Genomic DNA, 44737 nt, shown 5'->3' on the forward strand with positions numbered 1-44737 from the left:
GGCTTTAAGTAAGGTTAATGCTGTGTCTTTATTAATACTTGTCATCCAGTTTGGTAATTCTTCCAGAAGATGTAACAAGTAGTTATGGACTCCTTCGTGTTGTTCGGGAGTGAGTAAAATTTCGATTAGTTCATGCACTATATCTAGTTTGAAGCCTGGATACGCGGCGCCTAATCGATGGATAATTGGTTTGATGGCGTTACGTATTTCTAGGTTGGCACTTACTGCTATTGCAATAATTAAAGTACTGTCTTCTATTAGTTTGGCATCGGGTAACTGTCCAAATAACCGGATACCTATTACTCGCAATGTTTCGTATTGCGATGCAAGCAATGATTCGATGATATCAGCAGGTAAGTTCTCGGCGCCTATTTGATGGTTGAGTAAAATACGGGCGCCGAATTCTTGTATTTCTAATATTGGATGTGTTAATAAGTCATTGATTACACTCATACCTAATGTTCGCAGTTGGGGAGCAAAGCTGATAAGTAAGGTTTCAGTAATTTCTTTGGTAATTTCGCTGGGTATTTCAGGTGTAAATCCTAACAACTCTATAATGATTCTTCCAAGCAATACTCGTGCGGTTGTGTCGTTCAGTACTGTTGCACTTAGTAGTTTTTTGGCGAAGTTACGTGTGTCTTCATGTGGGTTGACGATTAAAGTTGTAATAAAGCTGCTATTTTGCAGGAAAAATTCTCGGTTGTTTTCTATCCACTGATACGCTACGTTTCTTCCAGTTTGAGAAACGCTGTTTATAACCGCTAGGACGAGTTCAAGATTTGGTTTTTGAGGGTTATATTTGGACTGCGCTAGTTCACATCCAAACTGGGCTGTGATTTCGTAGGGCTTTTGTAGCAGTTGAATAATATTATCTATATATATAGATGTGTGGAAGCTAGTGCATGTTCGTACTGCTTTGACGGCAAACTCGTGAACTGGATGACATTGACTTTCGAGTAATAGTCTCAGTAATACTTGTGGGTGTTGTTCCCATAGTTGAGGAAATGCTTCTTCACGTTTTGCTTCCGGTGTACCTGGTTTATATCCCTCTTTACATTTCCATGCTTTGGAGTTTTTGTATAATTCGTAACGCACGCTGTTTTCGTAAAGGATATGATTAAAAGTTATGTAGCTAGCGTATGCATCCCAAGTGTTGTGAAATTCAACTCGACTCCAGTTTGAACGGTTCCAACGATAAAAAGTTGTTTCTTTAATTGGTTCTGCGTCTGCATCAGAGTATTGAAGTAGGACACTCGCTGCCATATTTACATATTCTAAGGCGCCGTCTTCTCCTAACTGTTTGAGTGTACGCCAAATTCTACGCTGCAAGTACCCTTGAGTTTGGTTGCTGTAAGCTTTAGTTGAAGTGGGACTTTTTAATTCGTCTTCATGGCGCCGTCTAATAACCCTGCCATATCTGTTTGTTGTAGAGTTCCATTCATAATAACTATTATAATTATCGAATTTTCCCTGTTCTTTTTCAAAACGGTAAGCGAAAATACCGTATACTTCCGCATCATATCTATACTCTGCCATTTTGAAGATGTGACGCAGATACTTGAAGTAATTTGGTTGATATGGCGCTGTACGTAATATTTGTAGTAAAGCTGGACGAACGTGATTGTTATCTATTTGATAAATTTTATCAAGAACTGTAAAGCCTTTGTAATCGACCTGTGCTAAATAATGCTGAAGTTCAGATGCAAAACTTTCTGCCGAACCGTTGCGCGCTAACTTTTGTAAGTTTTTTGGTAAAAACTCTATCATTTCTGCTTGTAACTCTGCTTTGGTAAGCGCGTCACTAAGTTTTAGCAGCGCTTCAAATGCAATTCTACTTACAAACTCAGGTGAGGAAGAATTTTGATAAAGCTGAATAAGTACGGGTAAAGTTTCTTGACTTCCACAATATCCTAATGCCCAAGCTATGCAATAATCGCGTAACGGCTCACCTGTACCGATAAGCTTAATGAGACTTGGCGCTGCTTCCTTTATTCTAAGCTCTCCCGCGCGCCATATTACTCGTTCTAATTTCCATTTACTCGGTTGGTTGTTGGCAAGACGAGATAATATTACATCTTTTCGGGCATGTTTTCGGGCTTCGTGTGCTTCTGCTGGTTGAGTATCAATGGTGGGTGTTGGAGTAGATACGCTTGTTGAAGCTATATCCTGGTATCCCTTTTTGGTTTTTTCTTGAACAAGCTTGTCGAATACTCGCTGCGCTTCAGTTAAGGGTACAGCTTGAGTTGTTTTTACACCCTCTTTTAAAGTGGCGCCACGTTTTCCGTAACGAAAGTTAACAACGTACTGTGCTTCAACAGTTTGGCATATATCAACTTCGTAAACTTTGTCAGATGTCCCTTCGCGATAATACAGCGTTGTTCGCTTGATTAATTTCATACCACCCTACCACTCAACTATACCAAATTCTATTTTGGCTTGGTTTTGGGAGAGTTGCCAGGGGTAAGTATGTTGGTAAAAATCAGTTATGTTGACAGTTATGTTGAAAAATTGCCAAATTGGCAACACTGATGTTGAAGATTTGTTATCAATGTACAAGTAAATTGTGAAGAACATCTACCCACTACTGTTAATTATCAGGCTTTGATATATAAAAAAGCATAATCTTTTAATGAGGGTGCCGATTTGTATATGAGGTGCATTCTGACTAGTAGTGAGCAATTTAAGAGATTTTAAATTCAATAGTACCCTTGATACGAATAAGGCTTTAATGGTCATTTTGATCTCAGCTTATTTCACAAATACTTTGTGTGTTTATTATTACATATATGGTGAAATAAGGGAGATATTATGACTAAATATAGGATGTTTTAATAAACATAAACTAGATTTGTGAGAGTTTTTTTATAGGGAGTGTATAAAATTGCAGAAAAGGTGTGAACGAAACCGAAAGCGCTCTAAACGACGAGCGATATATTGTCCAATACATGGATGCTATCTAGATAGTGTCAGTCAAAAATACCCGATGAATAGTGATATAGTTGAAGTCAAGGAGAAGAAAGCAATAATGTCGGTTTTATCCCAAAATAAAATCAACAATAAAACTTGCTTAGACGATGAATGGTTAGAAGCGTTTTGGTGTTGCGAGTGTAAAAACATAAAGTGGTATTATGCTAAGAATAAAGACCAAACTTACGAAATTTCAGTAGCTTATGATTAAAGTTATTACAATTGACTTTTTCTAAATTGAAACTTCATCATGATTAAATAATTATAGCTATGAATCAATCTTTTGGCTCTAATGAAGCTTTACTAAGTGATTACAAAACAGTTAATCCAAAAAATAAAGTACAATGGGTGTTTTTATTACTTACACTTTTAATTAGTAATATTTCAATTGGGACAGCAGCTTTAGTATATATCAATCGAGCCAAGCCAAAATATATAAGCGATTGGTCGATTAACGTTTTAGGTTCTGCGTCAAGCACTAACGTTAATATTCCTGAAATTGGACAAGCTACTTCACAAGATGCATCTGCTTATGCGGGAATATCCTATGACCCAAGAGAAAATTATAAAGCTATCGCAACCAGCGAACAGGTTTTAAATTTAGCTGCAAAGTCGGTAAATCTTAATTCTTCAGATTTCGGGGCGCCTAGAATTAAGATAGTTGATAATACAACATTGATGCGATTTGAGTTTCAAGGTAAAACACCTGTTGAAGCACAAGAAAAAGCACAAGCTTATTATAATGCATTAACTTCCCAAATTAACCGCTTGAGGAGTGAAGATATTGCTCAACAAAACGCGCGCTTACAAATTGCCATAGAAAGTTCACGCAAAAAACTCAAAGCTTCACAGCAAAAACTTTCTGATTATAAAGTTCTTTCAGGCATCAGTACTAATGAACAATTAAGTAATCTGGCAATTAATATCGAGACGTTAAGAAAGCAGCGTGCAGAATTAATTGCTCAGGAAGAACAATCAAGCGCGCGTGTATCAAAGTTAAAGCGGAATCTGAATTTATCTTCAGAGCAAGCAAACGATGCTTTTGTGCTACAAGCTGACCAATTATTTCAAAAATATTTAGTAAGTTATAATGAAGCGAAGGCTAAATCAGTAGTTTTGAAAGCGAGATTCTTGTCTAGTCATCCTTCTGTTATTAATCAAGATGCTGAGGTGAAAGAAGCAGAAGTGGCGATAACTAATCGAGCTACGATACTTTTACAACGTCCATTTAGCATAATGGCAATAGACCAGCTTAATTTTAGTGATAATGAGTCATCTGGACCGAAACGAGCGGTTTTATCTGAAAAGCTTGTTACAACTGATGTAGAAAAGCAAGGACTTCAAGCACAGGTACAAGCGTTGAATCAACAGATTAATTTACTTGAAAACCGTTTGAAGATTTTATCGCAACGTCAATCTAAGCTTGAAGATTTAAAACGAGATGTACAAATTGCTGAAGCTGTTTTCTCTTCTACTATCGCGCGCTTAGACTTGGCTAAGTCCAGTGTTTCGTCTGCTTATCCACAAATACAATTATTATCGGCACCTAGTATACCTGAAGTAGGGACGGGAGCTAATAGAAATTTGGTATTACTTGGCGCCGCTGTTGGTTCGGTTTTACTCAGTACTGGTTTAATTAGGTTGTCAAATCAGTTTAACCACAAAGGACACAAAGAAGAGTGAAACCTTTAAATTTAGAAGAATCTTTGATTTGGTATTTCATACTGTTTACATATATTATCTATGCTTTAGGAATTTTGTTTCCTGCAACTGCATTACTCGCTTGGTTTCTTTGTTGGTTGGTGATTAAAAGAAATATATCTATCTCTTGGCAGATTTGGCTATGGTGCATATGTATGCTTGTCATTTTATTAGCTACTTATGTGGGTATTGATGACTTTCAGTTAGGTACAAATGCCCAAATACGCGGAACACTTGGTTGGTTAACGACTACTGCTGTATTTGCACTGTTTATTTTGAGCGGTTGCTTAAATATTAGACCGCAATTAATATATCGAGCAGTGTGTATACTATGCTTACAAAGTTTAATCGCTATACCAGTTGGATTAATTGCTTACCAGTTGAAGCTGCCAGATATTCTTTACTCTTCTCCTGTTGAACGATTGATTCAAAATGGCCCTATATTTTACAATGTGGGATTGTATGCAATTGATTATGATACTCAGAGTCTACGCTTATTCTTGTTTACACCGTGGTGCCCTGCTTTAGGATTGATTGGCAATATTTATTTTTTTCTCGCACTTGAGGAGAAAAATCTATTTTGGCGATATATTGGTGTTGTCGGCGCCATTGCGATGAGTATTGTATCAGTTTCACGTTCTGCATTCGTCGCGTTGCCAATTGTCTTTGTATTTGTTTGGCTTTTACAAAATTTACTTAGACCAGGTGTACAAGTTGTTAGTGGTTTGGTATGCTTCGTCTCTGGAATTTTTAGCACTAACTTACTCGAATTGCTGAGTAATACAAAGGAAGAATTTAGCTCTTCACGCGCGAGTTCTTCAAGAGTTCGGTCGGCACTTGTTCGTATTGCGTTAGACCGTTGGAAAGAAGCTAAAATATGGGGTCACGGTACTCAAGACCCTGGACCGAAAGTAGTAGCTAATTTACCAATTGGTTCGCATCACACATGGGCAGGTTTACTGTTTGCTAAAGGTACTGTTGGTTTTATGGCTTTTTTACTCCCGTTTGGTGTCAGCTTGGTTGATTTGATTTTTAAATCATATACTAGTCAAGTTGCAAAAACTAGTTTGAGCGTTTTACTAACATTGTTAATATTTTCGTTTGGGGAGCAAGTTGATGTATTGGGTTATCTATGTTTACCTGGGTTAATTTTGATTGGTATTGCATTACAAGAAAAGCCACAGACAGTTTTTATAAATAAAGGTTTATTAATGGGAACAAAAATTAAACAATGTTAATCTCTACAATTAAAACTTACTTTTATGGTAAATTCTCTAATCTACTATCGAATCAATTCATTCGTAATATCGGTTGGCTTGGCGGCGCCGAATTAGTTAATCGCGTATTTCGTTTAGGGACTACAGTAGTATTGGCTCGAACTTTAAGCACTCAAGATTATGGTTTGGCGGCTATTGTCCTTACAACGCAAGATATTACAACCGTTTTTACGCTCAACTCTGGTATTGGTAATAAAATTATTCACGCTGATGAAAAAGATGTTCAAATTTTAGCTAATACTTCTTACTGGCTAAACTGGATTATTTGCTCGTTGCTGTTTTTGATTCAATGCATGGCAGCATTTCCTTTAGCGTTATTCTATAACGAGCAAAAATTAATACTACCAATATGTACAATTGCGTTAGTGTACTTGATGATACCGATTTTCTCAACTCAAAATGCTTTTAATAATAGAGAAAATCGGCTTAAGGTAACTGCAATATGCAATGCTTTACAGTCTATGACTGCGAATATTATCGCCCTCATATTCGCTTTGTCTGGTTTTGGTATGTGGTCACTTGTATTACCAGTAGTTTTTACCACTCCTATATGGATTTTAGTTAATTACAGATGTCAACCTTGGCGCCCAAGTGGAAAGTTTACCTTGGAGCGATGGCAGGAAATTATTAAGTTTGGTAAAGATATACTTGGTTCTGAAATACTAGATAAAGTTCGAGCGAATTTGGATTACTTTTTAGTTGGACGTTTTTTAGGTGTTGAAGCATTAGGACTGTATTTTTTTGCTTTTAACGCGGGTCTGGGTATTAGTTTAAATGTGATTAATGCAATGGTTTGGCCTTTGTTTCCACATTTATGTGCCGCAAGACAAAACTTTCAGCAGTTTAAAACAAGATATTTTAGCAGTGTAAAGACAATTGCAATGGTGATAATTCCACTTGTATTATTACAGTCAAGTCTGGCGCCTTTCTATGTACCAATTGTTTTTAGCCAGAAATGGAGAGCGGCAATTCCTATATTAGTGATTATCTGTCTTTCTGCAATGCCGCGTCCTTTTGCTAGTGCTGCTGCAATGCTATTACAATCAGTTGATAAAGGCTGGATTAATCTTTGCTGGAATCTGATTTTTACTTCGATTTTTTCAATTAGCTTGCTAGTTGGAATGCAATGGGGAATTATTGGAGTTGCAGTAGCAGTTTTAATAACTCACGCTGTAGCTATGCCAATATTTTCGATTTTGGCAACTAGATATGTACTTAAAAAGACAATTTTAATTACTTAAGCATGATTCCAAAAGTCACAGTAGTAATGCCTGCTTATAATTCATCGCAATATTTGCAGGAAAGTATCGAATCGGTTTTGTGTCAAACTTTTAGCAATTTTGAACTATTGGTTATTGATGATGGTTCTACAGATAATACTACTAAAATTGTTTGTGATTACATTCAGCAAGATAACCGTGTTAAATTGATTTCACAAACAAATCAAGGTGTATCTGCAACTCGCAATTTAGGAATTAAGTTTTCACAAGCCGAATATATTGCATTTATTGATGCTGATGACAAGTGGTTTCCAGAAAAACTTAGCTGTCATCTAGATAGTTTCAACAGAAGCTCTAATCTTGGTGTAAGTTTTGCAAAAGTTGAATTTCTCACTCCTAACGGTCATTCAACTGGACAAATTGCAACAACGCGCTTGAATATTTTAAAACCTCAACATTTTCTGTATGAAAATCCAACAATTACGGTATCAAATCTTGTTATTAAGCGTGAAGTTTTTCAACAAATTGGATGTTTTGATATTAAAATGAATTATGCAGAGGATTTAGATTTTTTATTACGAGTTATTACAAGTAATAAATGGAAAATACAAGGTTTAAATCGTGTTTTAATAGGATATCGCACCACTACAGGAGGTTTGTCTTCAAATCTTTACCGGATGGAGCAAGGATGGGAGATTTTAGCTTCTAAGGCAAAAGAGTATGCACCAGATTTAATCAAGCTGCACTATTTACGCGCGCGCAGTATTCATTTACGCTACCTTGCCCGTAGAGCTTTACGTTTAAATCTTCCTTCACAAGTTGGAGTTGATTTTATTAAACGTGGACTGATATCTGATTGGAAGTTAATTTTCCAACAACCGTATCGAACTATTTTGACGATATTGGCAGTTTATGGTAAACATTTTTTGACAAGATTGGCGCCACATTCCAAATTACAGTAATTATATGAAAATTTGCTACCTGATTCAAACCCATAAAAACATTGAACAAATATACCGATTAGTTAAAGTAATTAAAGCTTCAAGCCCACAATCGTATATTTTTATCAGCCACAACTCAAAAGAATTTGTCCTCAAGACTGAACATTTTCAAGAGTTTAGTGATATTCAAATCATTCACAGTCAAGTCCAATTAGGAAACTTTTCACTAATGCAGGGTTATTTTGATTGCGTTGATTTTTTGCTAAAACATAACATCCATTTTGATTGGTTGATAAACCTTTCCGGTCAAGATTACCCGACTCAACCATTGCCCAAAATAGAGAACTTTTTGAGAAATACTCAGTATGATGCTTTTGCTCAATACTTTGATGTACTTTCCCCTAAGAATCCTTGGTGTAGTAAATTGGGGTATCAGCGTTACTTCTATCATTACTGGCGCTCATCTCAATATTTAACTGATTTGCAAAGAATTATAATAAAACCAATTAAGGATTTAGTTAATGCATCGCAATCAAAAATTAAAATTGAAACTTCTTACGCTTTGGCTGTTGGTTGGATTCAAAAAAACATCCCCTTTAATCAAAGATATATTTGCTACGGAGGTTCATACTTTACTACTTTGTCAAGAAAGTGCGTTCTCTACTTGGATCAAATGTTCAACAATAACGAATATTTAATCCAACACTATAAAAAAACGAGTCAAGCTGAAGAATCCCTTATCCAAACTATTTTAGTCAACAGCAACTTGTTTAACATATGTAACAATCATCATCGTTACATTGATTATAGCCATAGCAAATACGGACATCCACGGATATTAACCATTCAAGACTATGATTTAATTTTAAGCGAGAAGGTTCAATTTGCTCGCAAGTTCGATATCAATCAAGACGTTCAAATTTTAGACTTGCTTGACAAGCGAATTTTCGCATAGTGATTTTTTACCAGACTTGAACAAGATTTTAAATATGCCAACTGTATCAGTCATAGTACCTGCATATAATTCTCAATCCACAATTATTCAAACCATTGAATCAATACAAGCGCAAACACTATCGGATATAGAAATAATTGTAATTAATGACGGCTCAAACGACCAGACTTTAGATATTCTGACTAAAATAAAAGATGAACGTTTGAAGGTTTTCTCCTACGATAACGGAGGATTACCAGTCGCGCGAAATCGTGGTATAGCTCATGCAACTAGTAAATATATATCATTTGTCGATGCAGACGACTTGTGGGCGCCTGATAAATTAGAACTGCAACTTGCGGCACTCGAAAGTCATCCAAATGCAGGAGCCGCTTATAGTTGGACTACTTGCATGGACAATGAAGGCAAGAATTTTTATCCAGGGGTCAAAGCAAGCTATCAAGGAAACGTTTTTCCTAATTTGCTAGTTTGTAACTTCATTGCTAGCGGTTCAAACGTGCTGCTTCGTCGAGAAGTAATTGACGCGGTTGGTGGATTTGATAGTAGTTTAAAATCTTGTGAAGACTGGGACTACTGGTTACGAGTTGCCTTAAAGTATCATTTCGTAGTTGTTCCAAAACCTCAAATAATCTACCGTTTGTCCGCAGGAGCAATGTCCAGCAAGATAAACGTAATGGAAAAGTACCAACTACTCGTTCTCGAAAAAGCATTCAGAACGGCGCCATTTGAATTGCAATATCTAAAAAACCAAGGCAAGTCATACATCTATCAATTTCTTGCTCATCTTTGTTTAACTCGCTCGAGTAATAAACATGCAGCGCAAACAGCTTTAGAACATTTGTGGAAATCTATTCAACTCTACCCAAAAAGCCTACTAAATCGAAAAACACAAATACTAATAGCTAAATTATTCTTAGTAAAATTCTTGCAACGGATAATTTATTCATTACAAATAAAATCTAATAAAATCTAATTATTTATAATTACTTATTCGTTACATCCGTTTATCATCTATTGCCAATCTATTTACATTCAAATGCCAACAATATCAGTAATTATTCCTGCATATAACGCAGAGCGAACCATACAAGAAACAATCAACTCTGTCCAAAGGCAAAGTTTCACAGATATTGAAATAATAGTTGTCAATGATGGTTCAACCGACCAAACTCAAGCTATAGTTCATACTATTAATGAGTCACGACTAAAAATTTTATCATGTAAAAACTCAGGAGTTTCAACAGCTCGTAACAAAGGCATAGAAGCTGCACAAAGCGAATTTATTGCATTTTTAGACGCAGATGATTTGTGGGCGCCAGATAAACTAGAGCTTCAACTAGCTGCCATCAAAGCAAATCCTGAAATTGGTGTAGCTTATAGTTGGACTGATGAAATGAATGAAACAGGAAACACCTTTTACCCAGGCGCCCGCTTATTCATAGAAGGAAACGTCTATCAAGAATTATTAATCGCTAATTTCTTAGCAAATGGTTCAAACCCTTTAATCCGTAAACAAGCAATTGATTTAGTTGGAGGATTTGATGACAACTTAAAGTATGGAGAAGATTGGGAGTTTTATGTTCGACTAGCTGCTAATTGGAAATTTGCAGTTGTTCCTAAACAGCAGGTATTCTATCGAAAATCTTCTGACTCCGCAACTTCCAAAGTTTCAGTTATGGAAAAAAACCTTCTGATAACTTTGGATAAAATATATCAATCAGTTCCTCCTCATCTCCAATACTTAAAAAATCAAAGTCTAGCTGTGTTATATCGTTACTTAACAGCTACATACTTCGCGCATGTAAAAAATACGAGAGATATTGATATTGCTGGTAAAAAACTATGGATGTCAATTTCTCTCAATCCCAAATTCATCTTTGAACCTGTAACGATATTTTACGTCATCAAATGGCTAATAATGCGGATGATTACACCTCAACTTGCAAGACAAATTGTCATCCCTATTAAAAAATTACGCAATTCTTAGTCTTATTTACTCAAAACAATGAATTATCTAGACAATAAAGTTTCTGTCATCATTCCTGTATATGGCGCCGAGAATTTCATCGCGAAAACCCTCTCATCAGTAATTAATCAAACCTATAAAAACATTGAAATTTTGATTATTGATGATGAGACTCGCGATAGGAGTATTGATATCTGTAAACAGTTCACCGATAATCGAATTAGAATTATTAGGCAAAAAAATCGCGGGTTAGCAGGCGCCAGAAACACTGGTATACGCAACGCACAAGGTAATTATATCGCCTTTATTGATGCTGATGATATCTGGCGCCCTGACAAGTTAGAGAAACACATCGCGCACTTGGAAGCTAACCCAACTGTAGGAGTCAGTTTTAGTCGTTCAATATTTATCGATGAGAACGATAATCCTTTAGGTATCTATCAAATGTCAAAGTTGAGCAATATAACACCATTGGATTTCTGGTGTCGCTCTCCTATCGGTAACGGTTCAGCAGGAGTATTCAGGCGCCGGGTGTTTGATGATATAAAGTTCCAAGATAACCTCTACGGAACAATTGAAAATTTCTATTTCGATGATAGTTTCCGTGAATCAGAGGATGTAGAGTGCTGGTTACGTATCTCAATTCAGACCAACTGGAAAATTGAAGGTATTGCAGAAGCTTTAACTCTTTACCGCGTCAATTCCAAAGGACTATCGGCCGATATCAACAAAATGATGGGGTCATGGTATAAGTTAATCGAAAAAGTTCGCACTTTTGCACCCAAAGAAATGGAAGAGTGGGAAAAACCCGCAATTGCATACCGACTTAGGTATTTAGCACGTCGAGCTGTAACTCTCAAAGCAGGTTGGACAAGCGTAGAATTATTTCACCGTTCCCTTACTACCTACTGGCAAATTTTACTTGAAGAACCACGACGAACTTTGATTACTGGAGCAGCAGCTTATCTTCTGTGTATTTTACCCAATTCAATGTACTCACAAATTCAGAAGCAAGCTTTATCAATTACAGGAGCAAACCAAAAAAATAGAATTCAGCAGGAACAAAATGCGTAACTTACGTAAAATTTCCTCTATCGCTGCTATTATTATTTTGATTATTTTATTAAAAGGACAATCTCAAACAATCAAACAAACTCATCAAACACCAATCTTAGAGTTAGCTTCGTATACTAACACTAAAACTTCTCTCCCAAATCCTGTATTAGGAACAGCCAACGTTGCTATCGGAGGAGGAGGTTATGTTACAGGTATTTACCCGCATCCCAAGAAGCGTGACTTAGTATATATCAAAACCGATATTGGTGGTTTTTATCGTTGGAATTCAACTAAGCAAAGCTGGATACCGTTAACAGACCACTTTCCTCTAGCTCAACTAAATTATTATGGAGGGGAAGCAATTGCACTTGACCCAAAAGATCTTAATACTCTCTACATTGCTGTAGGTAAATATACAAGTGATTGGTGGGAGCATAAAGGTACTATCTTTAAATCAACAAATCAAGGTCAAACTTGGAAGAAGCTGAATATAGATTTAAAGATGGGTGGGAATGAGAGTCAACGCTGGACAGGTGAACGACTCGCAATTAATCCGTTTGATTCGGAAATGATTTTATTTGGTTCACGCAAAGACGGGTTATGGAAATCATCTGATGCTGGCAAAACTTGGGGTCAAGTTAAGGCATTTCCGGGAAAACTAAAAGATAATTTCGGAATAACAGCAATAGTATTTAACAAGGATGTTCTTTATGAGGTTTATGCGGTAGTTTATGATGATGGCATTTACCAATCGAATGATAACGGCGCCACTTGGAATAAGCTTTCAGATAATCTCAACCCTAATAGTCTAAGTCAAACTAATCGTTTGGTAGTTGCTTCTAATAAAGTATTGTATGTGACACATAGTAAAGGAGTGAGTAAATACTCGCGCGGTCAGTGGAGCAACATAACTCCCTTCAATAATCAGATTGCATTCAACGCGATATCAGTAAATCCACTCAATCCAGATGATATTCTTGTTTGTACTCTAACCGAAAAATCCTTACAAATTTACCGCTCATTGAATGGGGGAGATAGCTGGAAACTTCAAAACCGTAAGACAGTTAGTAGTGTTCATTGGTGGTCAGATTATATGACCTCAAATCCCTCTGTTGCAGCGATAGAATTTGACGCAAATGTTCCACAACGAGTTTGGATGACTGACTGGTATGGTGTTTGGCGAACGGATAATATAGATAGCAACCAAGTTATTTGGAAAAACTATCAACAAGGACATGAAGAGGTAGTAACTTTCGACTTGGTTTCACCACCTACAGGGGCGCCGTTATTAAGTGGTTTAAGCGATGTTGAAGGTTTCTATCACGAAAAGCTCGACGCTTATCCATCAAGAATGTTGGGTGGTAAAAATTCGTTTCAAGATACCTATAGCATAGCCTACAGCGAAACGAATCCTAAACGAATGGTGCGTGTAGGAGGTAATCGTTTTAACAATACTTATGGAGGAGCGACTTCTAACGATGGTGGTAAAAATTGGAGACCGTTCGCTTCATTCCCCTCTAACACTATGCCTACACGTGTTGCAATATCAGCAACTAACCCAGATTTATTCGTTGTTACTGTCAGCAACGGTCAAGCGCTACGAACTACTGATGGTGGCGCTACTTGGCAAAAATCTGGATTACCTGATGGATTTACTGGCCCTTGGAATTGGAGTCAACCTTTAGCGGCTGACAAAGTAGATGGTAACACTTTTTATTATTATGCCAACAGCAAACTTTATCGTAGTACAAATGGTGGCGCTTCTTTTGAGTTTGTATCTTTATCAATTCCTCATGCTGACTGGAACTCTTTGATAACCACTCCCGGAGTTAAAGGAGAATTATGGTTAAGTCTTGATAAGCAAGGACTTTATCGTTCGCGCGATGGAGGTAAGACTTTTTCACGTATCCCAGGAGTTGAAAGAGCATATCTATTTAGTATAGGACTCCCTCAAAGTGGAAGTAAAATCCCAACTTTATATGTATATGGAAGCGTTGAAAAGTTAGGTAATGGTATCTTCCGTTCTGTTGACCGAGGAAGAACTTGGAAACGAATTGGTGATAGCACAAAAACAGTTGGTAATGACCCGAATGTGATGGAAGCTAGCAGACAAAAGTTTGGCTTGGTTTTTATTGGTACTAATGGTCGGGGAATTTATTATGGGAGCTAATTTTTATCACAGAGACACAGAGGACACAGAGATAATGAATAAGTTTGAAGAAATTTCCCTACTTGGAACTCGGTTTCATAAGTTGAAAGTGAATGATTTGATTAATTTTGTTGTTGCGTCTACAAAGCATGATCAAAAAACAGTGGTAGGTAATGTTAATGTGCGAGCTATTAATTTTGCTTACGAATTACCTTGGTATAAAAGTTTTATTAATAAATCTAATGTTGTTTTTTGTGATGGTTTTGGAGTTCTATTAGGCGCCAAAATGTGTGGACATTGTGTTGATTCATCACACCGCATGACTTGTCCTGATTATATAGAAAGTTTAGCTCAAGCTTGTGAACAAGCAAATGCTTCTTTATTCTTACTTGCTGGTAAACCTGGTGTCGCTGAAAAAGCTGTTCAAAAACTTAAAATTATTGCGCCTAATCTCAAAATAGAATCGCATCATGGTTATTTTGACAAGTCAGGTGAAGAAAACGACTTAGTAATCGAACGTATCAATCAATTTAAGCCTGATGTCTTGTATGTAGGTTTTGGTATGCCTGTACAGGAGCGCTGGATTTTGGATAATTTAAAACGAGTCGATGCAAAAGTTTTTCTACCTCTAGGCGCCTGTCTTGATTTTTACACGGGTGCTGTATATCGAGGACCACGTTGGATGACAAACCGAGGACTTGAGTGGTTAACACGATTTGTCACTGAACCTCAGCGTTTGTGGGAACGTTATGTAGTTGGTAATCCGCTGTTTCTCTACCGCATCATCCGCGAACGAACATTGAAAAAATTAGGAATTTAGTACTAAAAAATTACAAATGGAGCAGAAAATATGGTTTCTCATTCTTTGCCAATTGTCAATTTAAAACCTGATTTGAGGTCAGCAACAGGAACACAAATTCAAAAAGGTTTAGCCGTTCGATTCCTTCGTGTCTTGACGTTAGTAATTTTAGATCCTTTATCTTTGGCTTTTGCATGGAAATCAGCAACATATTTTAGTATTCCGATTAAATCTTTGTGGACACAAGAACCTTCGTTTTTAATACTGAATATTATTATTGAACTATGTATTTTTACAACATCAGATTTGTATAAAGCTGGTATATACCGACGTAACTACAGCAGTATTGTTAAAGCTGTTTCTTTATCTTCTATCTTGCTACTGTTTATTGGCTTTCTCTACACTTCGGAAACGTATATATCACGCTCGTTTGTACTGTATTGGCTACTGTGCTTACTTTTTACCTGTACCTCTCGTTTCTTGTTTGATGCTAGTACAAAGCTGCTTCGTCAACAAGGCGCCGTGCGTCACGCCATTTTTCTAATTACAGACCCTCTTGACCAGAAAGAACAACTAAATTTAATTGAACAAGAAAATTGCTATATAATTCAAGGTGTAAGTGATTCAAGTTGTCTGGATTTGGCAAACCGCGAACAAACGTTTAAAAATCTACGTGAGCTTGGTGTCGTTGAGGCTTTTGTTTCGTGGAATTCAATCAAGAATCGCTTGTATGTCTGTTGGCACTTCTATACTGCTGGCATCACAATTCGTATTTTGCCCACAACGCGCGAACTATATCATCCTAAATCTGAAATTTGGATGCTTGGCAACCTTCCTTGTCTAACAATTCCGGCGCCCATTCTTGCAGGAAGTGATTTTTGGATTAAACGAATTTTTGACGTTATTTGTTCGACAATTCTATTACTCGCTTTTTTGCCACTTTATGTCAGTATTGCCATACTTATCAAACTAGATTCTCCGGGGCCAATTTTGTTTAAACAAGACCGAGTTGGACTTCACGGTAAAAAGTTTAAAATCTGGAAGTTCCGAACAATGGTAACAAATGCCGAAAAACTACAAACAACCTTAGAAACTAAAAACGAAATAAAAGACGGTGTACTCTTTAAACTCAAAGATGACCCACGTATTACAAAGGTTGGTAAATTTCTGCGACGTTACAGTCTTGATGAATTACCACAACTATTTAATATAGTACTTGGCGAAATGAGCCTTGTTGGTCCGCGTCCTTTACCTCTTCGCGATGTTGAGCGTTTCAAAACCACACACTTCATTCGTCAAGAAGTTCTTCCAGGTATCACTGGACTATGGCAAGTGTCTGGACGTTCTGATATTGAAAATTTTGAAGATGGAGTCAAGCTTGATATCACTTACATTGAAAATTGGTCGATGTGGCTTGATTTACAAATTCTACTCAAGACTGTTGGGGTTGTCCTGAATAAGACTGGCGCCTATTAAAGACGCGCTTAAGTTCCTTAAGATTCCCGACTTCTTAAAGAAGTCGGGAATCTGGTCTAGAATCTGACCAATTATATGCAATTATATTTGTACAATAACTTGCCCCTTAAGGTGCAAAATTATAATGTCCCGTCTACCAAAAGCGATAAACGTTACAATAATTCTGATTCTGACTGGTATTTTGGTGCTTTCTACTCCGAATTTGGCTTTTGCTTCAAATTTGGGAGTTAATTCAGGTTTCCTTGCTCCTTGTCCAGCTTCCCAAAACTGTGTCGTTAGTCAAAATGCTGACTCAAAACACGCAATACAACCGATTACTTATCACGTAGACCGTGAGACTGCACGAAAAACTTTGTTAAAAGTTCTCGGTGTTGTTCCTCGCACAGAAATAGCAGAACAAACAGATAGCTATATTCACGCGCTTTCTAGAAGTCGCATTTTCCATTTTACTGATGACGTAGAGTTTTATTTTCCTACAAATGAAAACGTAATTCATGTACGTTCAGCGTCTCGTGTAGGAGAGTCAGATTTAGGTGTTAATCGTAGACGTATAGAACAAATTCGTTTGGCTTTACGTGATTTAAATATATTTTAATCCCCCCAACCCCCCTTATTAAGGGGGGCTGATTCGTTCCCTTTTAAACTGGATTTGTCAAGATGGTTAGCAATAAAAATCATAAGTATGGTAACTCGGAAACAGAGTTTTTAGCACATAAATCTAAGTGTGATTGTCTATTTTAGAGGCGCCTTGGTAGCAAAATCACCAATAAAGATTTGCGCGAAACCCTTGATTTTTCAAGCTTTTTAGGGAATGAATCAGCCCTGCCTTATTAAGGGGGGCTTTAAACGCTTTAAATATTCTTTTTTTTCCTTAAGTTTATTCGTAAATGCGATTGTTGTATTTATCTTGTACAATTTTTCCGTAATCTAATTTAAGAATACGGTCAGCGATAGGAAAAAAGTAATCGTCGTGACTGATAACTATTACTGTTTTGCCTTGCTGCTTGAGGTTCATGATAATTTGTTTATAGAAAATCTCTCTAAAAATTGGGTCTTGGTCTGATGCCCATTCGTCGAATAGATAAATTGGACGGTTTTCTAAATATGCTGCTAGTAAGGCTAAACGTTTACGCTGTCCTTGAGAAAGTGATATGGTTGATAGTTTATTGTCTCTAATTTGAACTTTGTTATCAAGTTGTAATTGTTGTAAATATTCGCGCGCTTGTGTTTGAGAAAGTTTGCTGTCTGCACCTGTAATACGCTCAAATAAGTAATAGTCAGAAAACACTACTGAAAAATGTTGACGATACCATTCACGGTTCTCGTCTATAATTAATTTCTTGTTCAGACGAATTTTACCAGATTCTGGAGTATAAAGTCCTGTAATTAATTTGGCTAGTGTTGATTTTCCGCTACCGTTACCACCGACAATAAATACTATTTCTCCTTGATTGAATGTTAAGTTAATTGGACCCAGTGTAAATTTACTGTCTTCGCTTTCCCCTCTATAGGTGTGGGTAACTTCTGTAAGCTCTAATTTATTCCAATTTTGAGTAATTGGATGCAAGATTAATTGGTTACTTTCTGTTTGTGCTGCTAACGATAACCCCATCGTTTGGATTTTTTGGAGAGCGACGCTTGCTCTTGCTAACTGTTGAAGTTTATCTAGTATACTTTGCATTGGCAACATCATGTAAGTCAGCGTTAACACATAAGCTGAAAGTACAGATGGAGCGATACTAACAAATTGAGGTACGGTAAACAGCAACAATCCTGTTAATATAAAAAATAGTAAATTTCCCCATCCTGTTGAAATTGAATAAGTAAATAATGCCGCAGAATTTTGATTGCGTGATTTGGCTGCACTTATCTGTAACTCTTCATTAAAAAAATCCTGGCGCCGTGTTGCGTTAAGCTTAAGTTCTTTCACACCATCCGTTACGGCACGAAAATGTTTGAATAAGTTATCCTGCTCGTTACGCGCGAGCTTGAGAAAATAATCCGCACGACTAATCAAAAGCTGAACGCTTCCTACACCCATCATTAAAAACCCAATGGTAAAAGCAAATACCGTACCTGATAACCACAGCATGTACGCTAAACATCCTACTATAACCGCAATATCCACACAAATAAACGGTATAGCGTAAACTGTACTTGACAAAGTTGATACATCTTCTGTTAGCGTCGCCAAAAGTTTTGAGGCGCCTAATTCTTCTAAGTGACGCAGTGGTGAATATAAAATTCCATCACTCAATCCCAACCGCAATTTATACACCGCATTTTGCGAAAGCTTAATCAACAGCACTTGCGAAATGATACTGCTAACAAGAACAACCAACGCTAGCAGCGGAAACTGTAACGCTAAATTTTCACTATAATTACCGCTAATCGCACTGTTAATCAACGCAATTAATCGGGCAGAAGTTCCACCGCTAATCAAACCTGTGAGAATTGCAATTGCAACCTGTACCCGTGACGCGCGTAATAATAACCAAATCAAATTCATCTAAAAATACCGCTGTCTTACTTCGGTTTATACCCAACCAATAAAGCTAACTCTAAAAATGGACAGTTACATGGTGTCTCCTGTTCCCAAGTTAATAATTTTTCTCGCGCTTTTCAGTACCTGTAGCGAGCGAGCGTGGTTTGCAAATGTCGAGAGATTTGTGTGAGCCATGAGAAAGTACTATTGCCATCGCAACTTTTTTTACATTAACAAAGAAAATTAATAGATTCGCACCAAAGAAAAATTTCTTATCATGAACATATTTTTAGTAAAATGGAGTACATTTCTGCACCCCACACATTTTACTATTTATTCCCAAGACCCTGATTTACAGTTGTTTTTTCGCATTGCTCCCGGCGCCGTTGGAAAATTTTGATTTGACAAGTCTTTGTATCAAAGTTGTCAATTGTTTTCAAAATATACTCAAATAACTAAACTCAGTAACAGTACAACAGATTACTGAGTAAGTACTTGATTTAAGGAACAAACGTATAATCATATATTCAGCATATCTCACATGATAACTAGCAATATTAATTACACATTTTTCTGCTGCTCGCTACCCTGATTATAATTGTCGCAAATCATACATTAAATTTGTGTTAAACTAGCTTTAGTAACAGGTACTAAGTGTACTACCTCACTAAACACAACACCAAAACATATCGATATTATTTGCTCAACTTTCTCATCAAAATTAATGTCCCCAAACGCTTTACCATCTAATACCGCTTGCGCTAATATCACAAAAATCATACTCAATAATGCCTCCGTAGCAACTGGTCGAACTGGATAATGCGCGCGCAGTTGCTGCATAATATCTAACAACATCACTTCTGCTGCCGATAACTGCTTACTAAGCAACTCATCACTATATAAATGCTTCTGTCCTTGTATCATATGAAAGATACACTCTATCGGATGTGAGTTTGACCACTCAATTAATCCCCTAATCACATTCGTAAACCGCGTTAACGGTTCTGAGATATCATTACTCTGAACAATCACCAACTCTAACTGCTCTAAAATTCTACTCATCAATGCTTGCGCTACACACTCCTTACTTTTAAAATGAGTATACAAACTTGCCTTCGACTTAAACCCCGCACCCGCGCGTATGTCATCTATCGAAGTGCCATCATAGCCCTTCTGCGTAAACAATTTCAGCGCAACTGCTAAAATTATCTCTCGACTATCTCTACTCTCGACTCGCTCTTTTACTGGTAATGCACTCTCATTCATAATTTTATTTTATGTCCGAACGTTCGGATTAAAATAAATTAAATCATTATAAAGTGGTTTGTCAAGAGGTAAATAGATGTATGTTTTTTTGGGAAGAAGATTCGATAGAATACGAGATATTCAAGCAATATGAGCGCGCGTTGGTAACACTAGGTGTAGATTTTGACCGTCTTGATGTTCAGGATGCGCTCGAAGGGTGTACATTTGGGTTGGAAGACGCATTTAGGAGAACGATTGAGTATATATTATGGTTAAAAGAACATGATAAAGAAGTGTTTCCTGATGCAATTTTGATTCAAGCGTTGCAGAATAGGTGGAAACCTAAAAATTGGGAACAATCTTATTTTGATAAACCTGATTTACAGTCGATAGGACAAAAATGGTGGAACGGCGCCGCGCTGAAGTGGGGATGGGATGTTCGTAACCAGCTTGTCGCTGATGTTTGCTACGAAAACGGTAAAGAATTTATTAAGTTTACAAACGGGAAGGAATTATTAGTGGAAACTGCATGGCGTTGGGGATGGGAACGAGTACATGATTTTGCACACCCCATCCCAAAAAGGGGTTAACCTTTTAATAGTGATTCTCCACCATCAATCCAAACTTCAGTACCTGTAATTAAGTTAGAAGCATCAGATGCGAGAAACATGACTAGTTGTGCAACTTGTTCAGAAGTTCCTGGTTCTCCGTCGGTTAATGGTATTTTCCCTTCGGGAAATATTACAGGTTCTTGAACTTCTTCTAAGTTTCTTTCTTGAGTGTTCTGGGAAATACTGGTATCAATGGCGCCGGGACAAACGACGTTAACGCGAATTTTATGTTTAGCTAGTTCCAGCGCTGTCATTTTTGCAAACGCGACTTGTGCAGCTTTGGAACAACTATACGCTGTGGCGCCTGATTTGCTGAAATTACGTGTACCGTTAATCGATGATGTGATAATAATTGAACCGCCTTGTTTTTTCAAGTGAGGTACAGTATATTTCACGGTGAGAAAAGTTCCCTTCAAATTAATATCGATGGTTTTATCCCATTCGTCTGGTTCTATTTCATCAATTGGCGCCCATACTCCATTAATACCAGCGTTTGCAAAAACAATATCTAAGTGCCCCCATTTATTTATCACTTCTTGAGTCGCTTGCTGCATATCTTCTGGTTTAGAAATATCAGCAATTACTGCAATAGCTTCACCGTTCGCTTGATTAATTTGAGCAACAGTTGCCTCTAGTTCATCTTTTGTTCGTCCTAGTGCTGCAACTTTTGCTCCTTCTTTTGCAAATAATATCGCTGCCGAAGAAGCAATTCCTGAACCTGCACCCGTAATTAGTGCTACTTTATTAGCTAGTTGCATATATTTATATCAGTGTATTAGTTACTTGTTAAATACCAAATAAACTAGTAACAAATCATACCTCTATCGGTAGAAATATAAAATCTTTCTATGTCTTTAGTCGTATATGTCATAAAGCTGTTATATCATTAGCACGATGACTAAATAAAGATTTTTTTTTATATTGTTTTCGATTTATAAATTAAACCGCAAAGCACGCTAAGTACGCAAAGAAAGAGGAGATGTATGTTAAAGAAACGATGCTTGCTCAACCGGAATATTCAGCGTATTGTCATAGTTAGTGTGCATTCTCAGTTGGAATATTTGATGTGTATTGTACCCGCTTTACTTTGCTTGCGTGCTGCATTTCCTTATGCCCATATAACTTTAATTGGATTGTATCAGGCGCCTTTTGTACAGCGATGGCATTATCTTATCGATGAATTTATTGAGTTTCCAGGGTATCCAGGTATATTAGAGTCACCTGGAGTGGAAAAAATTCCAGAATTTTTAGCGTCTGTTCACGCTTCACGTTTTGACTTGGCTTTACAACTGCACGATAATGGTATTATTTTAAATAGCTTTACTTCTTTACTCGGCGCCCGCATTAACGCTGGGTTTTATGTTCCCGGTCATTTTTGCCCTAACCCTGATTACTTTATTCCTTACCCCGAAGACCAATCCGAAATATGGCGCCACTTACTTTTAATACAATATTTAGGTATTCCTGTTCATAGCGATAAAATTGAGTTTCCTTTGCAAGAAGCTGATTTTATCGAGTTAAGCAAAATTGAAGCGGCAAAATATTTATTACTTAAGAAGTATATCTGCATTCATCCCAGCGCTTTAACTCAACCATGGTCACTAGAAAATTTTGCACGTGTTGCTGATGATATTGTTGAACGTGGATACCATATTGTACTTATTGGTACAGCAACAGATGCCAATCTAACTACGGCAGTTGCTTCTATTATGAAAACTAAACCAATTAATTTAGCAGGAAAAATCAGTATTGGAGCAATGGCTGCACTACTCGTTCATAGTTGTTTGGTTATTTGTGGTAATACTATAGTATCATACTTAGCAATTGCACTACATGTAAAAAGCGTTGTAATTTTGAACTGCGAAGCTGAACGGTGGGCGCCTCTTAACCATCAACTTCATCGTGTCCTAACGTCAGAGTATAATATTACATCTACATCCGAATGGATTGGTTTCAGCAGTGAGACTAGTATACGCTCTTCATTGTCTGCTAAGTTAGCAGTTACTCCAACAATGGTCATGACTCAAGTTGAAGATTTACTCAGATTATCGATGTAACTAGATTAACAATCTACTAATTTTGCTTAAGTACCCAGTCCAAGTACGCTAAAATCTCGCGGTCTTCACGCTGCTGTAATATGTTTTGTACTCTGTCTTGTAACCGAGTATCTCTCGATTTGAAAGAATCTTCAGTGTTGTTAGAACCATCTTTTAGCAAATTATACAACCTTTCTAGATATTGTTTCGGTATCGTCACAGTAATTTCGTTGGCGTTGAAAAATTCTAGGTTTGTTGTACTCATTTTCCTTCCTATGTTTTTGCGTTTTGTTTGCGGTTAAACTCGTGCTTGGTTAATGCTCAACCTTTTTTCAATGTCTTTAAATATTCTCCTAATTACGAGTACTTATAAACCGAGAAAATGCGGAGTTCTTCATTACACAACGATACTGCGGTATGTATCACAACGTCAAAAACGTCCATTTAACGTTGTTACAGCTTCTCCACTCGTTTCAAAATCAATCAGTACAATGTTATATATTTATTAAACTTAAGATAGGTGCCGATATTTTTACTGGTATATAAAAGTTATTTAGTACAATTGCTCGTTGCGATTGAGGAAGTATTTAGTGCATTGCCAAGGCGCAAAACCGAAAACCAGAGATAATTATGCTTTGGAAGTACGCACCACTCCCAACAACATCGCTGCGAAACTTTGCAGCCAATATGCATCGTGTTGGCCCTCTAGTTATCATTTCGGTGCCGACTTGTTGCATGACTAGTACTAAATCTGCATAGACAATTCAACAATTCTTCAAGAAGACTCCGATCAGCTCGCAACTGCAAACCGTTCATTTCAATACTATTCATTCACTCCGTATAGATATTCATTATATCTCTCGATTGACGTATAGACTTATACTTTGTAATTATATATATTGAGTGCCAAAATTGTTGGTATACAGTTAAACAAAAGTTGATAAGCGCTTATAATCAAGTATTCTTTCTTTGGGATGTAATCTAAAGTGTCTCTAGAAGGATGTATAGATTTGTAAAGGTCGAATATAAATATAATTCGGTGGAGTAGCTATGGTTGGTAAAGGAGATTAAGCGGTGTTTAAAAGAGTTTTAGAACTTTTTAAGGAAACGTTTGAAGAGTGGAGCAAGGACAAAGCTTCGCGATTAGCAGCGGCGCTATCCTATTATACAATTTTTTCAATTGCTCCTTTACTAGTTATTATCATTGCAGTTGTTAGTGCCGTATACAAGAAAGATGCAGTCAGCGGCGTTATCAAGGAACAGTTGACGGGTTTGGTCGGTGGAGCAAGTGCCGAACTTATTCAAGGGGCAATACAAAACGCGAGTAAACCTCAACAAGGAACAATAGCGTCGATAATTAGTGTTGCTGTACTTTTATTTGCTGCTACTGGTTTATTTACCGAACTGCAAGACGCACTCAATACTATTTGGGAAGTACAGCCAAAACCTGGACGTGTTGTTAAAAATATGCTGCGTCAAAGGTTTTTATCGTTTTCTATGATTTTGGGTATTGGCTTCTTGCTGCTTGTCTCGCTCATCGTCAGCACTACCTTATCTACCATAGTTACTTATTTTCAAAATATATTACCTGGTATTGATGTGCTTTGGCAGTTTGTTAACTTCTTACTGTCTTTTGCTGTCACTACTATATTATTCGGATTAATTTTTAAAGTCTTACCCGATGTTAAGATTGCTTGGAGTGACGTTTTAATCGGCGCCTCAATTACCTCATTATTATTCTCACTCGGTAGATATCTTTTGAGTTTATATTTAGCGCGCGCTGCCTTCAACTCCGCTTATGGCGCCGCTGGTTCAATAGTTGTATTATTGTTCTGGGTAAACTATGCTGCCCAAATTCTCTTTTTCGGCGCTGAATTTACCCAAGTGTACGCGCGTAGATACGGAACACGAATTGTTCCAGATAAACACGCAGTGCCAATAACCGAAGAAGCTCGTTTACAGCAAGGAATGAAGCCCAATAAGCCAAAGCGTACACCCCGCAGGAATAATTCTAATTGGTTGAGTCGCTTAACACAACGATTAAAGTCTTCTAAGAATAATCGTAGGTAGCATTAAATCAACATATTTTAACTTAAAATAAAACAATAAACATGGACAAGTGGTGGACTGTACACTGGGAACACATTTTTATTCCCAGCCTTCCTATATTAGAGCTAATTATACGCGGGAGCTTAGTCTACCTAGCTTTATTTTCAGTATTACGATTCTTACCTAGTCGTCAACTTGGCACCCTCGGTCTATCAGATTTGCTCGTAATTGTTTTGTTCGCCGAAGCAGCACAAAACGCCATGGTAAGCACTTATACATCGATTACGGAAGGCGTAATTTTGGTAGGAACTGTAATTTTGTGGAGTTATTTTTTAAATTGGTTAGGTTATAAAATCCCCAGGTTCCAGCGCTTTCTTAATCCTCCACCATTATTACTCGTCAAAAACGGTCGAATGATACATCGTCACCTCGAACGTGAGTTGATCACCGAGGACGAGTTGATGAGTAAGTTACGTCAAGAGGGGATAGAATTTCTCAAAGATGTCAAGAAAGCTTTTATGGAAGCCGACGGCAGCATTAGCATCATTACTACAGAATCTAAATCTTCCTCCGAAGAATCTTCTGTCAAAGAGTCACAACCAGAAGTTGGTGCGTGACGCTACAAGTCTTATTACTACGTTGAAATATTTTTGTAGCGTCACACAACCAGAAGTTGAAATATTTTTGTAGCGTCACACAACCAGAAGTTGAAATATTTTTGTAGCGTCACGCACCCTACATATCTTAAACTTTTGTCATAATATTTCATAAAATACATGCCCACGAAGTAAAATATGACGTTGTAATCAATGGCAGACCGTGATTGAGCGTTATACTTTGCCCGAAATGGGCAACCTTTGGACTGATGCTTACAAGTTTCAAACCTGGCTACAAGTAGAAATTGCCGTTTGTGAAGCGCAAGCGTCTTTAGGCTATATTCCACGTGAAGCAGTTGAAGAAATTAAGGCAAAAGCTAACTTTGACCCCGAACGTATTCTTGAAATTGAAGCTGAAGTTCGTCATGATGTGATTGCTTTCCTTACCAATGTCAACGAATATGTTGGTGACGCTGGACGCTACATTCATCTTGGCATGACTAGTTCTGATGTATTGGACACAGCGTTAGCAGTGCAAATGGTAGCTAGCTTGGATGTAATATTACGGCGCCTAGAGGATTTAATTGCGGCGATTCGCGAGCGTGCGAGTGAACACCGTTATACAGTAATGATAGGACGTTCGCATGGGATTCACGCCGAACCGATTACATTTGGTTTTAAGTTAGCAGGATGGTTAGCAGAAGCGTTACGCAACCTTGAACGCTTGCATAATGTTCGCAAAAATATCGCTGTTGGTAAAATTTCTGGCGCCGTTGGAACTTACGCTAATATTGAACCGCGCGTAGAAGCCTTAGCGTGTGAATCTTTGGGACTCAAGCCAGATGCAGCATCAACACAAGTAGTGTCGCGTGATATACATGCTGAATACGTGCAGCAACTAGCATTACTCGCAGCTTCCATCGAAAGATTTGCGGTAGAAATTCGTAACCTACAAAAAACAGATGTCCTCGAAGTTGAAGAATATTTTTCCAAGGGACAAAAAGGTTCTTCGGCGATGCCACACAAACGTAACCCTATACGTTCGGAGCGGTTAACGGGAATGGCACGTATGGTTCGTAGTTACGCAGTTGCAGCAGTTGAGAACGTTGCGCTTTGGCACGAGCGTGATATTTCTCATAGTTCTGTAGAACGAGTCATGTTACCGGATGCTTGTATTTTGACGCATTTTATGCTTGTAGAAATGACGGAGCTAGTTAAAAATCTGCTAGTCTATCCCGATAATATGGCGAGAAACATGAACTGTTATGGAGGGGTTGTATTTAGTCAGCGAGTCATGTTGACTTTAGTTGAAAAGGGAGTGCGACGAGAAGAAGCGTATAAGATAGTGCAGGAAAATGCTCACACAGCGTGGAATAAAGCTGACGGCAACTTCCGCGAATTAATTACTCATGACGCGCGGGTAAAAAATAAACTAACACCCGAAGAAATCGAAGCTTGCTTTAACCCCCAGCATCACCTTCAACACCTAGATGAGGTTTACCAAAGATTAGGAATTTAAGCAATAGGAGAATATACTTTCGGGTTCGTCGAAACGGCGAACCAGTTCCTTAATTTCCACAGTTGACATTCTTAAATTCCTATGAGTGTAATTGTGACAAAAGTGGGTAAGTTTAAGTCATGATTACTTAAATTCTATTCTCTGATTATGATTGAAGTTCTGGCCGCACTATCTGCTTCTGCGGCAGCAGGAATTAGAACAGCTTTACCACTACTCTTTGTTGGGTTGTTGCAGGGTCATAGTCTGTGGTCAAATGTTCCAGTGTTATCGCGAATATCCTCGCCTTATTTACTCGCGACTTTGACTAGTTTATCAATTATAGAAGTGCTTGCGTCTAAAAAATTGACTGGACAAAGGGTGCTGCAAGTATTTCAACTTCTTTTTAGTCCCTTAGTCGGCGCCATTATGGGGTTAGCTTGTGCGAATGTTACAGAAACTCCACATTGGTTAGTCGTATTGGTCAGTAGTTGTTTGGCATTTGTCCTCAAACTCGTTCAAGTCGGCTGGTTTTTCCGTTTGAGAGGGTTGCCCACATGGGCAGTTTTTATACAAGACTTCTTATGCATTCTCCTGGTAATTTTTGCTTGCAATGCTCCTTGGCAGGGGGGTTTAATTGCATTGTTCTTACTATGGCTAGCTATACGCAGCGGTACAAATTGGTATAATTGGTATCGCCAAACGCCGAACGTGTGACGGTACAAATAATCTGGTAGGGTGCGTGACGCAACAAATCAATCAAAATAATTATTACAATCTGGTAGCGTCACGCACCAGCATATATTTTCACCCAAACGAGTAAACTAAGGCACCTGATTATTTGAAATATTAAGTTGGTGCGTGAAAGCTATTTTAACTTTTGTTTTTAGTGAAGTTTTTTCTAGCTTTCACGCACCCTACTGTAGGATGCCAATAAAGTGCAGCAAACCTCTACCTGTAATCATTTCGAGCACCAAGGCAATAAATCCTAACATGGCTATTCGACCATTCCAAACTTCTGCACTGCTTGTCATTCCCCACTCCCATTGTTCCGGTGGATACATTTTTACCCTCTTCTTCAGTTGGGTGACTTGCGATAAGTCTATATTTGGAGAGTTTAGCGCATTAATTACTAAATCAGCTAACGCGCGCACGAAAGTAGGATGTGTGTTTAATGCTGGTACACGACGGAAATTTTCTATTCCCGCTTCTTCTGCTATTTCACGATATTCAATATCGATTTCCTGCAGTGTTTCAATGTGTTCTGATACAAAGCTAATCGGAACTACTACTATAGTTTTAACATCTTTAGCGCCTAATTCTTCAATTGCATCTTCGGTGTAAGGACGTAACCATTCTACGGGACCGACACGACTTTGATAAGCTAGTGTGTGAGCATTTGGACGATTGAGAGTACGCATTATTAATTCAGTACATTCCTCAATTTCGTGCTGATAGGGGTCTCCTGCTTCCTCAACATAACTTTTTGGAACACCATGCGCGCTAAAAAATATATGCGCTTCCTCTGGGTTGGGTAACTGGTCAAGCTCCTGAGCAATAAGTTCCGCCATTGCTTTCAAGTATCCAGGCTGCTTATGCCAAGATGCGATAACTGTATAATCGATACGTTGAAGCTTGGGGTTAGTTTTCCACAACTGTTCAAGTAACCTAAAACTAGAGCCACTAGTACTGATTGAAAACTGTGGATATAAGGGAAGTATTACTAACTTATCGAGTTCATCATGCGTTAAACTAGCTATAGCTTCTTCTGTGTATGGATGCCAATAACGCATCCCAACGTAAATTTTAGCGTCTTCTCCCAAAGCCTGGAGTTGTTCTTTGAGTGCTTCACCTTGAGCTTCGGTTATTTGCCGCAGCGGTGAACCCCCACCTATTTGCTTGTAGTTTTCCTGCGACTTTTGAGTTCGCCGTGAAGCAATAAACCATGCCAAAGGTTTTTGCAGCCAAGGAAACGGTAGGCGAATAATCTCTGGATCTGAAAATAAATTGTACAAGAACGGCCCGACATCATCCAGCTTATCGGGACCGCCGAGATTGAGTAATAATACGCCTACACGACCCATAGCAGTTATTTTCTCCCAATCATTTCTTCAGGTTTTTTACTAATATTAGCAACAATTATTTACCTAATATATCGTTTATTTGCATAATATTTAGATGCTTCATAAAATAATATTCCATTAAGTGCCACCTTGCAAGAAGTCTCCCAACACTCATAAGGCCTTTACTGTAAGCTATTTTCAAAGCATGGCGCCATACATAACGATTATAAGTCTCTTCGCAATCCTTAACAATATGCTCATATATCGATTGTTACATCACATGTTGATGCAGTAGGGTAATTTTTCTCCTTGAATTCCTGCAATTAGATTCTCAATTGCCATATCTGCCATTTTTTGACGAGTTTTGTAACTTGCGCTACCGATATGTGGTGCAATTACCAAGTTACTAAGGTTTAATAATGGACTGTTGCTGGGAATGGGTTCGGGGTCGGTAACATCTAGCGCGGCGCCTGCAATGTGATTATTTACGAGTGCGTGATATAATTCGTCTTGGTTAACAACACCTCCACGGGCAGTATTTATCAAGATAGCGCTTTGTTTCATCATTTCAAACTCCGCTCTACCAAACAAATCATACGTGTCATTAGTTAACGGCGTATGAATTGTAACAAAATCTGATTTTTGAAGTAGAGTTTCCAAACTTACAAATCGAGCATTGAGCTTATTTTCTAATTCTCTATCACAACGGTTTTTACTTGTATAAATAATTTGCATTGCTCAACCCGTTGGCACGACGAGCAACAGCTTGAGCAATGCGTCCAAACCCAATAATTCCTAGAGTGGTGCCAGTAATATCTGCACCCAGCAATAAGTCAGGTTCCCAAGTCTGCCACAAGCGCGCGCAAATTTATCTGCTTCCACAATACGACGCGCGGATGCCATTAACAACGCCCAAGTCAAATCAGCAGTTGCATCAGTTAATACACCGGGAGTATTACCAACAGGTATTTTTTTAGCAGTTGCTGCACTGTATTAAGTCTTGGTCAATTTTATCTGTTAACAAACATAATAAACCATCAATACTTTTAACTTTTTCTCGCAACACCTCATATGGTGGAGGTGTACGCTCGTGCCATACTTCAATATCAGCAAACTGTTCCAGTATCGTTAAATTAGTCGGAAGCTTGCGAGTAATAAAGACTTTGGGTTTTTTCATGAACATAAAAGTAACTAGCTAATTCAGCAGCAAATCCATCAAATGAGCTAAAATCGCTAGCAATGATTGAGACGTTCAATCCTAATTTTTTCGCATTGGCGCCTGTATATGGACCGAAACAAGCAATTACAGTATTCTGATAATCAGATTCATTGTCAAACATCTTCATGAAAGCGTTAACTTCAGCACTACTACTAAATGCAATTACATCTACCTTGCCTTGGCGAATCAAATCTAACTCAACATTATACATTCCCTTATCCAAACTGTGTGTTTGATACGCAGTAATGGGAGTGACATTCATTCCCAATTCTTTTAACTCAGTTAAAAAGTTAGGAATAACATCAGGCTCAGGAATACCGATAACCACAGGAATAGGAACTAAAATATTTTTACCCGCAATATCAGAGATTTTTGCAAGTTCGCGAATAATTCCTGTTGGACTTGGTTCCGATGGTACTATATCAACCTCGGTGCCTAAAGTCTCCAAAAGTTCAGCATCTTTCCCTATAGCACACAAATGTATTTGCTGAAGCACCGAGGTATCTATCTTTAATGCTCGCATTCTTTGCGAAACTGCATCGATACCGTTACGACTAGTAAACGCTATCGAATCATACGTGTTAATTTTTGCTAAATGCTCATCTAATACTGTAAAGTCTTCTAAACTATTAGTTTCAATTGTTGGCATCAACAACGGCAAAGCACCTTGATTAACTAAGGCTTGCGATAACCTCACCGCGTATACTCGCGGCGCCGTTATTATTATTCTTTTCCCGTATAAAGGTAATTTATTATACATTTTTTTGATATTTGAGCTTTTTAATATTAGTTCTAGCACCTACCATAAGCTAGATTTCGACTGGAAGCAAATTGTATCATAAACAACCTTGAAGAAACCAAAAATTATTTCTAAGTACGATATATAACTTTATACATTGTTATTCATAAATGGTTGTTAAAGATTTTATTAACTTTTCTTAATCATCAATTTGGCACTAACACGATATATTACAGGTCTGTATGCGTAATTTATAACAATAAAGTACTTAATAAGCCGCAATGACGAGAATATTCGATACTTTTCTAGCAGGTGGTTTTGTAATGTACCCCTTGCTAGCTTTATCAGTTGTAACTTTTGCTTATGCTGTGGAACGGATATGGTATTGGTTTAAATTAGTTTTCCAAGAAAAAATTGTTGTGCATGAAGTCCTGACAGCAGCAAAAAGAAATTTAGACGAAGCCCTTACTTACGCCGAACGCTCGGAAGGTTTAGCTATTGGTCGTGTACTCGCGGCGCCGCTCAAGCTCAAAGTTGCTTCTCCTGAAATTTTTCACCTCGCTCTGTTAGCCGCTTTGGATAGAGAATTTATCGAAATGCGTCGAGGTGATAAACTACTAGAAAGTATTGCGGCTATTGCTCCTCTATTTGGTATCGTTGGAACTGCAAACGGTTTGATTAGCATGTTCTACAATCTCAAATCTGGTACTGGTGATAGCACAAATGTTTCAGCAGTAGTAAGCGGTATTGGGCAAGCATTGATTAGTTCAGGTGCGGGAATATCGTTAGCGGTAGCAGCATTTGTATTTCTTCGGACTTTTATAATATTACGCGCGCAACAGATGGACTATTTCTCCAAAGTCGGCAGCGAACTCGAATTAATTTATCTACAAAATTGGCATGAGACGAGTAGGGTGCGTGACGCTACTATCAATTCCCAAACGAAGCTATAATCTGGTGGCGTCACGCACCTTACTATCGAATGTTGCTTACTTAACGATGTTTATGGTGCGTGAAAGCACTGTATTTGGCGTTACATTGCTTGATAGTAATAGCTTGAAAGCACCCTACCCAATGCATGTTGGCGCTGACCAATACGTGAAATAGTGCCATTCCAACTTACTATCAATTCTTAAACGAAGCTATAATCTGGTGGTGTCACGCACCTTACTTTATCTTAAAAACCCAGAATCAAACCCAGAACTGTAGAACTGTAATCTTCCGTATCCGAGAAATTGACCGTAGGGTTTTTCACCTGCGGGGAACGCTGTGACTCCAAATAGGTAAACACCAGGAACTGTAGGATTTTGCACTGGTTTTAAGGCAAGTGTTACCGTCTTACCTGGTGGAACAGGAGGATTAAAAGTTAGTGAAACGGTTCTAGCTTGACGCTGAGAAGTTGCATCTTGTATTACTAACTTTTGACCTTCCCTATGACGTGTTCCTTCAAAAGCATAGGTCTTTTTGAGGTCAAAGCGAATATTATCAACGCCTTCACGTTGGTTGAGTGTAATCTTCTGTAAAGGTTCGACGGCGTTATCTGGAACGCTAACTGTAAAATAATACGTGGCGCCCCAAACGTATACATCATTATATGTAGTTGCGGCTTCAACAAGACGTGGTGGTTGGTTGAAGTATACTTCACCTCGCACTATTACCGCTTGGCTAACTTGCTCCAAATTTATTGAATACCCAACAGTTGCTACCACCGAAAGTAATGCTGCACCGAATAAATATCCAACTCGCATAGTTCTTCCTATCAACAGCAACCCAAGCTGTTAGTTGCCTGTTGTGTAAATATACGTATTTTTCAGCCTGCTACTTTTACTGTACATTTACTCTCGTCGTAGATTATTAAAGTTGTGACAAAATTTTTCATCTAGATTTTAAAAATACCCTAGGTAGGGTGCGTCACGCAATAACAATTTAACAACGAAGCAACCAATCCTGTGGCGTAACGCACCAAATTATGTATGATATTATCCAGAAATTGAAAGTTGTTTTTGGTGAAGCTCCATATCCTGGTTTTGCCAAAAACGCGAAATCTTGGCGCCGACTTTTGCTGAGTGGAAGTAATGGAAGAAGTGACCACCTTGGGGACACTCCCAAAGTATATCCTGCGGTTTGAGCCATTTTTCCCATTCATGAAGTTCAAGATAACTAACAATGGGGTCTGTTTTACTACCGCATACCATCAATGGCATTGATACTCCCCCTATTGGTAAGTATTCTCTTTGATACATGGAGTGCATCAAAGGTAAGTTATCTAAATCTTTATTTAGGTTATTGATTAATTTGTTTAAATGACATGGCAGACTGTCGCGGAATAAGTTGTAAATTGTATTGAGTAAAACTTGGCCACGAGTCAGGTTAAAGCTCTGACGCTGTTGATAGTAGTGTACGTGCCACGTATTCGCAGGTTGTCCCGCAACTGCTAATAACGTTAATGAACGTACATACTGCGGATATTGACGTGCGAATATTAACGCAATTGTACCACCTATGCCATGTCCAACTAAATGCAGCGGATGATTTTTTTTGACAAACTTATAAAGTAAATTTACAGCCACATCTATCGAAGCTGGTTCATCCGCTGTTTGAATATAGTCCCAATGGGCGATACTTTTATATTGATTTAAATGTATTAGCAAAGGCATAGCCACACATTTTAAAGAGGGACTACCGCTAACCCAAAGTGCATCAACAGACATTTCTTCTCCTATAAAATTCTTTAATTAATATTCAATCAATGGCGCGGTCAATTTCCCCTTATTCTACTGAGGTATTATTACTTAATGAATATATTTTGCAATAACCTCTAGTTAATATGATACCTGATAACACTTTAAAAAAAGTTCAAATTAAACAAATTTAATTTTTAAAAATGATTCTTTTGATACAGGCGTAAAATTATTTGTAAAAAAGGACATATGTCGCTTGGAATATAGCTGTTGTGAAAATTCTAAAAAAGGACATATGTCGCTTGGAATATAGCTGTTGTGAAAATTCTAAAAAAAAAGATTTTCATTAAGGGAAATAAAGTCTCAAAATAAATTTTCAAAAGAATCAATTTGAAAAAACTGTTGTATAAATGATATTAGAGATAAATAGAACACAAACAAGTTAAATTACAAAGGTGAATTATGAGTGCATCACAAACCGTACTACGCAATTTTGGTCAGGTTTACGATAATCCAGTATTATTAGATAAAACTGTTACTGAACCTGTTTGCGAGGGTTTCAATATTGCATTAGCCAGCTTTCAGGCGTTATATTTACAGTATCAAAAGCATCACTTTGTAGTTGAAGGTGCCGAGTTTTATTCTTTACACGAGTTTTTTAACGAAAGTTATGACGCTGTTCAAGGACACGTTCATGATATTGGTGAACGTTTAGATGGACTCGGAGGTGTACCTGTAGCAAGTTTTGCGAAGTTAGCTGAACTATGTTGCTTTGAAGTGGAACCAGACGGTGTTTTTTCTTGCCGTCAAATGGTCGAACATGATTTAGTTGCCGAACAAGCTATGATTGGTTTAATTCGGCGCCTAGCTTCGCAAGCAGAAAGTTTAGGTGACAGAGCAACTCGCTATCTATATGAACAAATTCTTCTTAAAACTGAAGAAAGAGCTTACCATTTAGCTCACTTCCTCGCCAAAGACAGCTTAACTCTTGCTTACGTTCAAACAATCAATAATTAATGTATTGCGGAACGCTTGTAGGGTGCGTGATGCCGCTATATTTACAAAACGAAGCGCAGTTCTAATAGCGTCACGCACCCCACGTTCTTATCTTCCCATAAATTGACTCGCTATTCGCATTGCGTCAGCTATATCAACGTCACCATCTCTATCTGAGTCTAAAAAACTATTGAGAACCGAATTTCCACCACCCGAAGTACTGGCGCCTGATTGTAAAAAGTTTAGGACTACTGGTACAATCATTGGCAGCATTTGCTGAATCAAATTTGCATCCACACCGCTACGTTGCGACGCTACATTTGCAACTTGTTCCTGCATTTGAGGTGAAAATACAGAGTCCACTGCATCTGGGTTCTGAGAATTACCCGCAAATTGATTTACAATATCATTGACTACATCTGACCCTTCGTTTGCCTGCTTTTGTTGTAAAGCAGAACGAACTTGACCACCAACGACTGACATTATTGTTTGCATTGCCGATGAGTCAGTACCAGTGTTGCCACTCATTTGCTGTACTGCGTTGATGATACCACCAATTTGACTCATACTACCTTGCTGATTTGGATTGGAAACTGCACCGAGGATTTGATCGAAAAGTCCCATGTCGTTTTCTCCTTTAGTTATCATTCCACGTATCTACCTGATTAAAACATATCGCCTGGTAGGATGCGTGACGCTATAAGGAAATTCAACGGAGCTACAAGACATGTAGCGTCACGCACCGACTCTCGACTCTTAACAATAAGTAACTTTACCTAATTCTTTTGGATGAAGCAGTATATGAATTATATATGTCATTGTGTATAAGTCACAATCATGATTTGGTGCGTGACGCTACAAGTTCTATAGCTACGCTGAGGTTCGTTATAGGGTCACACACCCTACTTTAAACTTTATGGGTAAAAAATCTGAAGAGCCAAAAGATGTACGTCTTGCGGCAACAACTCGAATTTGGGGTTGTACTGTTGGAATATTAGCTATTTGTGTACCTCTTTCAATACCACTTCGTAGTTCATTAGTCCCGCTTGCTGCCCTTACAGGTGCCACCATTGGTACAGTAGCGGTATGGCGTTCTGATGATAAGAAGTATAAAGGTAATCAACTGGTGCCACAACAGGTAGAATTACTCGAACAGCGTCTTCGAGATTTGGAGGCAATTGTGAGCAGTGAAGATTATGATTTGAAAAAGCGACTTAGCCTGTTGGAGTCAGAAAATAATGGTAAATATCGGGATAAGAAATAATAGAGTTTCTAGCTTCACTTTCATCGGTATGTGAAGGAATATTACGAAAGATTCAAAAATATTTAGAAATCGTCGAAATCAAAAACATGGCTTTAAGGTAGAAACTAAGGACAAACATAAGGGCGAACTGATGAGTAATATTCCAAGATACCGATTTGTCTGTACATTAACTTTTGGCGATATTTACGGTCAAATCATCGTTTGGCTAATCACGATTACAATCAGTTTAGCTGCTGCACTAGCATTGATGGGCGCCAGACGACCAATTTATGCGTTAGCAACAGTTGGACTTATTGTACTCTTATCGCTACCGTTCCTACTATTTGCTTTCGTTACAACCTTACTAAATCATATTGAAGTCGCACCGCTTGAAGCCGGCACCAAAATGGAACCAATACCTGGTAACATTTCTCAACAGCAACCTGTACCAACAAATTAAGAGTTAAAGGAAACGGGTAGAGGGAAAAACCTTACCCTTTTCCTTTTTCGCTTTCTCCCTCATACAATAGAACAGCAGCTCTTATTTGTATGCCAGATTACTTATGCTTGAACATGATGTAATTATAGTGGGTGGTGGGTTAGCAGGATGCCGCGCAGCAGTTGAAATTGCCCGTAGAGACCCTAGTTTAAATGTAGCGGTTGTTGCAAAAACCCATCCTATTCGCTCGCACTCGGTTGCTGCACAAGGGGGGATGGCAGCTTCGTTAAAAAATGTTGATACATCAGATAGTTGGGAAGCACACGCTTTTGATACAGTCAAAGGTTCTGATTATTTAGCTGACCAAAATGCCGTCGAAATTCTGACTCGTGAGGCACCAGATGTTGTTATAGATTTAGAACATATGGGTGTGTTGTTCTCGCGTCTATCTGATGGCAGAATTGCACAGCGTGCGTTTGGCGGACATTCACACAACAGAACTTGTTACGCTGCCGATAAAACCGGACACGCGATTTTACACGAGTTAGTTAGCAATCTCCGCAAGCATGGTGTGAAACTTTACCAAGAATGGTATGTAATGCGCCTGATATTAGAAGAAGGTCAGGCGAAAGGTGTTGTGATGTTCCGTATAGAGGACGGGCATATTGAGGTGGTGCGTGCGAAAGCCGTGATGTTTGCGACGGGTGGTTATGGTCGCGTTTATAACACTACTTCTAACGATTATGCTTCGGCTGGTGATGGTTTGGCAATGACGGCGCTAGCTGGTTTACCGTTGGAAGATATGGAGTTTGTACAGTTTCACCCCACAGGATTATACCCTGTTGGTGTGTTAATTTCTGAAGCTGTGCGAGGAGAAGGCGCCTATTTAATTAACAGCGAAGGTGAGCGGTTTATGGAAAGATACGCTCCCAGTCGCATGGAACTGGCGCCACGTGATATAACTTCGCGCGCGATAGCTTATGAAATTCGTGCGGGTCGGGGAGTAAAGCCTGATGGTAGTGCAGGGGGAGTATATGTATATCTCGACTTGCGTCACATGGGCAAAGAAAAAATCATGAGTCGTGTTCCCTTTTGTTGGGAAGAAGCGCATCGGTTAGTTGGAGTTGATGCAGTTACCGAACCAATGCCAGTTCGTCCAACTATTCATTATTGTATGGGTGGCATTCCTGTTAACACTGATTGTCAAGTACGTAGTGGTGCCGACTCTATTGTAGAAGGATTTTTCTCAGCTGGTGAAACCTCTTGTGTATCGGTACACGGCGCCAATCGTTTGGGTAGCAACTCGCTGTTAGAATGTGTTGTATACGGAAAAAGAGCAGGCGCCAGTATTGCAGAGTACGTCAAAAACCGCAAATTGCCCAATATCGACGAACAAAGATATATTAATGAAGCAAAACAGCAAATTCAGGCTTTACTCGACCAACCTGGAGAATATCGAATTAACCAAGTTCGGCAAGCATTTCAAGATTGTATGACTGAGTATTGCGGTGTATTTCGTACCGAAGAACTCATGCAGCAAGGTTTACAGCAACTACAAGAGTTTCAAAATAAATACTCGCAAATTTATTTAGATGATAAAGGTAAAGACTGGAATACTGAACTTGTAGAAGCTTTGGAATTACGCAGTTTAATGGTAGTTGGGCAAATTATCATGACCTCTGCTAACCGTCGTAAAGAAAGTCGCGGCGCCCATTTCCGCGAAGATTTTCCACAACGCGACGATAATAACTTCCTACAACACACATTCGCTTATTACTCACCCGCAGGAATTGATATTCAATATGCGAGCGTGAGTATTACAATGTTCCAACCTCAAGAGCGAAAATACTAAATACTGGCAACGGATACAACGGATGTAGCGGATAACTTATCCGTTTCATCCGTTTATCATCCGTTGCCACTGTTTTGTTAGGTGTTTCGGTCGTTGCTTTAGCTACGGTCATTTTTATATCTCCATAAAACATTCGAGCCGCGCGATTCAAAGGTAGTACTACTATACGAATCTAAATATCTATACTCAAAGTAATTAACTAATGAGCTTTGTGTTTATTTTTACCTATAACTTGATAAGCTACTCTTTAAATTTAATTATTTTAGAAATTCTTAATATTTTCTTAATAATTGTGAATTTGGTAATATTGACCATTACTACACATCTGAGGACAGATGTGCCACAACCAGCAAACAGTAATATTTGGCGCAATTGATGTATCCTTTATAGCTTAATGTCTTAGGGGTTCTGTTTACAGGGTTATTATGGAGCGTGCGATTTCGTTACTTGGTATATTAGTATTTATTGGTATATCTTATGCCCTTTCGGTAGACCGTAAGGCGATACGCTGGCGAACTATTGCTTGGGGTTTGATGTTGGAGTTTGGGTTTGCGCTGCTGATACTCAAGACCTCTTGGGGTATCACAATATTTCAATTTCTTGGTGATACCGTTGCTAATTTTCTCTCTTACTCAGATGTCGGCGCCAAGTTTGTTTTCGGTGACAACTTTAAAGACCATCTATTCGCATTCCAAATACTCCCCACAATTATTTTTTTCTCAGCATTCATTAGTATTTTATATCACTACGGTATTTTACAGTGGGTGGTGAATGGTTTGGCGTGGGGAATGATGAAAACGATGCGAACTTCCGGTGCCGAGTCACTATCAACTGCTGGTAACATCTTCCTAGGTCCCACAGAATCACCGTTGATAGTCAAGCCGTATGTTGCTAAAATGACACAATCTGAATTGTTTGCGGTGATGACGGGTGGGTTTGCAACGGTTGCCGGAGGTGTCTTAGGCGCCTATTTATCGTTTGGTGTACCGCGACAACATTTAATCGCAGCGTTTTTTATGACGGCGCCAACAGCTTTAGTTGTGGCAAAGCTGCTTTATCCAGAAACTGAGATTTCTGAGACAGCGGGCAACGTTAAGATGGATGTGAAAACTAATTACGTTAACGCTATCGACGCTGCAACGACTGGCGCCATTGATGGCGTTAAATTAGCCGTTAACGTCGGTGTAATGATTATTGCATTTTTAGGCTTACTGGCCGTTGCTAATGCTTTATTCGGATGGATAGGAACGCGCGTTGGTTTACCGCAACTATCACTAGAGTGGATGTTGTCATTTGTAATGGCGCCTATCGCGTTTTTAATGGGAGTACCATTATCTGATTGTATGCAAGTTGGAGCTTTACTCGGTAAAAAGACGATTTTAAACGAGTTTATCGCTTATCTGGATTTAAAAACCCTTATCGAAAACAAGCAAATATCTCCGCGCGCCATTATCATCGCCACCTATGCTTTGTGTAACTTCGCGAATATCGGCTCCATCGGTATCACAATTGGTGGTATCACCGGAATGGCGCCACACCGTCAACACGATTTAGCGCGTATGGGTATCAAATCGATGATAGGCGGATTACTCGCTAGTTTTATTACAGCCGCAATTGCTGGAATCTTGGTATGAAAGGAGTACTTTGTTGCGAAATTTTAAAGGTTGTAAATAAAGGTTAAATTCAGGTTATGCCTCTGTTTTTGGTGCTACTTTAGTAATCAAGACACCAAACAAGGCACAACTGAAAACGAAAGGGCGTAAGACCTAGTGTCTCCTGTCAAAAGCCCAAACAAATGTTCAGCATTACTTAAAGTGTGGCAGTGCTTCCTTGTATTGGATAGCAAGCCAAATCCCTAAGCGGAAAAACAAATAAATGCTGAGTTTGTTAGCTACAATGTAAACCCTTATTTGCTAACCTTCCACTTACCCTAGATAAATTAGTTTGACTAATCTTAACCTTCTATAGCCCAGTCACCTTTGACTGGGCTATAGTTATTGTCCCGTAGGATAGGCGTCTCGCCTGTCTATATAATATTTGTAGGACAGGCAAGATGCCTATCCTACGAGTTTCGCAATTGCTACAATTAAATTCTCCGGTTCAAAAGGTTTCGCTATATGCATCTGGAAACCTGCGTCCAGAGCTTGCTGTTTCTTTGCTTCACTCGCATCAGCTGTTAGCGCAATAGCTTTAATATTACGATTTTGTGTTTGTGGTAGCGCGCGGATACGTTGCATTAAATTATATCCGTCCGTTCCTTGTAGTCCAATATCACAAACCAATACGTCAAACTCTGATTTCTTTAATGCTGTTAATGCTGCTTTCGCGGAAGTTACAGGTGTTACGACGGCGCCTTCCTGTTCCAAAATAAATGATATAAACTCTAAAGCTGCTGTTTCATGTTCTACTACTAATATAGTAGTATTACTTAAATTGTTAGTTGTATTTATACTTTGTGAGTTACTTGTATCATTTTCGACAATATTATTAGAAGAATTAGCGTGAATGGCACCAATTATTAAAGGAAGTCGTATTGTAAATGTTGACCCCTTATCGACTCCAGCGCTAGTAGCTATAATTGTACCACCATGTGCTTCTACTAACTGCCTAGCTAGTGACAGTCCTAGTCCTAAACCTCCAAATTCGCGCGTTATCGAACTATCTTCCTGACGAAACCTATCGAATATAAATCCAATAAATTCTGGATGAATTCCTCTGCCTGTATCGCTCACCGCAATTTGTGCATATTGGTCTACTCGACTCAGCTTGACCATTATATTACCGTTATTCGGTGTAAATTTAATCGCGTTAGAAACTATATTCCATACTACTTGTTGGAGTCTACCTACATCTCCCATTACAAGCGGAATTGTTTGGTCAAAAATTGTTTCGATATGAATCGATTTTGCTTGTGCTGCTGGACGTACTGTTTCCAATGCAGCATTTATTGGCGCCACAAGTGAGACTGAACTTAAACTTAAAGTAAGTTTACCCTGAGTAATCCGCGATATATCAAGCAAATCATCAACTAATTGTGCTTGCCGTTTAGCATGTTCTTCAATTTGTACAAGCGCTTCTTTAACTTTCGCTTCCGGAAGCTGTTTCATTTGTAATACCTTCGACCATCCCAAGATTGGAGTTAGGGGAGTTCTCAGTTCATGGGAAAGCGTTGTTAAAAAATCATCTTTTGCTCGGTTCGCTGCTTGTGCTTCACTACGATTTTTTTGTTGTTGAGCAAGTAATTGTTCCCGTTCTTGCTCCAATACCTTACGTTGGGTAATATCTCGTTGTATAGCAACAAAATGTGTAATCGTTTGATTTACATTGCGAATTGGAGTAATATTCCACTCCACAAAAAACTCTGTACCATCTTTATGATAATTAATCGCCTCGCCGTGAAACGGTTCTCCTTCCTCTAAATGCCACCGTAAATCATCAAGCAAGACACGGTTTGTATTGGCGCCTTGTAATATTCGTGGAGTTTTACCTAATACTTCTTCTGCTTCATAACCCGTCATGTCAGTAAAAGCAGGGTTAACGTAAACAATTTCAGGACCTGGGTCGTCAAGTACTGCATCTGTAATTACTACAGAGTCTCTAGACTGCTGCACGGCAGACAACAAAAGTCTAATTGCTTCATCAGCTACCTGCAAATCTCTCAAAGCATTTGTTAATCGTTCTAAAGATTCAGTCAAATGACTCTTTTGTTGCAACGGCAAATCCTTTGCATTACGCTTCAGTTCAGCAACTCGCCTCTGAACATCTTGAATCTGATCGATAAAGTCGTCTCCGTTCACAGCAACTTCACTACAATAATCTCCACATTTTAATATATCGCTTCTCATTTACAAAAACATTAGTACTGCGAGAGACATATAATCACCAATCTTTTTTATTTTTAAGTCTATTGACAGTTGACAATTTGCCACCATTCTATTTTGGGGAATGGTGCGTGAAGGCTATCAAAATTTTAAAACGAAGCGTAGAACTAGTAGCCTTCACGCACCCTACTTTTGTTTGTAAACAATAACTTATCCGTTACATCCGTTGTATCCGTTGTAAAACCCATTCTTTGATGAGGTTGTTTACTTGGTCGGGTATTTCGTCGTGGGGACAATGACCTGCGGATAGAAAATACTCTCTCAACTGCGGATAATAACGTCTGAATTGCTTTGAACGTGTACGCGCGTTCATCCAAGGGTCTGCTTCTCCCCATAATATCAACAGTGGACATGTTAACTGTTGAAGCAATACGTCAACTTTTTCACCTTGAGGAGTACTGAACATCGAAGCAAATACATCAAATGCTCCAATATCACAAGATGGACGATAAATATCTTCTACTAACTGGTCAGTGATGACACTTTTATCTAAATATACTTTTTCTAGCGTTTGTCTAATTACCCAACGCTGACGCGCGTATTGAAACATCAAAAATTGAGCAAAAGGCTGTTTGAAAATGAATTTCGTTATCTCACCAAACAATTTTTGCACCATATCTGGGTGTTTGGGCGGCTGTATTTCACTTTGCAGTGCTTCTGGTTCAGATGATGAACTAGTATCATTGAATGGACCGGCACTGTTAAGTAATATTAAACCATAAGCTGCATCTGGACGCTGTGCTGCTAAACATAAAGATGCATAACCACCCAATGAGTTACCCGCTAATACTGCAGTATCACCTATCACTTCAGTAATAAAATCATACAGTTGGTCACGCCACAAACTACCACTGTATTCTAACTTCGGTTTTGCTGACCGTCCGTAGCCAAGTAAGTCTATTGCGTATACTTCAAAGTCTTGTGACAACTGCGCGATGTTTTTACGCCAATGGTCTGTAGAGGCGCCAAATCCATGCACTAATAATAAAGGTGGGTGCCCAATATGTTTCTGTCCTGCTTGAACATAATAAACGCTGTGTCCTCGCCATTGCCAGTACTTACCGGGTATAGAGGTTGTTGAATGTACCGTAGCTGCCTGCATAATTAAGAAATGTAAAGTCTCTATTTATAATTGTAAACTTTTCTCCAAATTTAAAGATACGGTAAAGCGCACCTCACTCAGGTGGATACCGTTAAGTATGTGTTATTTTTGATTCGCAGTATTGATTTTGAGTTTATATTTGGTGCTGTGATGATGACTATAGAAAAAGCACAAAGTATAATATTACGAGTTTGTTTAAGCAGTAAACCTTGGTTGCGCTTGAGTATAATTTGCTTCATATCTATTGCACCTGGACAAGCGCAAGTTGTTCCTGACACGACGCTTCCGAATAATTCGGTTGTAACGTCCACGCTAAATGATATTACCGTTACAGGTGGAACCAAAGAAGGCGCCAATTTGTTTCACAGTTTTACGAAGTTTTCAGTACGGACGGGGGAAAGCGTTTATTTTTATAATCCTTACACCGTGCAAAATATCATTATGCGCGTAACGGGGAATGATATTTCCAAGATTGATGGGTTAATACGTACAACAGGTAATGTCAACTTTTATTTATTTAACCCACATGGAATTGATATTGGCAAGAATGCGACTTTGGATATTAACGGTTCATTGTTTTTGAGTACCGTTCCAGAATGGAAATTTCCTGATAATAGTTCGCTCTCGTCTAGTCATACAACTCCTTTACTGACTATATCGGCGCCTATCGGTTTACAGTGGGGTGATACTTCTATCCAAGTTGGCGCCAATTTATCATCATTAAAAGATGTGAGTCTGCGAGCAAACAACGTTATGATTTCAGGTGATTTGACTAGTACTGGTGATGTGAATATTGCAGCTAAATCTATCAATATCAATTCTGGAGTCATAAATTCGCGTTCCTCTGGTACTATTACCCTACAAGGTTCAGTGATATCTATTTCTAATGGTTCTAAGCTAATTAACGACGCTATTAATCAAAGCGGTGGTGATATCACTGTTGAAGCGAGTAATAAATTTACCATCACTGGTGATAAAACAGGATTATTTACAGATACTGCATTAAATTCGACTGTGAAGGGAGGTAATATTTATCTAAAGGCGCCGACTATTCAAATTAATGATAAAGCTAGAGTCGCTGTCAACAGTCGTGGAAGTGGAAACAGTGGAGACTTAAATGTGATGTCCAATATTCTAGCAATTGATGGTGGAACACTAAGCGGCATAACAACAACTGGTGGTGGTAACGTCAATATACACGCCTATGATAAATTGATGTTGCAAGATAATGCTACAATCTCAACACTTTCTAGCGGTAAAAGAAATGGTGCCAACATTAACATTCAAGCCGGATTTATTCTAGTTAACCCAAACGGCAATAATGATATTACCACAAATGCAACGCCAGGTTATGGAGGTAAAATTAAAATTTACAGCAATGCTATATTTGGACTTCAAATAAGTCCATCTCCAACGAAACACAGTGATATTTCTGCAACATTTCCACTTCATGATGCTAAAATTAACAATAATATGGGTAATATTGATATTAGTACTC

Annotated in this window: 44 protein-coding genes (1 of these 44 running past the window's edge); 27 read left to right on the forward strand and 17 right to left on the reverse strand. The window is 38.4% G+C overall.

Annotated elements, in window-relative coordinates; all coding sequences use genetic code 11:
• Positions 1–2397, reverse strand: partial view of a WGR domain-containing protein gene (locus AC2JBO_RS00640; protein WP_496951679.1) — the 5' portion only. The gene continues 750 nt to the left of window position 1, outside the view; the window shows 2397 of its 3147 coding nt (coding positions 1–2397); it begins with the start codon at positions 2395–2397; its stop codon lies beyond the left edge, outside the window.
• Between the two features lie 484 nt (positions 2398–2881).
• On the opposite strand from AC2JBO_RS00640, the gene AC2JBO_RS00645 reads away from it, so the two are divergent.
• The gene (locus tag AC2JBO_RS00645; protein WP_496951680.1) at positions 2882–3178 is read left to right on the forward strand and encodes a hypothetical protein; all 297 of its coding nucleotides are present in this window, start codon (positions 2882–2884) and stop codon (positions 3176–3178) included.
• 59 nt (positions 3179–3237) lie between these two features.
• Complete coding sequence (locus AC2JBO_RS00650; RefSeq protein ID WP_496951681.1) at positions 3238–4650, forward strand: GumC family protein; 1413 nt, start codon at positions 3238–3240, stop codon at positions 4648–4650.
• Between the two features lie 58 nt (positions 4651–4708).
• Here AC2JBO_RS00650 and AC2JBO_RS00655 read toward each other — a convergent pair whose 3' ends face one another.
• Positions 4709–4834, reverse strand: a complete 126-nt coding sequence (locus tag AC2JBO_RS00655; protein ID WP_496951682.1) for a hypothetical protein — start codon at positions 4832–4834, stop codon at positions 4709–4711.
• Between AC2JBO_RS00655 and AC2JBO_RS00660 the strand changes: the two genes are divergently transcribed.
• The 11 genes from AC2JBO_RS00660 to AC2JBO_RS00710 all read left to right on the forward strand — a co-directional run bounded on the left by AC2JBO_RS00660 (position 4824) and on the right by AC2JBO_RS00710 (position 17102).
• Complete coding sequence (locus AC2JBO_RS00660) at positions 4824–5906, forward strand: O-antigen ligase family protein (protein ID WP_496951683.1); 1083 nt, start codon at positions 4824–4826, stop codon at positions 5904–5906. The two genes, AC2JBO_RS00655 and AC2JBO_RS00660, sit on opposite strands and share 11 nt — an antisense overlap.
• A complete protein-coding gene (locus tag AC2JBO_RS00665) occupies positions 5900–7186 on the forward strand; it encodes a lipopolysaccharide biosynthesis protein (protein ID WP_496951684.1) in 1287 nt (428 codons plus the stop codon). Before AC2JBO_RS00660 ends, AC2JBO_RS00665 begins: the two co-directional genes overlap by 7 nt.
• A 2-nt stretch (positions 7187–7188) precedes the next feature.
• Entirely contained in the window at positions 7189–8127 is a 939-nt protein-coding gene (locus AC2JBO_RS00670) for a glycosyltransferase family 2 protein (RefSeq protein ID WP_496951685.1), read from the forward strand.
• A 4-nt stretch (positions 8128–8131) separates the two neighbouring features.
• Positions 8132–9061 (forward strand): beta-1,6-N-acetylglucosaminyltransferase, encoded by a 930-nt coding sequence (locus AC2JBO_RS00675; protein ID WP_496951686.1) that lies wholly within the window; start codon positions 8132–8134, stop codon positions 9059–9061.
• A gap of 34 nt (positions 9062–9095) precedes the next feature.
• Complete coding sequence (locus AC2JBO_RS00680; protein ID WP_496951687.1) at positions 9096–10034, forward strand: glycosyltransferase family 2 protein; 939 nt, start codon at positions 9096–9098, stop codon at positions 10032–10034.
• Positions 10035–10097: 63 nt separating this feature from the next.
• The gene (locus AC2JBO_RS00685) at positions 10098–11048 is read left to right on the forward strand and encodes a glycosyltransferase family 2 protein (protein WP_496951688.1); all 951 of its coding nucleotides are present in this window, start codon (positions 10098–10100) and stop codon (positions 11046–11048) included.
• Between the two features lie 18 nt (positions 11049–11066).
• A complete protein-coding gene (locus AC2JBO_RS00690) occupies positions 11067–12101 on the forward strand; it encodes a glycosyltransferase family 2 protein (RefSeq protein ID WP_496951689.1) in 1035 nt (344 codons plus the stop codon).
• Entirely contained in the window at positions 12094–14253 is a 2160-nt protein-coding gene (locus tag AC2JBO_RS00695; RefSeq protein ID WP_496951690.1) for a sialidase family protein, read from the forward strand. The genes AC2JBO_RS00690 and AC2JBO_RS00695 overlap by 8 nt, the downstream gene beginning before the upstream one ends.
• Complete coding sequence (locus AC2JBO_RS00700) at positions 14243–15052, forward strand: WecB/TagA/CpsF family glycosyltransferase (protein WP_496951691.1); 810 nt, start codon at positions 14243–14245, stop codon at positions 15050–15052. Before AC2JBO_RS00695 ends, AC2JBO_RS00700 begins: the two co-directional genes overlap by 11 nt.
• A gap of 30 nt (positions 15053–15082) precedes the next feature.
• Positions 15083–16507, forward strand: coding sequence for a sugar transferase (locus AC2JBO_RS00705; protein ID WP_496951692.1), 1425 nt, complete (start codon positions 15083–15085; stop codon positions 16505–16507).
• A 124-nt stretch (positions 16508–16631) separates the two neighbouring features.
• Positions 16632–17102 (forward strand): DUF1499 domain-containing protein, encoded by a 471-nt coding sequence (locus AC2JBO_RS00710; protein ID WP_496951693.1) that lies wholly within the window; start codon positions 16632–16634, stop codon positions 17100–17102.
• Positions 17103–17384: 282 nt separating this feature from the next.
• On the opposite strand, the gene AC2JBO_RS00715 is transcribed toward AC2JBO_RS00710, so the two are convergent.
• On the reverse strand, positions 17385–19016 hold the full coding sequence (locus AC2JBO_RS00715; RefSeq protein WP_496951694.1) for a cyclic peptide export ABC transporter: 1632 nt from the start codon (positions 19014–19016) through the stop codon (positions 17385–17387).
• 253 nt (positions 19017–19269) lie between these two features.
• Here AC2JBO_RS00715 and AC2JBO_RS00720 point away from each other — a divergent pair, with 253 nt between their 5' ends.
• Positions 19270–19392: a hypothetical protein gene (locus tag AC2JBO_RS00720; protein ID WP_496951695.1), complete on the forward strand. Its 123-nt coding sequence runs from the start codon at positions 19270–19272 to the stop codon at positions 19390–19392.
• Positions 19393–19607: 215 nt separating this feature from the next.
• Here the strand turns inward: AC2JBO_RS00720 and AC2JBO_RS00725 are convergent, their stop codons facing one another.
• Positions 19608–20258 carry a TetR/AcrR family transcriptional regulator gene (locus AC2JBO_RS00725; protein WP_496951696.1) on the reverse strand — a complete coding sequence of 217 codons (651 nt, stop codon included), beginning with the start codon at positions 20256–20258 and terminating at the stop codon, positions 19608–19610.
• An 80-nt stretch (positions 20259–20338) separates the two neighbouring features.
• Between AC2JBO_RS00725 and AC2JBO_RS00730 the strand changes: the two genes are divergently transcribed.
• Entirely contained in the window at positions 20339–20827 is a 489-nt protein-coding gene (locus tag AC2JBO_RS00730; protein ID WP_496951697.1) for a hypothetical protein, read from the forward strand.
• On the opposite strand, the gene AC2JBO_RS00735 is transcribed toward AC2JBO_RS00730, so the two are convergent.
• Positions 20824–21606: an SDR family oxidoreductase gene (locus AC2JBO_RS00735; RefSeq protein ID WP_496951698.1), complete on the reverse strand. Its 783-nt coding sequence runs from the start codon at positions 21604–21606 to the stop codon at positions 20824–20826. The two genes, AC2JBO_RS00730 and AC2JBO_RS00735, sit on opposite strands and share 4 nt — an antisense overlap.
• Positions 21607–21831: 225 nt before the next feature.
• On the opposite strand from AC2JBO_RS00735, the gene AC2JBO_RS00740 reads away from it, so the two are divergent.
• Positions 21832–22905: a glycosyltransferase family 9 protein gene (locus AC2JBO_RS00740; RefSeq protein ID WP_496951699.1), complete on the forward strand. Its 1074-nt coding sequence runs from the start codon at positions 21832–21834 to the stop codon at positions 22903–22905.
• Positions 22906–22921: 16 nt separating this feature from the next.
• Here AC2JBO_RS00740 and AC2JBO_RS00745 read toward each other — a convergent pair whose 3' ends face one another.
• Entirely contained in the window at positions 22922–23149 is a 228-nt protein-coding gene (locus tag AC2JBO_RS00745; RefSeq protein WP_496951700.1) for a hypothetical protein, read from the reverse strand.
• Between the two features lie 809 nt (positions 23150–23958).
• On the opposite strand from AC2JBO_RS00745, the gene AC2JBO_RS00750 reads away from it, so the two are divergent.
• The 4 genes from AC2JBO_RS00750 to AC2JBO_RS00765 all read left to right on the forward strand — a co-directional run bounded on the left by AC2JBO_RS00750 (position 23959) and on the right by AC2JBO_RS00765 (position 27741).
• Positions 23959–24954, forward strand: a complete 996-nt coding sequence (locus tag AC2JBO_RS00750; protein WP_496951701.1) for a YihY/virulence factor BrkB family protein — start codon at positions 23959–23961, stop codon at positions 24952–24954.
• Positions 24955–24995: 41 nt separating this feature from the next.
• Complete coding sequence (locus AC2JBO_RS00755) at positions 24996–25550, forward strand: DUF421 domain-containing protein (RefSeq protein WP_496951702.1); 555 nt, start codon at positions 24996–24998, stop codon at positions 25548–25550.
• A 202-nt stretch (positions 25551–25752) separates the two neighbouring features.
• The gene (gene purB / locus AC2JBO_RS00760; RefSeq protein ID WP_496951703.1) at positions 25753–27048 is read left to right on the forward strand and encodes an adenylosuccinate lyase; all 1296 of its coding nucleotides are present in this window, start codon (positions 25753–25755) and stop codon (positions 27046–27048) included.
• 147 nt (positions 27049–27195) lie between these two features.
• On the forward strand, positions 27196–27741 hold the full coding sequence (locus AC2JBO_RS00765) for a DUF4126 domain-containing protein (protein WP_496951704.1): 546 nt from the start codon (positions 27196–27198) through the stop codon (positions 27739–27741).
• A 200-nt stretch (positions 27742–27941) separates the two neighbouring features.
• Here AC2JBO_RS00765 and hemH read toward each other — a convergent pair whose 3' ends face one another.
• The 5 genes from hemH to AC2JBO_RS00790 all read right to left on the reverse strand — a co-directional run bounded on the left by hemH (position 27942) and on the right by AC2JBO_RS00790 (position 31066).
• Positions 27942–29108, reverse strand: coding sequence for a ferrochelatase (hemH, locus tag AC2JBO_RS00770; protein ID WP_496951705.1), 1167 nt, complete (start codon positions 29106–29108; stop codon positions 27942–27944).
• A gap of 255 nt (positions 29109–29363) precedes the next feature.
• Positions 29364–29822 carry an NAD(P)-dependent oxidoreductase gene (locus tag AC2JBO_RS00775; protein ID WP_496951706.1) on the reverse strand — a complete coding sequence of 153 codons (459 nt, stop codon included), beginning with the start codon at positions 29820–29822 and terminating at the stop codon, positions 29364–29366.
• The gene (locus AC2JBO_RS00780) at positions 29800–29943 is read right to left on the reverse strand and encodes an NAD(P)-dependent oxidoreductase (RefSeq protein ID WP_496951707.1); all 144 of its coding nucleotides are present in this window, start codon (positions 29941–29943) and stop codon (positions 29800–29802) included. The genes AC2JBO_RS00775 and AC2JBO_RS00780 overlap by 23 nt, the downstream gene beginning before the upstream one ends.
• Before the next feature lie 117 nt (positions 29944–30060).
• Entirely contained in the window at positions 30061–30264 is a 204-nt protein-coding gene (locus AC2JBO_RS00785) for a hypothetical protein (protein WP_496951708.1), read from the reverse strand.
• Positions 30221–31066 carry a uroporphyrinogen-III synthase gene (locus AC2JBO_RS00790; RefSeq protein ID WP_496951709.1) on the reverse strand — a complete coding sequence of 282 codons (846 nt, stop codon included), beginning with the start codon at positions 31064–31066 and terminating at the stop codon, positions 30221–30223. Before AC2JBO_RS00790 ends, AC2JBO_RS00785 begins: the two co-directional genes overlap by 44 nt.
• Before the next feature lie 260 nt (positions 31067–31326).
• On the opposite strand from AC2JBO_RS00790, the gene AC2JBO_RS00795 reads away from it, so the two are divergent.
• Positions 31327–31998: a MotA/TolQ/ExbB proton channel family protein gene (locus AC2JBO_RS00795; protein WP_496951710.1), complete on the forward strand. Its 672-nt coding sequence runs from the start codon at positions 31327–31329 to the stop codon at positions 31996–31998.
• Positions 31999–32217: 219 nt separating this feature from the next.
• Here AC2JBO_RS00795 and AC2JBO_RS00800 read toward each other — a convergent pair whose 3' ends face one another.
• Both AC2JBO_RS00800 and AC2JBO_RS00805 read right to left on the reverse strand, forming a co-directional pair.
• Complete coding sequence (locus AC2JBO_RS00800) at positions 32218–32793, reverse strand: DUF2808 domain-containing protein (RefSeq protein ID WP_496951711.1); 576 nt, start codon at positions 32791–32793, stop codon at positions 32218–32220.
• Positions 32794–33024: 231 nt separating this feature from the next.
• Positions 33025–33756, reverse strand: coding sequence for an alpha/beta fold hydrolase (locus AC2JBO_RS00805; RefSeq protein ID WP_496951712.1), 732 nt, complete (start codon positions 33754–33756; stop codon positions 33025–33027).
• A 432-nt stretch (positions 33757–34188) separates the two neighbouring features.
• Between AC2JBO_RS00805 and dpsA the strand changes: the two genes are divergently transcribed.
• A complete protein-coding gene (gene dpsA, locus AC2JBO_RS00810) occupies positions 34189–34743 on the forward strand; it encodes a DNA starvation/stress protection protein DpsA (RefSeq protein ID WP_496951713.1) in 555 nt (184 codons plus the stop codon).
• A gap of 87 nt (positions 34744–34830) precedes the next feature.
• Here the strand turns inward: dpsA and AC2JBO_RS00815 are convergent, their stop codons facing one another.
• Positions 34831–35346, reverse strand: a complete 516-nt coding sequence (locus AC2JBO_RS00815; RefSeq protein WP_496951714.1) for a DUF937 domain-containing protein — start codon at positions 35344–35346, stop codon at positions 34831–34833.
• Positions 35347–35638: 292 nt separating this feature from the next.
• Between AC2JBO_RS00815 and AC2JBO_RS00820 the strand changes: the two genes are divergently transcribed.
• The 3 genes from AC2JBO_RS00820 (at position 35639) to AC2JBO_RS00830 (ending at position 38256) form a co-directional block, all read left to right on the forward strand.
• On the forward strand, positions 35639–35986 hold the full coding sequence (locus tag AC2JBO_RS00820; RefSeq protein WP_496951715.1) for a hypothetical protein: 348 nt from the start codon (positions 35639–35641) through the stop codon (positions 35984–35986).
• 130 nt (positions 35987–36116) lie between these two features.
• Positions 36117–36425 (forward strand): hypothetical protein, encoded by a 309-nt coding sequence (locus AC2JBO_RS00825; protein ID WP_496951716.1) that lies wholly within the window; start codon positions 36117–36119, stop codon positions 36423–36425.
• Positions 36426–36528: 103 nt separating this feature from the next.
• The gene (locus tag AC2JBO_RS00830) at positions 36529–38256 is read left to right on the forward strand and encodes a succinate dehydrogenase/fumarate reductase flavoprotein subunit (protein ID WP_496951717.1); all 1728 of its coding nucleotides are present in this window, start codon (positions 36529–36531) and stop codon (positions 38254–38256) included.
• Here the strand turns inward: AC2JBO_RS00830 and AC2JBO_RS00835 are convergent.
• Positions 38222–38368, reverse strand: coding sequence for a hypothetical protein (locus AC2JBO_RS00835; protein ID WP_496951718.1), 147 nt, complete (start codon positions 38366–38368; stop codon positions 38222–38224). The two genes, AC2JBO_RS00830 and AC2JBO_RS00835, sit on opposite strands and share 35 nt — an antisense overlap.
• A 313-nt stretch (positions 38369–38681) precedes the next feature.
• On the opposite strand from AC2JBO_RS00835, the gene AC2JBO_RS00840 reads away from it, so the two are divergent.
• Positions 38682–39890 carry a NupC/NupG family nucleoside CNT transporter gene (locus tag AC2JBO_RS00840; protein ID WP_496951719.1) on the forward strand — a complete coding sequence of 403 codons (1209 nt, stop codon included), beginning with the start codon at positions 38682–38684 and terminating at the stop codon, positions 39888–39890.
• 423 nt (positions 39891–40313) lie between these two features.
• Here AC2JBO_RS00840 and AC2JBO_RS00845 read toward each other — a convergent pair whose 3' ends face one another.
• Together AC2JBO_RS00845 and AC2JBO_RS00850 are read right to left on the reverse strand one after the other, a co-directional pair.
• Positions 40314–42101 carry a PAS domain-containing hybrid sensor histidine kinase/response regulator gene (locus tag AC2JBO_RS00845; protein WP_496951720.1) on the reverse strand — a complete coding sequence of 596 codons (1788 nt, stop codon included), beginning with the start codon at positions 42099–42101 and terminating at the stop codon, positions 40314–40316.
• A 193-nt stretch (positions 42102–42294) separates the two neighbouring features.
• On the reverse strand, positions 42295–43239 hold the full coding sequence (locus tag AC2JBO_RS00850; RefSeq protein ID WP_496951721.1) for an alpha/beta fold hydrolase: 945 nt from the start codon (positions 43237–43239) through the stop codon (positions 42295–42297).
• A gap of 108 nt (positions 43240–43347) precedes the next feature.
• On the opposite strand from AC2JBO_RS00850, the gene AC2JBO_RS00855 reads away from it, so the two are divergent.
• Positions 43348–44737 (forward strand): two-partner secretion domain-containing protein (locus tag AC2JBO_RS00855; RefSeq protein WP_496951722.1); only part of this gene is annotated, 1390 nt, incomplete at its 3' end.

It is taken from the genome of Calothrix sp. CBUCES-K 9914 (assembly GCF_059640475.1).

What these genes read in the sequence shown, in the direction of transcription:
- AC2JBO_RS00745 (WP_496951700.1), bottom strand. Translation starts at nt 23,149, where the DNA reads ATGAGTACAACAAACCTAGAATTTTTCAACGCCAACGAAATTACTGTG.
- AC2JBO_RS00685 (WP_496951688.1), top strand. Translation starts at nt 10,098, where the DNA reads ATGCCAACAATATCAGTAATTATTCCTGCATATAACGCAGAGCGAACC.
- dpsA (WP_496951713.1), top strand. Translation starts at nt 34,189, where the DNA reads ATGAGTGCATCACAAACCGTACTACGCAATTTTGGTCAGGTTTACGAT.
- AC2JBO_RS00805 (WP_496951712.1), bottom strand. Translation starts at nt 33,756, where the DNA reads ATGTCTGTTGATGCACTTTGGGTTAGCGGTAGTCCCTCTTTAAAATGT.
- AC2JBO_RS00680 (WP_496951687.1), top strand. Translation starts at nt 9,096, where the DNA reads ATGCCAACTGTATCAGTCATAGTACCTGCATATAATTCTCAATCCACA.
- AC2JBO_RS00735 (WP_496951698.1), bottom strand. Translation starts at nt 21,606, where the DNA reads ATGCAACTAGCTAATAAAGTAGCACTAATTACGGGTGCAGGTTCAGGA.
- AC2JBO_RS00775 (WP_496951706.1), bottom strand. Translation starts at nt 29,822, where the DNA reads ATGCAAATTATTTATACAAGTAAAAACCGTTGTGATAGAGAATTAGAA.
- AC2JBO_RS00840 (WP_496951719.1), top strand. Translation starts at nt 38,682, where the DNA reads ATGGAGCGTGCGATTTCGTTACTTGGTATATTAGTATTTATTGGTATA.
- AC2JBO_RS00815 (WP_496951714.1), bottom strand. Translation starts at nt 35,346, where the DNA reads ATGGGACTTTTCGATCAAATCCTCGGTGCAGTTTCCAATCCAAATCAG.
- AC2JBO_RS00720 (WP_496951695.1), top strand. Translation starts at nt 19,270, where the DNA reads ATGAACATATTTTTAGTAAAATGGAGTACATTTCTGCACCCCACACAT.
- AC2JBO_RS00655 (WP_496951682.1), bottom strand. Translation starts at nt 4,834, where the DNA reads ATGACAAGCATACATATGCACCATAGCCAAATCTGCCAAGAGATAGAT.
- AC2JBO_RS00715 (WP_496951694.1), bottom strand. Translation starts at nt 19,016, where the DNA reads ATGAATTTGATTTGGTTATTATTACGCGCGTCACGGGTACAGGTTGCA.
- AC2JBO_RS00820 (WP_496951715.1), top strand. Translation starts at nt 35,639, where the DNA reads ATGGGTAAAAAATCTGAAGAGCCAAAAGATGTACGTCTTGCGGCAACA.
- AC2JBO_RS00790 (WP_496951709.1), bottom strand. Translation starts at nt 31,066, where the DNA reads ATGTATAATAAATTACCTTTATACGGGAAAAGAATAATAATAACGGCG.
- AC2JBO_RS00755 (WP_496951702.1), top strand. Translation starts at nt 24,996, where the DNA reads ATGGACAAGTGGTGGACTGTACACTGGGAACACATTTTTATTCCCAGC.
- AC2JBO_RS00835 (WP_496951718.1), bottom strand. Translation starts at nt 38,368, where the DNA reads ATGACCGTAGCTAAAGCAACGACCGAAACACCTAACAAAACAGTGGCA.
- AC2JBO_RS00765 (WP_496951704.1), top strand. Translation starts at nt 27,196, where the DNA reads ATGATTGAAGTTCTGGCCGCACTATCTGCTTCTGCGGCAGCAGGAATT.
- AC2JBO_RS00695 (WP_496951690.1), top strand. Translation starts at nt 12,094, where the DNA reads ATGCGTAACTTACGTAAAATTTCCTCTATCGCTGCTATTATTATTTTG.
- hemH (WP_496951705.1), bottom strand. Translation starts at nt 29,108, where the DNA reads ATGGGTCGTGTAGGCGTATTATTACTCAATCTCGGCGGTCCCGATAAG.
- AC2JBO_RS00740 (WP_496951699.1), top strand. Translation starts at nt 21,832, where the DNA reads ATGTTAAAGAAACGATGCTTGCTCAACCGGAATATTCAGCGTATTGTC.
- AC2JBO_RS00800 (WP_496951711.1), bottom strand. Translation starts at nt 32,793, where the DNA reads ATGCGAGTTGGATATTTATTCGGTGCAGCATTACTTTCGGTGGTAGCA.
- AC2JBO_RS00700 (WP_496951691.1), top strand. Translation starts at nt 14,243, where the DNA reads ATGGGAGCTAATTTTTATCACAGAGACACAGAGGACACAGAGATAATG.
- AC2JBO_RS00675 (WP_496951686.1), top strand. Translation starts at nt 8,132, where the DNA reads ATGAAAATTTGCTACCTGATTCAAACCCATAAAAACATTGAACAAATA.
- AC2JBO_RS00650 (WP_496951681.1), top strand. Translation starts at nt 3,238, where the DNA reads ATGAATCAATCTTTTGGCTCTAATGAAGCTTTACTAAGTGATTACAAA.
- AC2JBO_RS00830 (WP_496951717.1), top strand. Translation starts at nt 36,529, where the DNA reads ATGCTTGAACATGATGTAATTATAGTGGGTGGTGGGTTAGCAGGATGC.
- AC2JBO_RS00670 (WP_496951685.1), top strand. Translation starts at nt 7,189, where the DNA reads ATGATTCCAAAAGTCACAGTAGTAATGCCTGCTTATAATTCATCGCAA.
- AC2JBO_RS00660 (WP_496951683.1), top strand. Translation starts at nt 4,824, where the DNA reads ATGCTTGTCATTTTATTAGCTACTTATGTGGGTATTGATGACTTTCAG.
- AC2JBO_RS00665 (WP_496951684.1), top strand. Translation starts at nt 5,900, where the DNA reads ATGTTAATCTCTACAATTAAAACTTACTTTTATGGTAAATTCTCTAAT.
- AC2JBO_RS00825 (WP_496951716.1), top strand. Translation starts at nt 36,117, where the DNA reads ATGAGTAATATTCCAAGATACCGATTTGTCTGTACATTAACTTTTGGC.
- AC2JBO_RS00690 (WP_496951689.1), top strand. Translation starts at nt 11,067, where the DNA reads ATGAATTATCTAGACAATAAAGTTTCTGTCATCATTCCTGTATATGGC.
- AC2JBO_RS00705 (WP_496951692.1), top strand. Translation starts at nt 15,083, where the DNA reads ATGGTTTCTCATTCTTTGCCAATTGTCAATTTAAAACCTGATTTGAGG.
- AC2JBO_RS00845 (WP_496951720.1), bottom strand. Translation starts at nt 42,101, where the DNA reads ATGAGAAGCGATATATTAAAATGTGGAGATTATTGTAGTGAAGTTGCT.
- AC2JBO_RS00725 (WP_496951696.1), bottom strand. Translation starts at nt 20,258, where the DNA reads ATGAATGAGAGTGCATTACCAGTAAAAGAGCGAGTCGAGAGTAGAGAT.
- AC2JBO_RS00710 (WP_496951693.1), top strand. Translation starts at nt 16,632, where the DNA reads ATGTCCCGTCTACCAAAAGCGATAAACGTTACAATAATTCTGATTCTG.
- AC2JBO_RS00785 (WP_496951708.1), bottom strand. Translation starts at nt 30,264, where the DNA reads ATGAAAAAACCCAAAGTCTTTATTACTCGCAAGCTTCCGACTAATTTA.
- AC2JBO_RS00850 (WP_496951721.1), bottom strand. Translation starts at nt 43,239, where the DNA reads ATGCAGGCAGCTACGGTACATTCAACAACCTCTATACCCGGTAAGTAC.
- AC2JBO_RS00795 (WP_496951710.1), top strand. Translation starts at nt 31,327, where the DNA reads ATGACGAGAATATTCGATACTTTTCTAGCAGGTGGTTTTGTAATGTAC.
- AC2JBO_RS00730 (WP_496951697.1), top strand. Translation starts at nt 20,339, where the DNA reads ATGTTTTTTTGGGAAGAAGATTCGATAGAATACGAGATATTCAAGCAA.